At 73.0% G+C, this 56,728-nt stretch carries 52 protein-coding genes and 1 other RNA gene (1 of these 53 cut by a window edge); 25 read left to right on the top strand and 28 right to left on the bottom strand.

Annotation, left to right across the window (positions count from 1 at the left end; translation table 11 throughout):
• Window positions 1–620: ABC transporter ATP-binding protein (locus IEZ03_RS02410; RefSeq protein ID WP_229807945.1), on the bottom strand; the 620-nt coding region annotated here is incomplete at its 3' end.
• A gap of 201 nt (window positions 621–821) precedes the next feature.
• On the opposite strand from IEZ03_RS02410, the gene IEZ03_RS02415 reads away from it, so the two are divergent.
• Window positions 822–1,523, top strand: coding sequence for a PIG-L deacetylase family protein (locus tag IEZ03_RS02415; protein ID WP_184882536.1), 702 nt, complete (start codon window positions 822–824; stop codon window positions 1,521–1,523).
• Here IEZ03_RS02415 and IEZ03_RS39005 read toward each other — a convergent pair.
• The 3 genes from IEZ03_RS39005 to dut form a co-directional block, all read right to left on the bottom strand.
• Window positions 1,520–1,600 carry a 50S ribosomal protein bL37 gene (locus IEZ03_RS39005; RefSeq protein ID WP_465251098.1) on the bottom strand — a complete coding sequence of 27 codons (81 nt, stop codon included), beginning with the start codon at window positions 1,598–1,600 and terminating at the stop codon, window positions 1,520–1,522. The two genes, IEZ03_RS02415 and IEZ03_RS39005, sit on opposite strands and share 4 nt — an antisense overlap.
• 131 nt (window positions 1,601–1,731) lie before the next feature.
• Window positions 1,732–2,550: a DUF3710 domain-containing protein gene (locus tag IEZ03_RS02420; protein WP_184882534.1), complete on the bottom strand. Its 819-nt coding sequence runs from the start codon at window positions 2,548–2,550 to the stop codon at window positions 1,732–1,734.
• Between the two features lie 3 nt (window positions 2,551–2,553).
• The gene (dut, locus tag IEZ03_RS02425) at window positions 2,554–3,045 is read right to left on the bottom strand and encodes a dUTP diphosphatase (RefSeq protein WP_184882532.1); all 492 of its coding nucleotides are present in this window, start codon (window positions 3,043–3,045) and stop codon (window positions 2,554–2,556) included.
• A gap of 229 nt (window positions 3,046–3,274) precedes the next feature.
• On the opposite strand from dut, the gene IEZ03_RS02430 reads away from it, so the two are divergent.
• From IEZ03_RS02430 to IEZ03_RS02460, 7 genes are all read left to right on the top strand, one after another.
• A complete protein-coding gene (locus IEZ03_RS02430; RefSeq protein ID WP_184882530.1) occupies window positions 3,275–3,973 on the top strand; it encodes a hypothetical protein in 699 nt (232 codons plus the stop codon).
• Window positions 3,970–4,500 (top strand): MauE/DoxX family redox-associated membrane protein, encoded by a 531-nt coding sequence (locus tag IEZ03_RS02435; protein ID WP_184882528.1) that lies wholly within the window; start codon window positions 3,970–3,972, stop codon window positions 4,498–4,500. The genes IEZ03_RS02430 and IEZ03_RS02435 overlap by 4 nt, the downstream gene beginning before the upstream one ends.
• Window positions 4,497–4,979, top strand: a complete 483-nt coding sequence (locus IEZ03_RS02440) for a hypothetical protein (RefSeq protein ID WP_184882526.1) — start codon at window positions 4,497–4,499, stop codon at window positions 4,977–4,979. The genes IEZ03_RS02435 and IEZ03_RS02440 overlap by 4 nt, the downstream gene beginning before the upstream one ends.
• Window positions 4,976–5,590 carry a hypothetical protein gene (locus tag IEZ03_RS02445; RefSeq protein ID WP_184882524.1) on the top strand — a complete coding sequence of 205 codons (615 nt, stop codon included), beginning with the start codon at window positions 4,976–4,978 and terminating at the stop codon, window positions 5,588–5,590. The genes IEZ03_RS02440 and IEZ03_RS02445 overlap by 4 nt, the downstream gene beginning before the upstream one ends.
• On the top strand, window positions 5,578–5,745 hold the full coding sequence (locus IEZ03_RS02450; protein WP_165965912.1) for a hypothetical protein: 168 nt from the start codon (window positions 5,578–5,580) through the stop codon (window positions 5,743–5,745). The genes IEZ03_RS02445 and IEZ03_RS02450 overlap by 13 nt, the downstream gene beginning before the upstream one ends.
• A gap of 18 nt (window positions 5,746–5,763) precedes the next feature.
• Window positions 5,764–6,318: a hypothetical protein gene (locus IEZ03_RS02455; protein ID WP_184882522.1), complete on the top strand. Its 555-nt coding sequence runs from the start codon at window positions 5,764–5,766 to the stop codon at window positions 6,316–6,318.
• Window positions 6,319–6,432: 114 nt separating this feature from the next.
• On the top strand, window positions 6,433–7,719 hold the full coding sequence (locus IEZ03_RS02460; protein WP_184882520.1) for a cytochrome P450: 1,287 nt from the start codon (window positions 6,433–6,435) through the stop codon (window positions 7,717–7,719).
• 45 nt (window positions 7,720–7,764) lie between these two features.
• On the opposite strand, the gene valS is transcribed toward IEZ03_RS02460, so the two are convergent.
• Window positions 7,765–10,284 (bottom strand): valine--tRNA ligase, encoded by a 2,520-nt coding sequence (gene valS, locus IEZ03_RS02465; RefSeq protein ID WP_184882518.1) that lies wholly within the window; start codon window positions 10,282–10,284, stop codon window positions 7,765–7,767.
• A gap of 127 nt (window positions 10,285–10,411) precedes the next feature.
• Between valS and IEZ03_RS02470 the strand changes: the two genes are divergently transcribed.
• On the top strand, window positions 10,412–10,699 hold the full coding sequence (locus tag IEZ03_RS02470) for a DUF4235 domain-containing protein (protein WP_184882516.1): 288 nt from the start codon (window positions 10,412–10,414) through the stop codon (window positions 10,697–10,699).
• A gap of 98 nt (window positions 10,700–10,797) precedes the next feature.
• Here the strand turns inward: IEZ03_RS02470 and IEZ03_RS02475 are convergent, their stop codons facing one another.
• Both IEZ03_RS02475 and IEZ03_RS02480 read right to left on the bottom strand, forming a co-directional pair.
• Window positions 10,798–11,613: a hypothetical protein gene (locus tag IEZ03_RS02475; RefSeq protein WP_229807946.1), complete on the bottom strand. Its 816-nt coding sequence runs from the start codon at window positions 11,611–11,613 to the stop codon at window positions 10,798–10,800.
• 16 nt (window positions 11,614–11,629) lie between these two features.
• Window positions 11,630–11,926, bottom strand: a complete 297-nt coding sequence (locus tag IEZ03_RS02480; protein WP_117404125.1) for a DUF4193 domain-containing protein — start codon at window positions 11,924–11,926, stop codon at window positions 11,630–11,632.
• 505 nt (window positions 11,927–12,431) lie between these two features.
• Here IEZ03_RS02480 and IEZ03_RS02485 point away from each other — a divergent pair.
• On the top strand, window positions 12,432–14,147 hold the full coding sequence (locus IEZ03_RS02485) for a serine/threonine-protein kinase (protein ID WP_184882514.1): 1,716 nt from the start codon (window positions 12,432–12,434) through the stop codon (window positions 14,145–14,147).
• Complete coding sequence (locus IEZ03_RS02490; RefSeq protein WP_229807947.1) at window positions 14,144–16,933, top strand: ABC transporter substrate-binding protein; 2,790 nt, start codon at window positions 14,144–14,146, stop codon at window positions 16,931–16,933. The genes IEZ03_RS02485 and IEZ03_RS02490 overlap by 4 nt, the downstream gene beginning before the upstream one ends.
• Before the next feature lie 6 nt (window positions 16,934–16,939).
• Here the strand turns inward: IEZ03_RS02490 and IEZ03_RS02495 are convergent, their stop codons facing one another.
• Window positions 16,940–18,397 carry a sensor histidine kinase gene (locus tag IEZ03_RS02495; RefSeq protein ID WP_229807948.1) on the bottom strand — a complete coding sequence of 486 codons (1,458 nt, stop codon included), beginning with the start codon at window positions 18,395–18,397 and terminating at the stop codon, window positions 16,940–16,942.
• Window positions 18,394–19,047 carry a response regulator transcription factor gene (locus tag IEZ03_RS02500; protein WP_184882510.1) on the bottom strand — a complete coding sequence of 218 codons (654 nt, stop codon included), beginning with the start codon at window positions 19,045–19,047 and terminating at the stop codon, window positions 18,394–18,396. Before IEZ03_RS02500 ends, IEZ03_RS02495 begins: the two co-directional genes overlap by 4 nt.
• A gap of 207 nt (window positions 19,048–19,254) precedes the next feature.
• Here IEZ03_RS02500 and IEZ03_RS02505 point away from each other — a divergent pair, with 207 nt between their 5' ends.
• Window positions 19,255–19,431 carry a hypothetical protein gene (locus IEZ03_RS02505; protein WP_165950362.1) on the top strand — a complete coding sequence of 59 codons (177 nt, stop codon included), beginning with the start codon at window positions 19,255–19,257 and terminating at the stop codon, window positions 19,429–19,431.
• 71 nt (window positions 19,432–19,502) lie between these two features.
• Here IEZ03_RS02505 and IEZ03_RS02510 read toward each other — a convergent pair whose 3' ends face one another.
• The 3 genes from IEZ03_RS02510 to IEZ03_RS02520 form a co-directional block, all read right to left on the bottom strand.
• On the bottom strand, window positions 19,503–20,330 hold the full coding sequence (locus tag IEZ03_RS02510; RefSeq protein WP_184882508.1) for an inositol monophosphatase family protein: 828 nt from the start codon (window positions 20,328–20,330) through the stop codon (window positions 19,503–19,505).
• Window positions 20,327–21,235, bottom strand: coding sequence for a ferrochelatase (locus IEZ03_RS02515; RefSeq protein WP_184882506.1), 909 nt, complete (start codon window positions 21,233–21,235; stop codon window positions 20,327–20,329). Before IEZ03_RS02515 ends, IEZ03_RS02510 begins: the two co-directional genes overlap by 4 nt.
• 91 nt (window positions 21,236–21,326) lie before the next feature.
• Window positions 21,327–22,658, bottom strand: coding sequence for a lytic transglycosylase domain-containing protein (locus IEZ03_RS02520; RefSeq protein WP_229807949.1), 1,332 nt, complete (start codon window positions 22,656–22,658; stop codon window positions 21,327–21,329).
• Between the two features lie 248 nt (window positions 22,659–22,906).
• Here IEZ03_RS02520 and IEZ03_RS02525 point away from each other — a divergent pair, with 248 nt between their 5' ends.
• Window positions 22,907–24,217, top strand: coding sequence for a D-arabinono-1,4-lactone oxidase (locus IEZ03_RS02525; RefSeq protein WP_184882504.1), 1,311 nt, complete (start codon window positions 22,907–22,909; stop codon window positions 24,215–24,217).
• Window positions 24,218–24,289: 72 nt separating this feature from the next.
• Here IEZ03_RS02525 and IEZ03_RS02530 read toward each other — a convergent pair whose 3' ends face one another.
• A complete protein-coding gene (locus IEZ03_RS02530) occupies window positions 24,290–25,282 on the bottom strand; it encodes a hypothetical protein (RefSeq protein WP_184882502.1) in 993 nt (330 codons plus the stop codon).
• A gap of 416 nt (window positions 25,283–25,698) precedes the next feature.
• On the opposite strand from IEZ03_RS02530, the gene sepH reads away from it, so the two are divergent.
• On the top strand, window positions 25,699–27,675 hold the full coding sequence (gene sepH, locus IEZ03_RS02535) for a septation protein SepH (protein ID WP_189241148.1): 1,977 nt from the start codon (window positions 25,699–25,701) through the stop codon (window positions 27,673–27,675).
• Between the two features lie 4 nt (window positions 27,676–27,679).
• Here sepH and IEZ03_RS02540 read toward each other — a convergent pair whose 3' ends face one another.
• Window positions 27,680–29,260 carry a PH domain-containing protein gene (locus tag IEZ03_RS02540; RefSeq protein WP_229807950.1) on the bottom strand — a complete coding sequence of 527 codons (1,581 nt, stop codon included), beginning with the start codon at window positions 29,258–29,260 and terminating at the stop codon, window positions 27,680–27,682.
• Complete coding sequence (locus IEZ03_RS02545) at window positions 29,257–29,817, bottom strand: PH domain-containing protein (RefSeq protein ID WP_132043668.1); 561 nt, start codon at window positions 29,815–29,817, stop codon at window positions 29,257–29,259. The genes IEZ03_RS02540 and IEZ03_RS02545 overlap by 4 nt, the downstream gene beginning before the upstream one ends.
• A 254-nt stretch (window positions 29,818–30,071) precedes the next feature.
• On the opposite strand from IEZ03_RS02545, the gene IEZ03_RS02550 reads away from it, so the two are divergent.
• Together IEZ03_RS02550 and IEZ03_RS02555 are read left to right on the top strand one after the other, a co-directional pair.
• A complete protein-coding gene (locus IEZ03_RS02550) occupies window positions 30,072–31,064 on the top strand; it encodes an ATP-binding cassette domain-containing protein (RefSeq protein WP_184882498.1) in 993 nt (330 codons plus the stop codon).
• A complete protein-coding gene (locus tag IEZ03_RS02555; RefSeq protein ID WP_132043664.1) occupies window positions 31,061–31,870 on the top strand; it encodes an ABC transporter permease in 810 nt (269 codons plus the stop codon). Before IEZ03_RS02550 ends, IEZ03_RS02555 begins: the two co-directional genes overlap by 4 nt.
• 100 nt (window positions 31,871–31,970) lie before the next feature.
• On the opposite strand, the gene IEZ03_RS02560 is transcribed toward IEZ03_RS02555, so the two are convergent.
• A complete protein-coding gene (locus IEZ03_RS02560) occupies window positions 31,971–33,356 on the bottom strand; it encodes an NAD(P)/FAD-dependent oxidoreductase (RefSeq protein WP_184882496.1) in 1,386 nt (461 codons plus the stop codon).
• Window positions 33,357–33,746: 390 nt separating this feature from the next.
• Here IEZ03_RS02560 and IEZ03_RS02565 point away from each other — a divergent pair, with 390 nt between their 5' ends.
• The 3 genes from IEZ03_RS02565 to IEZ03_RS02575 all read left to right on the top strand — a co-directional run bounded on the left by IEZ03_RS02565 (window position 33,747) and on the right by IEZ03_RS02575 (window position 38,813).
• On the top strand, window positions 33,747–34,325 hold the full coding sequence (locus IEZ03_RS02565) for a YbhB/YbcL family Raf kinase inhibitor-like protein (RefSeq protein ID WP_229807951.1): 579 nt from the start codon (window positions 33,747–33,749) through the stop codon (window positions 34,323–34,325).
• Between the two features lie 277 nt (window positions 34,326–34,602).
• A complete protein-coding gene (locus IEZ03_RS02570; RefSeq protein ID WP_184882494.1) occupies window positions 34,603–36,384 on the top strand; it encodes a hypothetical protein in 1,782 nt (593 codons plus the stop codon).
• Window positions 36,385–36,551: 167 nt separating this feature from the next.
• Window positions 36,552–38,813 (top strand): SulP family inorganic anion transporter, encoded by a 2,262-nt coding sequence (locus IEZ03_RS02575; RefSeq protein ID WP_184882492.1) that lies wholly within the window; start codon window positions 36,552–36,554, stop codon window positions 38,811–38,813.
• A 71-nt stretch (window positions 38,814–38,884) separates the two neighbouring features.
• Here IEZ03_RS02575 and IEZ03_RS02580 read toward each other — a convergent pair whose 3' ends face one another.
• The 7 genes from IEZ03_RS02580 to IEZ03_RS02610 all read right to left on the bottom strand — a co-directional run bounded on the left by IEZ03_RS02580 (window position 38,885) and on the right by IEZ03_RS02610 (window position 44,364).
• Window positions 38,885–39,082 (bottom strand): hypothetical protein, encoded by a 198-nt coding sequence (locus tag IEZ03_RS02580; protein WP_132054496.1) that lies wholly within the window; start codon window positions 39,080–39,082, stop codon window positions 38,885–38,887.
• 159 nt (window positions 39,083–39,241) lie between these two features.
• The gene (locus IEZ03_RS02585; protein ID WP_184882490.1) at window positions 39,242–39,649 is read right to left on the bottom strand and encodes a DUF5959 family protein; all 408 of its coding nucleotides are present in this window, start codon (window positions 39,647–39,649) and stop codon (window positions 39,242–39,244) included.
• Window positions 39,650–39,834: 185 nt separating this feature from the next.
• An RNA gene (gene rnpB / locus IEZ03_RS02590) (RNase P RNA component class A) lies at window positions 39,835–40,231 on the bottom strand.
• A 43-nt stretch (window positions 40,232–40,274) separates the two neighbouring features.
• On the bottom strand, window positions 40,275–41,618 hold the full coding sequence (locus IEZ03_RS02595; RefSeq protein WP_229807952.1) for a TrpB-like pyridoxal phosphate-dependent enzyme: 1,344 nt from the start codon (window positions 41,616–41,618) through the stop codon (window positions 40,275–40,277).
• Between the two features lie 75 nt (window positions 41,619–41,693).
• Window positions 41,694–42,806 carry a bifunctional RNase H/acid phosphatase gene (locus IEZ03_RS02600; RefSeq protein WP_184882488.1) on the bottom strand — a complete coding sequence of 371 codons (1,113 nt, stop codon included), beginning with the start codon at window positions 42,804–42,806 and terminating at the stop codon, window positions 41,694–41,696.
• Window positions 42,803–43,546, bottom strand: a complete 744-nt coding sequence (locus IEZ03_RS02605) for a zinc ribbon domain-containing protein (RefSeq protein WP_184882486.1) — start codon at window positions 43,544–43,546, stop codon at window positions 42,803–42,805. Before IEZ03_RS02605 ends, IEZ03_RS02600 begins: the two co-directional genes overlap by 4 nt.
• Window positions 43,543–44,364, bottom strand: coding sequence for a Nif3-like dinuclear metal center hexameric protein (locus tag IEZ03_RS02610; RefSeq protein ID WP_229807953.1), 822 nt, complete (start codon window positions 44,362–44,364; stop codon window positions 43,543–43,545). Before IEZ03_RS02610 ends, IEZ03_RS02605 begins: the two co-directional genes overlap by 4 nt.
• A gap of 127 nt (window positions 44,365–44,491) precedes the next feature.
• On the opposite strand from IEZ03_RS02610, the gene IEZ03_RS02615 reads away from it, so the two are divergent.
• The 3 genes from IEZ03_RS02615 to IEZ03_RS02625 are packed head-to-tail and all read left to right on the top strand — an operon-like array spanning window position 44,492 to window position 45,883.
• Window positions 44,492–45,043: a pyridoxamine 5'-phosphate oxidase family protein gene (locus IEZ03_RS02615; protein WP_132054790.1), complete on the top strand. Its 552-nt coding sequence runs from the start codon at window positions 44,492–44,494 to the stop codon at window positions 45,041–45,043.
• 45 nt (window positions 45,044–45,088) lie between these two features.
• Window positions 45,089–45,433: a DUF6191 domain-containing protein gene (locus tag IEZ03_RS02620; protein ID WP_132054788.1), complete on the top strand. Its 345-nt coding sequence runs from the start codon at window positions 45,089–45,091 to the stop codon at window positions 45,431–45,433.
• Between the two features lie 51 nt (window positions 45,434–45,484).
• Window positions 45,485–45,883 carry a hypothetical protein gene (locus IEZ03_RS02625; protein WP_184882482.1) on the top strand — a complete coding sequence of 133 codons (399 nt, stop codon included), beginning with the start codon at window positions 45,485–45,487 and terminating at the stop codon, window positions 45,881–45,883.
• Window positions 45,884–46,265: 382 nt separating this feature from the next.
• Here the strand turns inward: IEZ03_RS02625 and IEZ03_RS02630 are convergent, their stop codons facing one another.
• The gene (locus tag IEZ03_RS02630) at window positions 46,266–46,553 is read right to left on the bottom strand and encodes a hypothetical protein (RefSeq protein WP_184882480.1); all 288 of its coding nucleotides are present in this window, start codon (window positions 46,551–46,553) and stop codon (window positions 46,266–46,268) included.
• A 656-nt stretch (window positions 46,554–47,209) separates the two neighbouring features.
• Here IEZ03_RS02630 and IEZ03_RS02635 point away from each other — a divergent pair.
• Window positions 47,210–47,860, top strand: a complete 651-nt coding sequence (locus IEZ03_RS02635; RefSeq protein WP_184882478.1) for a M48 family metalloprotease — start codon at window positions 47,210–47,212, stop codon at window positions 47,858–47,860.
• 4 nt (window positions 47,861–47,864) lie between these two features.
• Here the strand turns inward: IEZ03_RS02635 and IEZ03_RS02640 are convergent, their stop codons facing one another.
• Window positions 47,865–50,015: a hypothetical protein gene (locus IEZ03_RS02640; protein ID WP_184882476.1), complete on the bottom strand. Its 2,151-nt coding sequence runs from the start codon at window positions 50,013–50,015 to the stop codon at window positions 47,865–47,867.
• Window positions 50,016–50,242: 227 nt separating this feature from the next.
• On the opposite strand from IEZ03_RS02640, the gene IEZ03_RS02645 reads away from it, so the two are divergent.
• A complete protein-coding gene (locus IEZ03_RS02645; protein WP_184882474.1) occupies window positions 50,243–50,818 on the top strand; it encodes a 3'-5' exonuclease in 576 nt (191 codons plus the stop codon).
• 2 nt (window positions 50,819–50,820) lie between these two features.
• Window positions 50,821–53,571 (top strand): ATP-binding protein, encoded by a 2,751-nt coding sequence (locus IEZ03_RS02650; RefSeq protein WP_184882472.1) that lies wholly within the window; start codon window positions 50,821–50,823, stop codon window positions 53,569–53,571.
• Window positions 53,572–53,638: 67 nt separating this feature from the next.
• On the opposite strand, the gene IEZ03_RS02655 is transcribed toward IEZ03_RS02650, so the two are convergent.
• The 3 genes in view from IEZ03_RS02655 to IEZ03_RS02665 are tightly spaced (at most 53 nt apart) and all read right to left on the bottom strand, a layout consistent with a single transcriptional unit that may run on beyond the window.
• Window positions 53,639–54,817 (bottom strand): glycosyltransferase, encoded by a 1,179-nt coding sequence (locus tag IEZ03_RS02655; protein ID WP_229807954.1) that lies wholly within the window; start codon window positions 54,815–54,817, stop codon window positions 53,639–53,641.
• A gap of 53 nt (window positions 54,818–54,870) precedes the next feature.
• Window positions 54,871–55,140 carry a phosphopantetheine-binding protein gene (locus tag IEZ03_RS02660; protein ID WP_184882470.1) on the bottom strand — a complete coding sequence of 90 codons (270 nt, stop codon included), beginning with the start codon at window positions 55,138–55,140 and terminating at the stop codon, window positions 54,871–54,873.
• Window positions 55,137–56,728, bottom strand: the 3' portion of a protein-coding gene (locus IEZ03_RS02665; protein WP_184882468.1) for a beta-ketoacyl synthase N-terminal-like domain-containing protein. 2,674 nt of this gene lie beyond the right edge of the window; the window shows 1,592 of its 4,266 coding nt (coding positions 2,675–4,266); the start codon falls outside the window, past its right edge; its stop codon occupies window positions 55,137–55,139. Before IEZ03_RS02665 ends, IEZ03_RS02660 begins: the two co-directional genes overlap by 4 nt.

Genomic DNA, 56,728 nt, shown 5'->3' on the forward strand with positions numbered 1-56,728 from the left:
GGGTCATGGGTGACCATCACGACCGTCTGCCCGAACGTCCGCACCGACTCCTGGAGCAGCCCCAGGACGTCGCGGGCGCTGCGGGTGTCGAGCGCCCCGGTCGGCTCGTCGGCGAACACGACCCGCGGTTCGGTGACCAGCGCCCGCGCGATCGCCACGCGCTGCTGCTGCCCGCCCGACAGCTCCGCGGGCAGGTGCCGGAGCCGGTCGCCCAGCCCGACCCGGGCGAGCACCGCGCGCGCCCGCTCCCGGTCCACCTTGCGGCGCGCCAGCTTCAGCGGCAGCACCGTGTTCTCCATGACGTCCAGCGTCGGCAGCAGGTTGAACTGCTGGAAGACGAACCCGATCCGGCGGCGCCGGAACTTCGTCAGCGCCGCCTCGTCGTCCCCGGTCAGCTCGGCTCCGGCCACGAAGACCCGCCCCTCGGTGGGCCGGTCGAGGCCCGCCGCGCACTGCAGCAGCGTGCTCTTGCCCGACCCGGACGGCCCCATCACCGCGGTGAACGAGCCGGCCGGCAGCGACAGCGACACACCGTCCAGCGCGACCACCCGGTTGTCCTCGGCGCCGTACACCCTGCGCACGCCGTCCAGGCGGAGCGCCTCACCCATCGCCTGATCCATGGGGGCCGGCCCCTTGCGTCCGAACATGCTCTTACCTCCCGCCCGGCGCCCGTCCAGGCGCCTACGGAAGAGAAGCTACGGACGGTGACGGCGGCGGAGGATGGGTCCAGCACGCCGATCGGGGTAGGCAAAACCCTACTGTCGCTCCCCGCGGCGGCGATCCACCATGATGTCGGCGGGGATGTCGGCCAGGATGAGGGCATGGAAGCGGTACCGGAGGACTGGGAGCGCGCGCTGGCGATCGTCGCGCACCCCGACGACCTGGAGTACGGGGCCTCGGCGGCCATCGCGCGGTGGACGGGCCAGGGCAAGACGGTGACGGAGGTGCTGGCCACCCGCGGGGAGGCCGGCATCGACTCGATGGACCCCGACGACGCCCGCCGGGTGCGCAGCGCGGAGCAGATCGAGGCGGCCCGCCGGGTCGGCGTCGACAACGTCGAATTCCTCGATCTGGCCGACGGCATGCTGGACTACGGGCTGCCGCTGCGGCGCGCCCTCGCGGGCGCGATCCGGTGGCACCGGCCCGAGGTGGTGCTGTCGATCAACTTCCGGGAGGAGTTCGCCGGCGGCGGCTTCAACATGGCCGACCACCGGGTGCTCGGGCTGGCCGTCGCGGACGCGGTCCGGGACGCCGCCAACCGGTGGGTGTTCCGCGACCTCGACCTCGAACCGTGGCGGGGCGTCCGGTTCGCGCTGTTCGGCGGGTCGCCGCGCGCGACGCACTACGTGGACGTCACCGGCCACCTGCAGGCCGGCATCGACTCACTGCTCGCGCACCGCGTGTACTTCGCCGAACTCGGCGCGGACTTCGACGCGGCGGCCTTCCTCACCGGCATCGCCGAGGAGGGCGGGCGGGCCGCCGGCGTCCGGCACGCGATGACCTTCGAGATGATCGGGTCCTAGCGGCGGGCATTGGGCCGCCTGCCCTTGTTGCTCTTGCTGCGCTTGCGGGCCCGGCGTTTGCGCGTCTTCTTCGACATGTCCCGATTGAGCACCCGGCGGGCGTCCGAGGCAAGGGTCCGGCCGTCCGGCGCACGGCAGGAACCCGCCCGGCCGCACGACCGAAAAGCGTGCGGCCCGGCAGGCGGGTCCGGCGGGCGGGACGGCCCGGTCAGCGGACCTCGGTGATCTCGGGGCCGCGCTCGAAGGGGTTGAAGTTCTCCTCGCCCTCCGCGGCCTCCCCGTCTTCCTGGCCGGCCTCGCTGAACTCCTTCGGGATCTTCAGCTCCAGCAGGTCGCGCGGCGGCATCGGCGCGTCGCCGCGGTGCACGACCACGCCGCGCAGCACGTCCTCCAGGACCTGCCACTGCTCCTCGTCCTCGATCGCGGCGCCCTGCACCACGGCCTGGAGGAACCAGCGGGGACCGTCCACCCCGAGGAAGCGGATGATCTGCGGCGCCCACCCCTGCTCGACGAACTCGGCCGGGATCTGCTCGCGGACCTCCTGCGGCATCTCGGCGAGGACCTCCTCGGTCAGCGCCGCGGGCACCATCGCCAGCAGTTCGGGGCCGAACGGGCCCTCGCCCTCCTGGGTCTGGCCCTTGGCCTCCTCCTCGATGTCCCTGGCGGTCTCCCGGCGCACGTCCTCCCAGATGCCGCTGCGCTTCGGCGCCGCGAACACCTGGAGCTGCATGGCGCTCTCCTCGTACTGCACGAGCACCGCGACGGGCCGCCCGTCGGTGGGGTTGCCCTCCGCGTCCACCTGGGTGGGCTCGATGTTCACCTGGAAACCCAGCCCGGGTGCCACGGGCACCTGCAAGGCTCCGAAATCGAGACGCTGGATCTCGGGGAAGGAGTCCTCGGAGTCCCACGGACCGCCTTCAGGGGACTCCGCCTTGGCGGGAGCCTCCTCAGCGGCCTCCGCCGGCTCCGCTTGCGCCTCGGTCCCCTTCTCGGGCTCCTCGGCCTGCCGGCGACGTCCAAAAGCCACGACTCACGCTCCTTCTCGACTGTGCTCATTGTCCCCGGGACCAGGCGCGGGACCGAATCCGCCCGTGGAACCGAAGCCGTTCGCGCCGCGCGCCGATCCCGGAAGCTCGGCGACCTCGTGGAACACGGCCCGCTCCACCCGCTGCACGACCATCTGCGCGATCCGGTCTCCGCGCCGAAGTCGCACGGTGGCGCGGGGGTCGGTGTTCAGCAGGGTCACCTTGATCTCACCCCGATAGCCGGCGTCGACCGTACCGGGTGCGTTCACTATGGTCACCCCCAACCTAGCGCCCAAACCGGACCGGGGGTGAATGAAAGCGGCGTAGCCGTCCGGCAGCGCGATCGCCACTCCGGTCGGGACCACGGCGCGCTCCCCCGGCGGCAGCTCGACGTCCACGGCGGCGACGAGATCGGCGCCCGCGTCGCCCGCGTGGGCGTACCGGGGCGGCGGCAGACCGGGATCCAGCCGCCGGATCAGCACATCGACCTTGCCCATGGACTCACCTCATACGCGCCTGCCGGAGAACCCCACGACCCTACCCAGGGCGCGGCACCCGGCCGGCGCTGAAACGCCGCGCCGCGCGGGTCCGGCAGTCGACCCTATCCCGCGACGGGCGGTGACCACTTCCGGAAGGTTTGCCGCCAAAGCGAGAGATCACGCGTAGCGTCACGTCTGTTACCCGCGGTACTTCTGTGGGAGGTGCGTCCCACAGAAAGGGGACGGTATGAGCGCACCCGGAAAGAACGTCACCCACCGGTCGCTGGACGGCGTGCGGGTCCGGATCTCCGGTGCCCAGGACCTCCGGCGGCCCTGCACGTCGGTGGCGCGGATCGCCGACGGCGGGCGGCTCCACGAGATCTCCAGCGGCACCCGCGCGGACGCCCTGGCCTGGGCCGAGGACATCGGGCTCGACCGGTTCGAGCAGGAGTTCCGGATGCAGGGCGGGCGGCTCCGGGTGGGCCGGACGGCGGCCCGCGACGCCGAGACGGGGGTCAGCGACCCGGTCCTCGCGGCCGTGTGGGAGGGCCGCGGCCACGCGGTCTTCACGCACCTGTACCACGCGCGGCCCGCGGACGCCGTGGCGTTCTTCGGCACGCTGCGGCTGACCGAGCACCCCGACGGGATCACCGCCGTCCCGCGCGGGCGGGCCCGGCGTCCCGAGCCCGCCGAGATGGTCAAGGAGGTCCCGGGCCTCGGGCTCCTGGAGATCACCGCGCTGAACCAGCAGACGCGCCGGCGGCTCCCCTCGTGGCGCGGCGCGCCGGTCGCGGGCGGGGAGCTGTTCCAGGACGTCGTCGAGGGCCAGGGCCCCTACTTCCTGCTCGCGCTGAGGTCGCTGCTGGTGACCGTCCTGCCCGAGGAGGACCGGGTGCGGGAGGTCCCGCGGCGCCTGGCCGGCCTGTCGGTCCAGGCGATCCGGTGACCGGGGCGCTCGCCGGGATCGCGGCGGTCGCGGTCCCGCTCGTGCTGCTGCTGTCGGCGGCCGGGCAGGCGCGCAGGCCCGCCCGGCTCGCGGCGGCGCTGCGGGCGCACGGCACGCTCCCCCGCGCCGCCACCGGCCCCGCGGCGGCCGCCGTGATCGCCGCGGAGGCCCTCGCCGGGGCGGGCGGCGCGGCGGCGCTGCTGCTCTGGGCGGACGGCCCCATGCGCGCGGCGTCCGCCGCGGCGGCCGTCCTGTTCGGGCTGTACGCGGGCTACGGGACGTACGTGGCACGGACCCGGCGCGGCGTTCCGTGCGGCTGCGCGGGCGGGGACACCCCCATGACCGGCTGGGTCGCGGGACGGGCCGCCGCCCTCGCCGCCCTGGCCCTCGCGGGCGCCCTGCACGGCCTGCCCGCGGGCCCCGCGGCGTTCGAGCTGACCGTCACCGCCACGGCGGGACTGGTGTTCGCGGTGCTGCTGTGGACGCTCCCGCACGCCATGACAGAGGAGAGGAGGCCGGCCGGATGAGCTTCCAGAACAGCGCGCTGCTGCTGTCTTGGGTGGCGATCCTGCTGCTCGCACTGGTGGTCGCCGGGCTGGTCCGGCAGGTGCACGCGCTGAGCCGGGGAGCCCCGGCCGGGCAGCGGACCGGGCTCGGGCCGGCGCCCGGCACGGCCGCGCCCGCGTTCGACCGCCTCGGGCCGGGCCTGGTGCTGTTCCTGGACCGCGACTGCGGCGTCTGCACCGAGGTGCTGGCCGCCGCCGCCGCGCCGGACGGCCCGGTGCCGGACGGCCCGCTGCACGCGGTCTTCGCGGGCCCGCCCGCCGACGGCGTCCCGCCCGGCGCGAGCGTGCTCGAAGAGGAGCAGGACGGCCTGTTCGCCGAGTACGGCGTCCCCGCCACCCCGTTCGCCGTGCTCGTCGGCGACGACGGGCGGGTGCGGGCCGCCGAACCCGTGGGCTCCCCCGAGGCCCTCCGCGAGCTGACCCTGGAGGCGACCCGATGACCGAGCCGAGGACCGACCCGACGACCGAGCCGTCTGCCGAGCCGCTTTCAGGGCCGGTGATCGAGTTGGAGGACGTCCCGCCGCTGCGCGGCCCGCGTCCCGCCGGGGCGCGACGCGCCCGCCGTCGGCCCGTCCCGCCGGACGGGCCGACGCTGCGGCCCGCCCGGCGAAGCATCCTCACCGGGCTGTTCGCCGCCGGCGCCACCGCCGGGCTGAAGGCCCTCGGCGTCTTCCCGCCCGCGCGGGAGGCGGTGGCGTCCGGTTTCCAGCTGGCCGGCTACTACGACATCTATCCGCGGTGCCCGTCGTACGCGGCCGACCACAACTGCTCCCCCGGCTGCGGGCCGAGCTACGCGTGCAGCTGGTGCTGCCGGACGAGCGGCAAGTACAAGGGCTTCCACAAGTCGGGCGTCTCGCATCCGGGCTGGTACAAGCTGCGTCCCAGCCAGTGCTACAGCGGCGGCTACGACGGGTGGCTGTGGGCGTACGCCAAGAGCTGCGGCAAGTGCACGAAGGGCGTCACCTGGCGCTGCCACGACGGCTGGAAGAAGTCCAAGCAGGGCAACTGGTACAAGACCATCTGCCGCAAGGCGGTGACGTGCAAGAACTGACGGCCGGGCGGGTGCGGCGGGGGCTGGCCGACCCGCTGCCGCCCGCCGCGGCCCTGGCGCTGCTGGCGGTCGCGGCGGCCGCGCTGGACGCGTCCGTCCTGTGCTGGTCGTCGATCGGGGCGCTCGCGGGGTTCTCGCTGTCCGGCAGCGTTTGAACGCGCAACAGCGAATCCGTGCTGTTCTCGCCAGGTTGGCGGGCTCCCGTACGGCAGGGCGAGGTCCTGGCCGTCTTCACCCTCGGGCTGCTGGCCGGGGGCACGCTCAGCGCGGCGGTCGTCTGGCTGCTGTCCGGCCTCGCCGCGCCGCTGCCGCCGTCCGGGCGCGCGGCCGCGATCCTGGGCGTGGCCGCCCTCGGCGCGGCCCGCGAACTCGGCGTGCTCCGCGTCCCGCTTCCGCAGAACGCCCGCCAGATCCCGCCCGAGGTCCTGCAGGCCCGGCTGCGCCGCGGCTCGCTGCAGTTCGGCTTCGAACTCGGCACTGGTGTGCGGACCTACGTCTCCGCCAGCAGCCCGTACGTCCTGGCGCTGGCGCTCCTCCTCAGCCACCAGGGCCTGGCCGCCACCCTCGCCACCGGCACCGCCTTCGGCGCGGGACGCGCTCTGAGCGCCGTCCTCACCTATCTGGCCCGGGACGAGCACCGAGGCGCCGCTTTGGCCGTCCGCATGCCGGCCGTCAAGACCACCGCAGCGCTGGCCATCCTGGCCGCCCTCGCCCTCCTGCTGCCGTGACCCCGCTACAGGGAGATCGCCCGGTTCGCCTTGACGTCCTCATTGGACCCCGATTCGATAGAAACCGAACCAGATTCTGAATTTCGGACGCGGCTGCGAAGGTGGGTGCCCGGCATGACGACCACGGCGCGGGACAAGGTCGACGGCAACCTGTCGAACCTGAAGTTCTGGGCGCTGCCCCCCGAACAGCGCATGGCGGCGTTCGCCCGGCTGCGGCAGCTGGACCACCCCGCGTTCTTCCCGGAGCTGAAGCTGCCGTTCGTGAAGACCGGGCCCGGCTTCTACGCGCTGGCCAGGCATGCCGACGTCGTCGAGGCCAGCCGCACCCCCGAGGTCTTCAGCAGCGAGCCCTGCTCCAACAGCATCGCCGACATGCCGGGCTACCTCGCCCGCTACTTCGGCTCGATGATCAACATGGACGACCCCCGGCACGCCAAGATCCGGCGGATCGTGTCGCGGGCGTTCACCCCGCGCATCCTCGAGAAGATGGAGACCGACCTCCAGGCGTCCGCGACCCGGATCGTGGACGACCTCATCGAGAAGGGGTCCGCGGACTTCGTCACCGACGTCGCGGCCCGGCTCCCCCTCCAGGTCATCTGCGACATGATGGGCATCCCCGAGAGCGTCCGCCCGATGGTGTACGACCGGACGAACATCATCCTCGGCCTCGGCGACCCCGAGTACAGCGGCGGCCGGGACTACACCCGCGACGGCATCACGGTCCTCGGCGCCCTGTACGGGCTCCTGAAGGTGATGGTCGCCGGGTACGAGCTGAACCACCTGGCGATGAAGCTGGCCCGCAAGCGGCGCCGGCGGCCCGGCGACGACCTGGTCTCCGCGCTGGTCGCCGCCGAGGTCGACGGCGAGCGGCTGACCGACCAGGAGATCGGCTCGTTCTTCATCCTGCTGGTGGTGGCCGGGAACGAGACGACGCGGAACGCCATGTCGCACGGCCTCAAGCTGCTCACCGACAACCCCGAGCAGCGGGCCCTGCTGCTGGAGGACTTCGACAAGCACATGCCCGGGGCCGTGGAGGAGATCGTCCGGATGTCCACGCCGGTCATCCAGTTCCGCCGGACGGTGACCCGGGAGTACGAGATGAACGGGCACCGGTACAAGACCGGCGACAAGGTCCTGCTCTTCTACAACTCCGCCAACCGGGACGAGACGGTGTTCGACCGGCCCGACGTCTTCGACATCACCCGCTCCCCCAACCCGCACGTCGGGTTCGGTGGCCCCGGCCCGCACTTCTGCATGGGCGCCAACCTGGCCCGCAGGGAGATCACGGTGATGTTCCGGGAGTTGTTCACGCGCGTCCCGGAGATTCGCGCGACCGGGGAGCCCGACCGGCTGTTCTCCAGCTTCATCAACGGGATCAAGCACCTGCCCTGCAAGGTCTGACCCACGGCTCCCGGCCGCCGCGGACACGGCGGCCGGGAGCCGTGCTCAGGGGGCGAGGACGACGTCGACGGTCAGGTCGGCGGGGGCGTCCTCCAGCGTCAGGTCGGCGATCCGGCCGGCCGCGGCCAGATCCGGCCGCGAGATCCGCAGCACCTCGGCGCCGCGGACGACCGCGCGCGAGACGTCGGCGCGCATCGACGCCCGCGCCTCCGACTTGGCCTTGCGGACCTGCCGCAGCGCCTCACCGGTCGCGGCGAGGACGGCCGGGTCGCCGCCGGGCGGCAGCTCGGCCCGCACCGGCCACGGCGCCGTGTGCACCGACCCCCGCCGCCACCACGACCAGACCTCCTCGGTCACGAACGGCAGGATCGGCGCGAACAGCCGCAGCAGGACCGACAGCGCCGTGCGCAGCGCCGCCCGCGCCGACTGCGCCTGCGGCCCGTCCCCGTAGGCGCGGGTCTTGACGAGCTCCAGGTAGTCGTCGCAGAACTCCCAGAAGAACCGCTCCGTGCGTTCCAGGGCCCGCGTGTAGTCGTAGCCCTCGAACGCCTCCGTCGCCTCCCGGACGACGTTGGACAGCGCCGCCAGCATCGCCTTGTCCAGCGGCTCCGTCACCGCCGCCTCCCGCTGGACCTCGCCGAGGCCCAGCACGAACTTCGAGGCGTTGAGGATCTTGATGGCGAGCCGCCGGCCGATCTTGATCTGGCCGGTGTCGAACGCGGTGTCGGTCCCCGGGCGGCCGTTGGCCGCCCAGTAGCGGACGGCGTCGGAGCCGTACTCGCGCAGCAGGTCGATCGGCGTGACGACGTTGCCCTTCGACTTCGACATCTTCTTGCGGTCCGGGTCGAGGATCCACCCCGACAGCGCGGCGGCCTTCCACGGCAGCGTGCCGTGTTCCAGGTGCGCGCGGACGACCGTGGAGAACAGCCACGTCCGGATGATGTCGTGCGCCTGGGGGCGCAGGTCGTAGGGGAACACCCGCCCGAACAGGTCCTCGTCGCGCTCCCAGCCGCCCGCGATCTGCGGGGTCAGCGACGACGTCGCCCACGTGTCCATCACGTCGGGATCGCCGGCGAAGCCGCCCGGCCGGCCCCGCTGGTCCGCGGTGAAGCCCGGCGGGACGTCGGAGGACGGGTCGACGGGCAGCGCGCTCTCCGGCGGCGTGATCGGCTCGTCGTAGCGGGGCTCGCCGGCCTCGTCCAGGGGATACCAGACGGGGATCGGCACGCCGAAGAACCGCTGCCGGGAGATCAGCCAGTCGCCGTTCAGGCCCTCGACCCAGTTCTCGTAGCGGGCCCGCATGTAGCCGGGGTGCCAGTCCAGCTCGCGGCCCCGCGCGAGCAGCTCGGCGCGCAGGCCCGCGTCCCGGCCGCCGTTGCGGATGTACCACTGGCGGGTCGTGACGATCTCCAGGGGCTTGCTGCCCTTCTCGTAGAACTTCACCGGCCGGGTGATCTTGCGGGGCTCGCCGTCCAGGTCGCCGGACTCGCGCAGCAGCTCGGCGACGCGCTCCTTGGCGGAGAACACCGTCTTGCCGGCCAGCTCCGCGTAGGGCCCGGCGGGGACGCCCGGCGGCGGGTCGGCGGCGAGCCGGCCGTCCCAGCCGATGACCGCGCGGGTGGGCAGGTCCAGCTCGCGCCACCAGGTCACGTCCGTGACGTCGCCGAACGTGCAGATCATCGCGATGCCGGAGCCCTTGTCGGGCTCGGCCAGCCGGTGCGCGACGACCGGGACCTCGACGCCGAACAGCGGCGTGCGGACGGTCGTCCCGAACAGCTCCCGGTACCGCTCGTCGTCGGGGTGGGCGACCAGCGCGACGCAGGCGGGCAGCAGCTCCGGGCGGGTCGTCTCGATGTAGACCGGCCGCTCGTCGCCGTGGAACCGGAGCCGGTAGAACGCGCCGGGCTGCTCGCGGTCCTCCAGCTCGGCCTGGGCGACGGCCGTGCGGAACGTGACGTCCCACAGCGTCGGCGCCTCCGAGACGTACGCCTCGCCGCGCGCGAGGTTGCGCAGGAACGCGCGCTGGGACGCCGTCCGGGACACGTCCCCGATCGTCGTGTAGAGCTGCCCCCAGTCGACCGACAGGCCGACGCGGCGCCACAGTTCCTCGAACGCCTTCTCGTCCACCTCGGTGAGCCGCTCGCACAGCTCGATGAAGTTGCGCCGCGACACCGGGAGCTGCCGTTTCGGGTCGGGCTTGGCCGGCGGCTCGAAGTCGGGGTCGTAGGGGAGGGACGGGTCGCACCGGACACCGAAGTGGTTCTGGACGCGGCGCTCGGTCGGCAGGCCGTTATCGTCCCATCCCATGGGGTAGAAGACCGCCCGACCGCGCATGCGGTGGAACCGCGCGACGGCGTCGGTGTGGGTGTAGGAGAAGACGTGGCCGACATGGAGGGAACCGCTCACGGTGGGCGGCGGGGTGTCGATCGAGTAGACCTCACCGCGCGGCCGCGTGCGGTCGAACCGGTAGACGCCGCCGTCGTCCCAGGCGCGTACCCACTTGTCCTCCAGGCCGTCCAGTGAGGGCTTGGATGGGATGTGCGGAGTACGCGGCTGCTCTGTCATGGGGCAATGGTATTGACATCGGCCCCCGCCGCATGCCGATTACCGCCGCCGACGCGGCGATCACCGCGACCGCCTGCGGCGGGCGGTTCCGGTAGCGTCGGAGACACCGACCGAGTGGAGGACGATCATGGCGGACAAAGGCGATATCGGCTGGAAGGTGATGGCCGGTGCCGCGGCCTTCGCCGGCGGCTTCGTCGCGAGGAAGGTCATCACGGCGGCCTGGAAGAAGACCACCGGCAAGGAACCGCCGACGAACCCCGAGTCGCCCGACGTCGACCTGATGGAGGCGCTCGGCTGGGCCGTGGTGATGGGCGTCGGCATGGAGATCTCGCGGGTCCTCGCCACCCGGGCCGTGGCCAGCCAGTGGGTCAAGGGCACCGGCGAGCTCCCGTCCCACCTCAGGCCGAAGAGCTAGGACGCCGAGGGCCCGGTGCCGGCGACGCTGGTCGTCGGCACCGGGCCCTTGTACGCCTGTCTGAAAGCGGTCACCGGGCGGGACGGGCCGGGCGGTGATCAGTGCAGGGGCGGGTGCTCGTGGCCGGGGCGCGGGAGGGGGACGCCCACCGTTTCGCGGAGGTCGTTGCGGACCTTCAGGGCGAGGGCCCTGGTCGCGGACCGGTTGAGGGCGGCGCCCGCGGCGGCGCCGGTGAGGAAGGGGCCCATCGTGCCGAGGCTGCGGCCGAAGGTGCGCAGCATGCGCTTGCGCAGGGCCGCCTTGGACGCCGTCCCCAGGGCACTGGTCAGCGAAGCGGTCTCCAGGGGGTTGATACCGCGCTGCCGTGCCCAGGACGTCACGAACGCCGCCCCGCGGGCGGTGCCGCTGCCCTCGACGCGGACGCCGTAGACCTCGTGCAGCTCGCCGACCATCTTGACCTCGATGGCCGCGAGCACCAGGGTCTCGGCGGCGAGCTGGGCGGGCGCCGTCAGCAGCAGCGGCGGGGCGGTGAACTGGACGGCGGCCAGCGCGCCGCCGGCCGCGCCGACCGCGGTGGTGCCGTTTCCGGCCACCTTGACGAGCTTGTCGGCGAGCTCCTCGCCCAGCAGGCCGGGATGGTGGGCCTGGAGCGTCTCGAGATCGCGGATCGGGATGTGCGGGACGGCCTCGACGAGCAGGTCGCCGAGCAACCGCCCGCGTGCGACACCCGCGGCGCCCACCTTGCGGGCGCTCTGGCCGAGCAGCCTGGCCAGTCGCCCCAGCAGGCGGCCGCGGGTCTCGCGGTCCATGTCCTCGTCGCCGGTGAGCCTTCCGATCAGCTCACCGAGCTCCGTGGAGCCGTCGCCGTGCGCCGGCTCCACGTCGTCCTGACGCCTTTCGATACCGCCCGACACCTGCGGCCGCTCCCGGTCAGGCGGCGCACTCGCGGCAGACCGGCTGGCCGTTCTTCTCGGTGGCCAGCTGGCTGCGGTGGTGCACCAGGAAGCAGCGCGTGCAGGTGAACTCGTCGGCCTGCCGCGGAACCACCCGGAAGGTGAGCTCCTCGTTCGACAGGTCGGCGCCGGGCAGCTCGGCCACCTCGCCGGCGTCCAGGTCCTCATCGATGATGCTGGCCGCCTTGTCGGCGCGCCGGGCCTGGAGCTCCTGGAGGCTGTCCTCACTCAGGTCGTCGTCGGTCTTCCTTGGGCTGTCGTAGTCGGTCGCCATCTTCTATCTCCATCCCCCTCAGTGCTTTATGCGCCCCGTCGCGCGGATCTAACGCTCGAAGGGCCGTTCTTGTGCCCGATCCGGGCGGGAAATTCTGTCACGGTTGGTGAGCTGCGACACACAAGGCGCGACCGTTCCCACGAGTGACCGCTGTCACCCGGATCTCTTCCTCGAAATGTGTCTTCCGTCACATATCCGGCAGCTGTCACGGCGGCGAGCGCCACCGGAACACCCGCCGGAGACTCCCGCGGCGGCGGGGATCATATCGGTCCCGGGGCGCTAATGCGCGCCGACCGGCCCGGCGCGGCGGGACGGCCCGATCCGGCTGCCCGGCCGTCGAACCAGACGCTTCGGTGAAACGTCTGAACTAACGCGATATCGTGCCCGCCTGAGGATGGGGGCGGACCCCCTGCGGGGTCAGCCCGGCCGATGCCGGCGGACGGCCCCCCGGCGGGGTCCGGCGCACACTATCGCGGGACATCACTGCGGGTCACTGGAGGGTCAGATGCCGGATGCCGCTCCGCTGGAGCCGGGCGATCCTAGGGCACTGGGACAGTACGAGGTCGTCGGAAGGCTGGGCGCCGGGGGTCAGGGCGCCGTCTTCCTCGGCAAGGCGCCGGGAGGCGAGTACGTCGCGGTCAAGCTGCTGCACGCGCAGATGGCGAACGACCCGGCGGCGCGCGCCCGCTTCACCCGCGAGGTGAGTGCGGCGCAGAAGGTCGAGCCCTTCTGCACGGCCCGGGTCATCGAGGCCGACGTCCACGGAGACCAGCCGTACGTCGTCAGCGAGTTCATCGACGGGCCGTCGCTGCACGACGTGGTGGCGCACGACGGGCCGCGCAGCCCCGCCGAGCTGGAGCGGCTCGCGATCGGCACGGTGACCGCGCTCGCGGCCATCCACGAGGCCGGGATCGTGCACCGCGACTTCAAGCCCAACAACGTCATGCTGGCCGCGGACGGCCCTCGCGTGGTCGACTTCGGCATCGCGCGGACGGTCAACTCGCAGGAGAGCGCGGTCACCGCCACCGGGATGGTGGTCGGCACACCCGGCTACCTGGCGCCCGAGCAGCTCACCGGGGCGCCGCTCACCCCGGCCGTGGACATCTTCGCCTGGGCGGCGACGATGGTGTTCGCCGCCACCGGGCAGTCGCCCTTCGAGGCGGACACGCTGCCGGTCATCATCAACCGCATCCTCAACGAGGAGCCGGACCTCTCGGCGCTGCCCCCGGGGCCGCTGCGCGACCTGATCGGGCAGTGCCTGTCCAAGGACGCGGGCCTGCGCCCGCCGGCGCCGCAGCTCCTGCTGAACCTCCTGGGGCACGTCGGCGCCGCTCCGGCCGGCCAGGCCGGCGCGGAGGACCTCCTCAACCAGGGCACGCGGATCGCCTCGCAGCTTCCGCCGCCGCCCCCGGTGCCGCCGGCGCCGCAGGCGCGGCCGCAGCAGCAGATCACGCCGCCGCCCATGCCGATGCACCAGGGCCCGCCGCAGGGCCCGCCGCACGGCCCGACGACGCCGCCCCCGCAGCCGATCACTCCGCCGCCCATGCCGATGTACCAGGGCGCGCCCCCCGGGCCGACGACGCCGCCCCCGCCCCCGCAGCAGATGGGGCAGCAGATGGGGATGCCCCACCCGGGGGCGCCGCGGCCGCCGGTCCCGCCCGGGCCGCAGTACGGGGCGCCGAAGCAGTCCAGTTCCGCCGGGCCGATCATCGCCATCGGCTGCGGCGTGCTGGCGCTGATCACGATCATCGCGATCGTGGCGGTGATCGTCATCGCCAGCAACGAGGGCGGATCGGACCCCGATCCCGACCCGTTCCCGCCGCCGAGCACCTACACCCCGCGCGTGCCGACCCCGGGGAGCACCTCCCGGGGCGGGCTCCTCGGCGTGTACGAGGGCGACGCGAGGCAGCCGGACGCCGACGCGGGCCACCAGAACTTCCAGGCCCGGTTCGCGCTGCTCTACACGAGCGGCACCGCCCGGTACACCTACCCGTCGGGCGCGCAGGACAACTGCTACACCAGGCTCACGCTGCTGTCCGGTGACCGCACCAGCGAGAAGGTCGAGTACCAGGAGACCCCGATGGCGGGGATGGACCCGAGCAAATGCGCGGCCGGGTACATCACCTTCACCCAGCAGGGGTCCGAGGAGACCCTGCGGTGGGAGTGGCGGCAGAACCGCTCCGACCCGACGGCCTCCGCCTACGGAACCGTCCGCAAGTGACGGCGGCGGTCACCCCGCTTCGCGCGGGTGATCCGTCCCGTCTCGGCGCCTACCGCCTGACCGGCCTCCTCGGGGAGGGCGGTCAGGGCGCCGTCTTCCTCGCGGAGGACGGGGCCGGCCGCCGGGTCGCCGTGAAGCTGCTGCACGCGCGGTTCAGCGGCGACCCGAAGGCGCGGTCCCGGTTCGCGGCCGAGGTCGCGGTGGCCAAGCGCGTGTCGGCGTTCTGCACGGCCCGCGTCCTGGACTCCGACGTGGAGGGCGACCGGCCCTACATCGTCAGCGAGTACATCGAGGGGCCGTCGCTGTCGGAGGTGCTGGCCGCCGACGGCCCGCGCCGCGGCGCCGACCTGGACCGGCTGGCGATCGGGACGATGACGGCGCTCACCGCCATCCACCAGGCGGGCGTCGTGCACCGCGACTTCAAGCCCGGCAACGTCCTGCTGCCCGCGGACGGCCCGCGGGTGATCGACTTCGGGATCGCGCGGGCGCTGGACGCCACGGGCACGATCTCGAGCACGGCCGTCGGCACCCCCGCCTACATGGCGCCCGAGCAGATCTCCGGCGCGCCGGCCGGCCCGGCCGTCGACGTGTGGGCGTGGGGCGCCACGATGGTCTACGCGGCCGGCGGGCGCACCGCGTTCGGCCAGGACTCCATCCCCGCGGTCATGAACCGCATCCTCAACCTGCCCCCGGACCTCGGGGACCTGGCGGAGCCGCTGCGCGGGATCGTGGCGAACTGCCTCAGCAAGGACCCGGCACTCCGCCCCACGTCCCAGAACGTCCTGGCGCACCTGCTGGAGCTCGCGGGGAGCCTGCCTCGGGCCGGAGCCCCGCAAGACACGGGGGGCGGCGAGGACGCCGCGATCCTCACCCAGGGCGCCGCGACGGCGGCCACCGGCACCACGCAACTGCGCGTCCCGGCGACGCCCGCGCCACCCCAGCCGCAGACACCCCGGCCGCAGACACCCCGGCCGCAGGTCTCGCCCGCGCTGCCGGTGCCGGGACCTCCGCCGCCGGGCGGGCAGGTCCCGGGGGCGCCGTGGGCACCGGCCGCGGGGCACGGCGCGCCGACCTGGCCGTCCGGACCGTCCTTCCCGGACGGGGGCGCCCCGCCCGCCGGTTCCGGCGGAGGGCCGCGCAGGCCCGGCATCGGCGTCCTGGCGAGCGTCGGCGGCGCGGCCCTGGCCGCCATGGTGCTGGTCGGCACCGTGATCCTCGTCCAGTTCCGGGGGGACGGCGGCCCGGACCCGAGGACGACCCCGGCCGGACGGACGGGCGGGACGTTCCGGATGTCCGTCCCGTCGCCCGCCACCCTGGACGAGGAGATCGATCCGGCGCACGTCACCGGCGGTACCGGGCGGTTCCTGGTCGAGCAGCTGTTCACCGGCCTGACCGAGCTCGGCGCGGACGGTGTCGTCCGCAACCGCCTCGCCTCGCGGATCGCGTCCGACCGGAAGTGCGAGCAATGGAAGATCGAGGTCAAGGAGGGCACGAGCTTCACCAACGGCGAGCGCATCGACGCGCGAGCGTTCGCCCGCGGCTGGGCCCGGAGCGCCGCGGCGAAGACCGGCAGCGGCTCCTACCTGATGACCGACATCCAAGGCTTCTCCGACGTCGCGGCCGGCAGGGCCGACGAGCTGTCCGGGGCCCGCGCGCTCTCCCCCGCCTTCCTCGACGTCACACTGACCTCCCCCAACTGCGACTTTCCCGCCCGGCTCTCCGAGCCCGCCTTCATGCCCGTCCCCGAGGAGGCCGGGAAGCCCGACAACCGGACCTACAACACCCGTCCCGTCGGGAACGGCCCGTTCAAGCTGGAGGAGCACCGGCCCGGCACGGGCGCGGCACTCGTGCGCAACGACGGCTGGACGTTCGGCAGCACCAGGTTCGACGGCGTCCAGATCGTCTTCAGCGACGACCCCGCCCGGGGACGCGCGGCCTACTCCGCCGGGGAGGTCGACTGGTCGGCCCTCACGCCGGGCCGGTCTTCCCCGGCGCCCGGAGAAGAACTGGTGACAGGCGCCAGCCCGTCGACGCGGATGCTCGTCCCGCTCACCGCGCGCGGACCGATGAAGTCGAGGGAGGCGAGGCAGGCGGTCTCCTACGCCATCGACCGCGCCAAGCTGAGCCAGATCCTCGGCGGCGTTCCGAAGCCCGCCCACGGCATCGTCCCACCGGCGATCTCCGGCTTCGGGAACCCCGGCCCGTGCCCGTCGTGCGACAAGCCGGACCCGGCGAAGGCCAAGGAACTCGCCGGGCAGGCCGGGCTCGGAGCGGGAAGCGAGGTGAACCTGTACTTCCGGCAGTCGTCGGTGTACCCGGACCTCGCGGAGGTGATCCGCGAGCAGCTGCAGACGACGCTCGGGTGGAAGGTCGCGATGAAGGCGTCCCCGCTGGAGAACTTCGAGGAGTTCCGCGAGACGCTCGTGTCGAAGGACGCGTCCGGCCTGGCCCTCTTCGCCTGGGGCCCCGACTACCCCGGCGCCTACTCGATGCTGTGGCCGCTGCTGGGAGGCGACGTCGTCGCCACCGGCGGCAACTCCCACCTCAACTACTCGGGCTGGAAGAACGCCCGGTTCGACGCCGTGATCTCGGAGGCCCTCGCCGACCAGGACGCCCACGACCGGACCAACCTGTTCAAGGAGGCCGAGAAGACGGCCCTGGACGACATGGCCCTCATCCCCCTCCTCAACGACGGCCACGCGGCCGTCGCGAGGAGCGACCGGTACGTCGGGCTCGGGATGGACTACCACGGCTTCCCGACGGTGACCACGGCCGCGCTCAAGTAGCCGCGCTCAGCCCGGAGGCAGCCGGACGGTGACGATCAGGCCGCCGCCGGGCCGCGGCGCGGCGTAGACGGCGCCGCGGTGCGCCAGCACCACCGACCGGACGATCGACAGGCCGAGGCCGGCGCCCTTCGCCGACTCGACCCGGTCGGCGTTCAGCCGCCGGAACGGCTCGAACAGCCGCTCCACCTCGTAGGCGGGGACGGCCGGGCCGGTGTTCTCGACCTGCACGGTGGCGTAGCCCTCCAGCATGCCGGTGCGGATCCAGAGCTCGCCGCCGTCCTCCTCGTTGTGCTTGATCGCGTTCTCGACGAGGTTGGACACCAGGTGCTCCAGCAGCACCGGGTCGCCGAGCGCCGTCCCGGACGTCAGCTCCGGGTGCACGGACACGTCGTTGTCGTGGTCGCGGCGCGCCGAGTGCTCCAGCACCGTGGCGGCCACCTCGGCGAGGTCGACCGGGGTGCGGGTGGTCAGCTCCCGCTCGCTGCGGGCGAGCAGCAGCAGGCCCTCGATGAGCCGTTCGTGCCGGGCGTTGGTCGCCAGCAGGGTCCGGCCGACGGCGCGCAGGTCGTCCGACGCCTCCGGGTCGCCGAGCGCGACCTCCAGCAGCGTCCGGTTGATCGCGAGGGGCGTGCGCAGCTCGTGCGAGGCGTTGGCGACGAACCGGCGCTGCGAGTCGAACGCCTGCCCGAGCCGCTCCAGCATCGCGTCGAAGGTGTCGGCCAGCTCCTTGATCTCGTCGTCGGGGCCCTCCAGCGCGATCCGCTCGTGCAGGGTGCTCTCCGACAGCCGGCGCGCCGTGGTGGTGACCCGCTGCAGCGGGCTGAGCGCCCGGTCGGCGACGAACCAGCCGAGCACCAGCGTGATGATCCCGACCCCGGCGAGGGCGAGCAGCGACCGGCCGAGCAGCTGCTTCATCGTCTGCTCGACGAACTGGCGCTTCAGCTCGGCGGCCTCGGCGCTGGAGATGCCGAGGCCGATCACCTGGACGTTGCCGAGGATGTTGGCCATCAGCACCGTCATCACGAACAGCAGCAGCGCCCCGGCCATGAAGAACAGCAGCCCGTACAGCAGGGTGAGGCGCAGCCGGACGCTCATGCGGCCGGGCAGCGTCTTCAGGTCGGTGAACGACCCGCCGCCACCGCCGGACCACCCGCCCTGGGCCGCCGGGTACGGCGGGGGCACCCGGTGCGGCACCTGCTGCGGGCCCGGACGCCGCCACCGGCCGCCGCGGCGGCCGCCCGGCACGGCCGTCGGCTGGGTCGCCTGCCCCCCGTCCTCGCGCGGCTTCGCCGGGCCCGTGCTCGACTGGTCCGTGCTCGACTGGCCCGCGTTCGGCTGGCCCGCGTTCGGCCGCGTGTCTTCTTGCGAGCCCGGCCCCTGCCCCTGGTCCGGCCCGGCGGGAGTCGCGCCGGCGCCCGCGGACGGCTCGTCGGGGCCGCCGGGCGATACGGGTCCGGTGTTCACAGCCGGTACCCCACGCCGGGCACGGTCTCGATGACCGGCGGTTCGCCGAGCTTCTTGCGCAGCGTCATCATCGTGACCCGCACGACGTTGGTGAACGGGTCGATGTGCTCGTCCCACGCCTTCTCGAGGAGGTGCTCGGAGCTGACGACGGCGCCGTCCGCGCTGAGCAGCACCTCCAGCACCGCGAACTCCTTGCGGGTCAGCTCGACCGGGCGGCCGTCGCGGGCGACCTCGCGGCGCGCCGGGTCGAGCGTGATCCCGGCGCGCTCCAGCACCGGCGGCAGCGGCGCGGCGGCGCGGCGGCCGAGGGCCCGCACGCGGGCGATCAGCTCGGCGAACGCGAACGGCTTGGCCAGGTAGTCGTCCGCGCCGATGGACAGGCCCTCGACGCGGTCGTCCAGCTCGCCCGCCGCGGTGAGCATGATGATCCGCGCCGGGTAGCGCTGCGCGACGAGCTGCTTGCAGACGTCGTCGCCGTGCACCTTCGGCAGGTCGCGGTCCAGCACGATGACGTCGTAGTCGTTGACGCCGGCGCGCTCCAGCGCACCCGCGCCGTCGTAGGCCACGTCCACGGCCAGCGTCTCCCTGCGCAGGCCGGTGGCGATCGCGTCGGCGAGCACGCGCTCGTCCTCGACGACTAGAACACGCACAGGGTCCCCCTCCTGGTCGGGGCGCGGCGCGCCCCCGCGGTTCCAGATATGACACGGGAGCCGTAAGACCCCCGTAAGCACCTGTTCGCTCGGTGTACGCCGAAGCGGAACATCACGGACGCAACAATCCGCGAAATTTGCATCGACGCACAGGTTTATCTTCAGCCTAGGGCTGGGTAAGCATGGGCAGGATCCGGGAGGAGGCCCATGGGCGAGTTGTCACGCATGATCCAGCAGCGGCTCGATGACGCTTACGCGTCGCTGCGGAGCGCCCACGCAGATGGGGACACCTACCTGGCCGACATCCGCCAGGAGGAGATCAACGATCTGCGCCGGATCGCAGCGAACAACGACATCGGCGTCGAAGCACCCCGCTGCGACTGAGGGACGCACGAGCGTAACGGGAGCCCGGGACACCCCCGTCCAGGGCTCCCTTCTCAATTCCGGCCGCACCGTCAGTCGGTGAGCGGGTCGAGCGGCACCAGGAGCTCGTGCAGCGCCTCGAACGTGCCCGGCCCGGCGGCGATGGTCAGCTCCGGGCTCGCGGGGGCCCCGTGCAGGCCCTCGACGCGTCCGCCCGCCTCCTGGACGATCAGCGCGCCCGCGGCGACGTCCCACGCCTGGACGCCGCGCTCGTAGTACGCGTCGACACGTCCCACGGCGAGCGAGCACAGGTCCACGCAGCAGGAGCCGCCGCGCCGGATGTCGCGCACGCCCGGCAGCACCCCGGTGAGCACCCGCGCCTGCCCGGCCCGCCGCCCGGCGTCGTAGCCGAACCCCGTGGCCACGAGCGCCTCGCCGAGCGGCACCCCGGCGTTCACGCGGAGTTCCCGCGTCCCGGACGCGGTGTGCAGCAGGGCTCCGCCGCCGCGCACGGCCGTGCAGGTCTCGCCGCGGCGCGGCATGTCCACGGCCCCGGCGACGGTCGTGCCGTCCACCTCCGCGGCGATGCTGACCGCCCAGTCGGGCAGGTCGTAGAGGTAGTTCACGGTCCCGTCGATGGGGTCGACCACCCAGCGGACCCCGCTGCCGCCGTCGCGGGCGCCGCCCTCCTCGCCGAGGAACGCGTCGTCGGGGCGCACCGCCCGGATCCGCTCGATGATCAGCTGCTCGGCGGCCCGGTCCATCTGGGTGACGACGTCGGTCGGGGACGACTTGGTCTGCACGACGTCCGGGCCGTCCAGCGGGCGCTTGTCGATCAGCATCCGGCCGGCCTCCCGCGCGGTCGCGGCGGCCAGTTCGAGCAGTTCCGCGGCGAGGTCCGGCGTGCTCGCGGCGCTCATCGGGCGTCCTCCAGGAGCCGGCGGGGCAGCGTGGCGAACCGGGGGTCGGTCCCGGGCGTCCCGGCGCGGGCGAACGCGATCCCGAGCTCCGCGGCGAGGTCGGCGGCCTCGACGTCGAGGTCGTACTTGACCTCCATGTGGTCGGAGACGAACCCGATCGGGACGACCGCGACGGCGCGGACGCCCTTGCCGTGCAGATCGCTCAGGTGATCGGTGATCTGGGGCTCCAGCCAGGGCTGGCTGGGCGGTCCGCTCCTGCTCTGGTAGACGAGGTCCCACGGAGCTCCGGGGGCGGCCTTCTGCGCCACCGCCCGCGCGGCCTCCTCCAGCTCCGCGACGTACTTCTCCTGGTTGGGCTGGGAGAGGGGCACGCTGTGCGCGGTGAAGACCAGGCGGGCGCCTTCTGGGAGGCGGCTCAGCGCGTCCTTCGTCGCGTCCGCGAACGGCTCGATGAACTCGGGCCTGGCGGAGTACACGGGCAACTTGTCGATCTCGGGGGCGTCCTCGACCTCTTCGCGCACGCGCGCGATGTCGTCGACGTACTGGTCGTTGGTGGAGTACCCGCTGTAGGCGGACGTGACGAAGGCCGCCGCGCGCCGGATCCCGTCGGCCTTCATCTGCCGGACGGTGTCGGCGAGGTACGGAGTCCAGTTCCGGTTGCCCCAGTAGACGGGGAGGCCGACGCCGTGGTCGGCGAAGTCGGCCTCGACCTCGGCCTTGAGGTCCCGGCACAGCTGGTTGATCGGGCTGACCCCGCCGAACAGGTAGTAGTGCTCGCCCACCTCTTCCAGGCGTTCGCGCGGGATGTTGCGGCCGCGGGTCACGTTCTCCAGGAACGGGAGCACGTCGTCGGGCCCCTCGGGCCCGCCGAAGGACAGCAGAAGCAACGCGTCGTACGACGTCATGCTCCCCATCCAATCAGCCCTGCGGCGGTGCCCCGTTCCGGGCCGGTGTCGCGGAGAGCCCTTCCCGGGGCCGCCTCAGGAGCGCCGCCGGTCACTCGTAGCGCGCCGCGTACGCCTTGGCCAGGTTGAGGACCTTCTGCACGTACCAGTGGGCGTGGTTGTAGTGCCAGATCGCGTTGTAGAGCTGCTTGCCGCCCTTGCCCGCGCCGTTCGCGCACAGGTAGTTGGCCGCGCCCGGGATGGCGTCGTAGGGGTTCATGATGTCGGCCTTGCCGTCCCTGTCGCCGTCCACCCCGTACGCCTTCCACGTGGCGGGCATGAACTGCATCGGGCCGAGCGCCCCCGCGCTGGACGGGCCGACGTTGCGCCCGTGGCTGCTCTCGACCTGGCCGATCGCGGCGAGGACCGTCCAGGAGAGGCCCGGGCACGTGCCGGCCGCCTGCTTGTACAGGTCCATGTAGCCGGTGGCGCCACCGCCGCCGCCCGCCTGGTTCTGGTACTTGGACTCGTGCAGGTTCACCACGTCCGTGCCCGGGCCGAGGACCTTGGTCACGGCCCTGGCGACCTTGGCCGGGTCCGCGCCGGGGGCGTTGACCAGCACGGCGACGTTGGGGATGAGCCCCATGTCGGTCCCGGACTTCCGGCTGACGAGCATGTCGATCCCGGGCACGCCGAGGGCGCCGGAGCCGCCCATCGTCAGCGAGGGCATCGTGCGCCCCACCACCGGGTACTGGGTGCCCTTCGCGAGCTGGAGCTGCTCGGAGGCCGCCGGGGACACCACGAACTGGTCGCCGGCCAGGGCCTCCCACAGCTCGGTCTTCTTGGCCGTCCCGGGCGGCGTCCAGGCGCGGAAGTCGGACGGGTCCACGGCGAACGCGTTCACCAGGCGGCCCTGGAGCTGGACGGCGCCGCCCGCGACCGCCATCACGTCCTTGACCCGGCTCAGCTTCGCGATCCGCTTGATCTTGGCGGTGGAGATCGAGGCGCCGCCGACCGCCAGCACGTCCGGCGGGACGACGCGCTCCAGCGGCGCGACCTGCCCGCTCTGGGCCACGTTGACGGGGTCGCCCCGCAGGTTGTCGGGCGGCTCGGCCGCCGCCGGGCCCGCCTCGGCGCGCTCCGGCTTCTCCGCGGTCAGCGCCGCGTAGGCGCCGCCGGAGGCGGTCGCGACGGCGAGGAGCGCGATGCCCGCGACGAGCAGCGGCGATCCGCGGCGCCTGGGCGGGCGCGCGTACCCGTTCCGCGGCCGCCGCTCCTTCTTCTCCGGCTTCGGCCTGCGCGGCCGGGAGACGGCCGTGTTCCCGCCGTTCGCGATCACGTCCGCGCCGGGCGGGCGTTCCCCGGGCTCGGAGGGGGTCGACGGCGCCTTCTTGGCGGCCGCGTTCGCGATGGAGCCGGTGCGCCGGGCTGATGGAGGGGCCACAACAATTCCCAACGAGTGTCGCTACGGACGGTTACCCGCTTTTTTCACTTCTTTCCCCCATGTCACGCCAGGATGGGGCCGACCATGGACGAAGCGATGCGTGCCGGACGCCCGCATCGTTCCATGTCCGTAGTTACCGGATCGTAGGCTATCGCCCGTTCCATGACCGCCTCCCAGGCATGATCGGCGGCCCCGCGGGAGGAAAACATGAACTTTCCTCATGAACGTTGGACGAGTAGAGTCGCCGCATGTCCCCCGTGACGAACCAGAAGTGGCAGAACTGGGCGGGAAACCAGCAGGCCACGGCGCGCCGCGTCGCGACCCCGCGCACCGCCGGAGAGGTCGCCGCGCAGATCCGGTCGGCCGCCGACGACGGCCTCACGGTCCGCATGACCGGCACGGGCCACTCCTTCACCGGCGCGGCCGTCGCCGAAGGGGTCCGGCTCCGTCCCACGGCGCTCACCGCGGTCCGCTCGGTCGACACCGCGACCGGGCTGGTCACCGTCGAGGCAGGACTTCCCCTCCACGCGCTCAACCGCATCCTGGACGAGCACGGTCTCGCCCTGGCCAACATGGGCGACATCCAGCAGCAGACCGTCGCCGGCGCCCTCCAGACCGCCACCCACGGCACCGGACGCGACGTCGCCGGGCTCGTCTCCCAGGTCGCCGCCCTGGAGCTCGCGCTCGCCGACGGCACCATCGTCACCTGCTCGCGCGAGGAACGCCCCGACCTGTTCGACGCGGCCCGCGCGGGCCTGGGCGCGCTCGGCATCGTCACCGCCATCACCTGGCGGACCGTCCCGTCGTTCCTCCTGCGGGCACAGGAGGAACCGATGAAGTGGGACGAGGTCCTCTCGCGCGTGGACGAGTTCGAGGCCGCCAACGAGCACTTCGAGTTCTACTGGTTCCCGCACACCGAAGGCTGCCTGACCAAGCGCAACAACCGCGCCGAGGGCCCTGCCGAGCCGCTGTCCAAATTCCGGTACTGGCTGGACGACCGGTTCCTGTCCAACACGGTCTTCGAGGCCATCAACAAGGTCACGCACAGGGCGCCCGCCACGGTGCCGTTCGTGAACGGCATCTCCGCCAAGGCCCTCGGGGCGCGCACCTACAGCGAAACCTCGTACAAGGTCTTCACCAGCCCGCGCACGGTCCGGTTCAAGGAGCAGGAGTACGCGATTCCGCGGGAGCGGCTCGTCCCCGCCCTGCGTGAGCTCCGCGCCCTGTTCACCAAGAAGGGCTGGCGGATCAGCTTCCCCATCGAGGTGCGGCTCCTCCCCCAAGAGGACGCCTGGCTGTCGATGGCGCACGGACGGCACAGCGCCTTCATCGCCGTGCACGTCTACCACCGCGACCCGCACGAGGAGTACTTCCGGGGCGTCGAGGACCTGCTCGCCGGCCTCGAAGGGCGTCCGCACTGGGGCAAGCTGCACACCCGCGACGCCGCGTACCTGGAGACGGTGTACCCGAGGTTCGGCGACTTCGTCGCCCTGCGGGACAAGCTCGACCCGGACCGGCGCTTCGCCAACCCCTACACGAGGCAGGTCTTCGGCGACTGAGCGCGCTCGCCCTGTGTCACCTGCCCCGTGTCACCTGTCCCGTGTCACCTGCGCGGGGTCACCCGCCCGGCGTCACTCGCTCGGGGTGGAGCGGTTCTGGGGGTCATCGGCGCCCGGAGCCTGGCCCCCGTCCTGGCCGCCCCCGGGCGGCCCGGTCGGCGCCGGGGTGTCCGGGTCCGCCGGCACCGAGGTCGTCGGCTGCGGCGTGGGCGCCTGGGTCGGCTGCCCGGACGGCTGGCCGGTCGGCTGGTCGTCCGGCCGCGTGCCCGGCTCCGTGGTCGGCGCCTCGCCCGTCGGGGTCTCGCCCGGAGTGACACCGGGCTCGGTCGGGCCGTCGGTCGGGTTCTGCGACGGGCCGTCCTCCTGCTGCTTCCCGCCGCCACCGCCCAGGACCTCGGTGACGGTCAGCCCGCCGCCGCCGCGCCCGATGGGCTCCCCCGCCGCGGCCTCGTAGATCGTGATCCCGCCCAGGACGATCGCGAACACCGCGGCCGACGTGACCGCCAGCTTCACCCAGTGCGCCTTGGCCCACTCGACCGTGCTCTTCCACGCCGACCGCCGGACGACCTGCCGCACCGCGTCCTCGCCCGCCTCCTCGGCGAGCGAGCCGGCGACCGCCTCCACCGGGTCCACGCGCGTGGCGTTGGGGTCGCCGCCGGCGACCGGATCGAGGCGGGTCGCGTTCGGATCGCCGCCGGCGGGGTCGAACCGGGTGGCGTTCGGATCGCCGGCCGGGTCGAACCGCGTGGCGCTCGGGTCGCCGGGCCACGCCACGGTCCGGGTCGGGTCGGCGCTCCTCGCCTCCTCCGCGGCGTCCTCCGCCGCGCCCCGGCGCCGCGTCGCGGCCTGCATGTGCGTCAGTTCCTTGATCTGGTTGCGGCCCTGGTCAAGGTAGTGCTGCCCGATCGCCGACCCGGCCGTCGAGATCACGCTCATCAGCGCGGCGCCGATGATCGTCCCGTAGACCCCGAGGGTGGAAGCGCCGAAGGCCGCCACGGCCGTCGCGATGGCGCTCGCGACGAGCTGCGTCGTACTGATCTCCGGCTTGCGCGGCATGAACCGCATCACTCCCGTCTAATCGCCATGAACCCCTTGATCACTAACTGATCGGGGCGACCCGGTTGTTCCTGCCCAAGACGTGACGCTCGCAACGTCAAAAAGACGCGGCGCCGCGATCTCCCCCAGGCACGGTGTGGAAAAAGATGCACAAGGATCCGGCAGGGTGGCCCCGGGCGGGTCGCGGCACCGGCAAGCTTGGCCGGGTGCCCTCTTCTACCTCGTGAAGGGGGCTTCGAGAGCGGCGATGTTCGGACATGCCGGGTACGGTGCTGGCAGCAGGTGTGTCCGAAAGAGAGACTCGGGGACCCGGGGGAAAGGGCACGCATGCGCCCTCGGTGGGCATCGGACGGCCGACCGGTGAGACGAATGGTCGCGCGGTCCGGCGTCCTCCGTGCCATCAGGACAGGGCAGGAAGGACACGCATGCAGGAGCTGCGCCTCGTCGCGGTCAGCGAGGACGGTACGTACCTCGTCCTGGCGACCGCGGGCCGGGGCACCCGGTTCACCCTGCCCGTCGACGACCGGCTCCGCGCGGCGGTCCGTGGGCACTTCTCCCGCCTCGGCCAGTTCGAGATCGAAGTGGAGAGTCCCTTGCGCCCCAAGGAGATCCAGGCCCGGATCCGGTCCGGCGAGACCGCCGAAGAGATCGCGGAGTCGGCGGGCATCCCGGTCGAACGCGTCCGCTGGTTCGAGGGCCCGGTCCTGCAGGAACGCGAGTACATGGCCCAGCAGGCGCAGCGCGTCGCGGTCCGCCGGCCCGGCGAGTCCGCCCCCGGCCCGCCCCTCGGGGAGACCGTCGAGGAGCGGCTCGGCCGCGGCGGCGTCGACCTCGACGAGGTCGAGTGGGACTCCTGGAAGTGCGAGGACGGCACCTGGCGCGTCCGCCTGTCCTTCTTCGACGACGGCCGCCCGCACGCCGCCGAGTGGACGTTCGACCCGCGCCGCCGGCACGTCTTCCCGCTGGACGAGATCGCCGCCCGCCTGACCGCCGTGGAGTGGGACGACGACGCGCTCTCCGACACCGTCACGCCGCTCGTCCCCCGCCGTCCCGCCATGAAGGTCGTCTCCAGCGACCGCGACCCGGCCGCCCGGGGCCTGCCCGGCGAGCCCGGCGCCCACGGCCGGCTCCGCCCCGCCGAGCCGCGCGAGTACCCGGCGGAGCCCCCTCGCATGGCGGAGCCCCGCCCCTTCCGCGAGACCTCCCCCGAGGGCGGCGGCATCGGCAGGGCCCCCGCCCAGAGCACCACCGAGCCGGGCCGGTTCCAGGACGCGCCCCGGCGGCGCGGGACCGCACCGATCCGCGAAGCCGGCGAGGCCCGCACCGCGCACATCCGCGAGACGGCGGAGACCGACCGCTTCACCGACAAGACCCAGGCCCCTGAGGACGTCCGCGAGGAGTCCGGCTTCGACACCCTGACCGACGACCGCGAGACCCCCGCGACCGCCGAGGTGCGCACCACCGGCCGCGACGCGTCCGAAGAGCGCGAGGCCGCCATGCAGGCGGAGGCGCCCGAGGCTGAGACCGAGCGCGGAACCACCCAGACCCGGGAGGACGACGAGCCGCGCGACACCGCAGAGGCGGACGTCGTCGAGACGGATCTTGCCGAGGACGAGGCCGAAGAACAGGACACCGCCGACACGCGCGAGACCGGCCGTTCCGAGGACGAGGCCGAGGACGAGGACGACGAGGTCACGCGTCCCGGCGAAGCGAACGAAACGCACGCGCCCGAAACCGACCCGGCCCCGGAGACGACCGACGACCGCGAAACGGCCGACGCCGGCGAGACCGCCGCGGCGGAGCGCCTGGCGGACGCGTCCCCCGACCGGGAGACCGCCGAAGCGCAGACCACGGGCCGCGACACGTCCGAAGAGCGCGCCGGGGAGACCGAGCCGGCCGACACCGCCCGCACCGACGAATCGCCCGCCGCGCCGGACGAGCGCGCGGCGTCCCGGCTCGCCGAGACCCCCGCACGACGGGCCGCCCGGCTCCGGGCCGCCGCCGAGGCGGCGGAGGCAGAGGCCGTGGAGGCAGAGGCCGTGGAGGCAGAGGAGGCCGAGGCGGAGGAGGCTTCGGCCGACGTCGCGGCGCCGGAGCCCGAGGCCGCCGCACCGGCCCGCAAGAGCGGGCCCGGCGGGGAGGAGAAGCCCGCGCGGGAGAGCAAGCCGGCGGCGCAGCGGCCGGGGCAGCGGCAGCCCGCGCGGACGCCCGCGAAGAAGAAGCCGGCCGCCCGTCCCACCATGCCCGCCGCGCAGGACAAGCCGGCGACGCCCGCGCCCGCGGCGGCCGCGAACAGCGAGCCCGCGGCGCAGCGGCCCGCGCGGCGCCGCAAGGCCAAGGGCAAGCGCGCCTCCGTGCCGTCCTGGGACGAGATCATGTTCGGTGCGCGCCGCCCCGAATAGGGCGTCAGTCCTCGGGCGGGGTCTCCAGGAACGGCGTCACCCAGTCGGGCGTGATGCCGGCGGCGAGGGCGACGGCGTCCCCTTCGGCCATGTCGATGGCGGAGTAGCCCCCGTCGCCCGCGCCGACCGCCGCGACGAGGGTGGCGAGGCCGAGCCTGCGCTGGAAGACGGTCCGCCGGATGCGCCAGCCGACGATGGCGGTGTGCTCCACGACGGCCTGGCGGCGGCGCAGGGACCCTGACCGGACGCTGAGCCGGTCCCCGTCGGTGACATGGCCGAGCTGCCGGTACCGGTCCAGCCCGAGCGGTACGGCCAGGACGGCGAGGACGCCGAACACGTAGGCGGCCCACGGCTGCCCGGTCGCGACGGCGAGGACGGCGAAGGCGGCCGGGAGCCCCACCGCGCGGGTGACACGCCGGCTCCGGGCCGCCGGAGGATGCGCGACGAGCGGGCCGGGGACGGCGCCGATCACGCGGGCGGCGAGGGCCTCGGCGACCGGGCGCGGGGCGGCGGGCAGGAGGCGCCCGCGGTGCGCGGCGTCCCCGAGCCCGGTGATCAGCGCACCGAGCCGGGTCACTCCGGCGGCGCGCTCGAAGGGATTGTCGGCGAGCTCGACGCCGCGCAGCCGCCGCAGTTCGAGCGAGACGCTCCGGCGGGTGACCAGGCCGCGCTCGACGGCGAGCGACCCGTCCCGCTGGTGGACGGTGAAGTCCCAGTTGAACAGCATGAAGACGAACACCGACATGACCGGCATGGCGAGCAGGACGAGGATCGCCAGCGCGACGACGAGGGCGGTGGACAGGCCGACCACGTCGTGGCCGACGCTCTCCACCCGCTCCCGCGTGATGAGGCCGAGGTCGTCGCCGAGGTTGTAGATCGTGCCGAGGAGGGAGCCCGCCACCGCGAAGGGCGTGAACAGGTAGGCGCCGCTCAGCGGCGCGTACGCGTACCAGCGCCGCCGCATCCGGGCGAGGACGCGGCGCGGCGGGGCCGGGGCGTCCCGCGAGAGCAGGACGCGGCGCAGCCGTTCGGCCTCCTGGAGGGAGACCGCGTTCAGCGCGCCCTCTCCGCCGTCCGCGCCGGCGTCGATGTGGACGACCGCCAGGCCGAGCAACCGGTGCGGGAGGGACGCGCTGATGTCCACCCCCCGGATCCGGTCGCGCGGGATGCTCTTGACCGACCGCCCGATGAGCGCCCGCCTGAGCTCGATCCGGTCGTCGAACAGCACGTAGGTGAACGTCAGCCAGCCGGCCACGTGGAAGAGCAGGCCGAACGACAGCCCGGCGAGCGCGAAGTAGAACGCCGTGGACAGGCCGCCGACCATGAGGCCCGTCGCACCGGCGGCGACCAGGGCGAGGAGTTCGCGGACGGCCCCGACGACGAACGTCAGCGGATGCAGCCGCTGGCCGCGCGGCCGCTCCTTCCGCGGACGCACCACGTCCGGCTCGGGGTCCGCGCCATCGCGCTCCGCCCCGCCGCACTCGGCACCACCGCGGTCGGCGCCGCCGGCGGGGCGGTCCCCCGCGGCCGAAGGGCCGGCGTACGGGCGGATCGCGCGGCCCCGCTCGCCGCTTCCCGTGGTCACGTCGCGTCGTCGCGCAGGTCGTGGGCGCGGTGCGCGAGGTCCTCGGCGAGGCGGGTCGCCACGCCCACCGGCAGCCCGGAGACCTCGGAGGACCCCGCGTGGGACGCGGTGTTGACCTCGATGGTCGCCAGCCCCAGCATCCGCTCGATCCAGCCCTGCTGGGTGTCGACGGTCTGGATGCGGCCGACGGGGACCAGCAGCCATTCGCGGCTGAACCAGCCCGTGCGCGTGTAGACGACGTCGGCGCTGACCTCCCAGCGGTGGACGCGGTAGCGCCAGACGGGCGCGACCGTCACCATCAGCAGCCCCGCGGCGCCGACGGCGTAGGGCAGCCAGCCGATCCGGCCCGACAGCCACCCGGGCACGCCGTCCCAGCCGGAGTCGCCCACCCAGGCCGCCACACCGAGGGCGAGCCCGAACGCGAGGCCCCACACCAGCAGGTACTCGATCGCCCAGTGCGCGATCGCGCGGGCCGACACCCGGTGTTCGGGCGGCCGCAGCCGCGGCGGGTGCGGCCCCCCGCCGTCCTTGTGGTGACTGCGCCGCACCGACGTCACACCGCGAGTCTAGAACGCCGGAGGCCCCCTCCCGCCGGTTCGCCGCCCGCGAACCGCCGGATGTGGGCACAATCGCGCGGGCATCAGCGTTCTGTCAGAGGGTCATGCGATGTTGGGGGGACGCTCCGGCACCCCCGCAGAGCCCCGCTGGGCGGCGGAAAAACTGGATGCATCCGAGCCGGACACCACATATTTTCGGCAGATCCGTCTCGACCGGGACGGTGACGTCCGGCGACACGATCTCAGGAGATCACATGACGTACGCCATCCAGGCCGACGGCCTGGAGAAGCGGTTCGGTGAGACCCAGGCGCTGGCCGGCGTCTCCCTCACCGCCCCACCGGGAACGGTCCTCGGAGTCCTCGGCCCCAACGGCGCCGGCAAGACCACGATGACCCGGATCCTCGCGACACTGATCGAGCCGACGGGCGGCAACGCCCAGGTGGGCGGCTTCGACGTCGTCAAAGAGGCGCACAAAGTGCGGCAGCTCATCGGCCTCACCGGCCAGTACGCCGGGGTGGACGAGATGCTCACCGGCACCGAGAACCTCGTCCTGATCGGCCGGCTGCTGGGGATGTCCCGGCGGGCGTCCAAGGCGCGGGCCGCCGAGCTGCTCGACAGGTTCCAGCTCTCCGACGCCGCCGAGCGCGCCGCCAAGACCTACTCGGGCGGCATGCGGCGCCGGCTCGACCTCGCGGCGAGCCTCGTCGGGCGGCCGCAGATCCTCTTCCTGGACGAGCCGACCACCGGCCTCGACCCGCGCAGCCGCAACGGCCTGTGGGACATCGTGCGCGGCCTGACCGGCGACGGCGTCACGGTGCTGCTCACCACGCAGTACCTGGAGGAGGCCGACCAGCTCGCCGACGACATCGTGGTCATCGACCGCGGGCAGATCATCGCGCACGGCACGTCCGACGTGCTCAAGTCGCAGGTGGGCGGCCAGGTGCTGGAGGTCCGGCCGGTCGACGCCGCCGACGCGTCCACCGTGGCGAAGATCGTCGGGGAGCTGGCCGACACCGTCCCGGAACTCGCCGACGACCTGGTCAGCGCGCCGATCACCGACCCGGGGCTGATGCCCGCCGTGGTCCGCCGCCTCGACGAGGCCGGCGTCGCCATCGGCGAGATGTCGCTGCGCAAGTCGAGCCTGGACGAGGTGTTCTTCGCCCTCACCGGCCACCACACCGAGGACCTCGACGCCGAGGCCGGCGAGCTCGCCGAGTCGGCCAGCAAGGAAGGGGCGTCCGCGTGAGCACCGCGACGTTCGCACCGCAGGACCTCGCCAAGCGGGTCGCGCCCGGCACCGCCCTGCGCAACACCGCCACGCTGGCCTGGCGCAACCTGGTCCAGATCAAGCACAACCCGATGGAGCTGCTGGACCTGTCCATCCAGCCCATCATGTTCGTGCTGCTGTTCGCGTACGTGTTCGGCCCGGCGATGTCGGGCAGCGTCGACGCCTACCTGCCGGTCGTCATCCCCGGCATCATCGCGCAGAACGCCCTGTTCGCCGGGATGAGCACCGGGTTCGGCCTCAACACCGACATCACCAAGGGCGTCTTCGACCGGTTCCGGAGCCTGCCGATCGCGCGCAGCGCCCCGCTCGCCGGACGGATCATCGCCGACACCGCCAAGCAGGCGTGGTCGATGATGATCCTGCTGGTGGTCGGCTTCATCATCGGCTTCCGCATCGAGACGAACGTCCTCGCCATGTTCGCCGCGTTCGCGCTGCTGCTGGCCTTCGCCGTCCTGTTCTCCTGGACGTCGGTCTACATCGCGATGAAGGTGAACGAGCCGGAGAAGGTGCAGATCTTCGGGTTCGTGGTGATCTTCCCGTTGAGCTTCATGAGCACCGCGTTCATCCCGAACACGGACGGCATCCCCTCCGGGCTCGCGTTCGTCATGGACAACAGCCCGGTGACGCACCTGGTGGAGGCGATGCGCGGCCTCCTGGTCGGCGGCCCCGTCTTCGAGCACGCGGTCACGGCCCTGATCTGGGGGATCGGCTTCTCGCTGATCTTCGCCCCGCTCTCGCTGCGGGCGTTCAAGAAGCGCGCCTGATCCATCGGAGTCCATCGGCTCGGTCCTGCCGCGCAGGATGCCGAATGCCCCGGCGGTCGCGGGCACCGCCGGGGCATTGGTCTCGGTTCGGTCGGACGGGTCAGGCGGCGGGTTCCCTGGCCTGGTCGGCCGCCCGCTCCTTGGGGCGGACGTCGTCGAGGGCGGCGAGCTGGAAGTCGGCGCGCGGCTGCTCGATGGTGGCGAGGGAGACGGTCTCGCGCTTGAGGAACAGGGCGAGTGTCCAGTCCGCCACGACGCGCAGCTTGCGGTTGAAGGTCGGGACCTTCGCGCCGTGGTAGGTGCGGTGCATGAACCAGGCGGGCCAGCCCTTGACCTTGAACCCGTAGGTCTGGGCGACGCCCTTGTGCAGGCCGAGCCCGGCGACCGCGCCGACGTTGCTGTGCACGTAGGGCTTGAGGGTCTTCCCGCGCAGCGAGCGGACGATGTTGTCGCCGAGGAGCTTGGCCTGGCGGACGGCGTGCTGCGCGTTCGGCGGGCAGTACATGCCCTCCTGCGTCAGGTCCGGGATGGCGGCGTTGTCACCGGCGGTGAACGCCCGCACCAGGCCCTCGATGGTCAGGTACTCGGTGCCCTTGACGCGGCCCTTCTCGTCCACGGGCAGGCCGCCCCGCCGGACGACGGGCGCCGCCTTCACGCCCGCGTTCCACACCAGCGTCCCGGCCTGGAAGGAGCTGCCGTCCGACAGCTCGATCCGCCCGTCCACGGCCGACTCCAGCAGCGTGTTCATCTTGACGTCGATACCGCGGCCGCGGAGCTGCTCGGCGGTCCACTTGCCCATGTCGGGGCCGACCTCGGGCAGGATGCGCCCGGCGGCCTCGACGAGGATGAACCGCAGGTCCTGCGGGGTGACCTTGCGCATGTACTTCGTGGCGTCGCGGGTCATGTCCTCGAGTTCGGCGACCGCCTCGACGCCGGCGAACCCGCCGCCGACGAACACGAAGGTGAGGGCCTTGCGGCGCAGCTCGGCGTCGTCGGTGGACTCGGCGATCTCCAGCTGCTCCAGCACGTGGTTGCGCAGGTGGATGGCCTCGCCGACGGTCTTGAGGCTGATTCCGTGCTCGGCGAGCCCGGGGATCGGCAGCAGCCGCGGCACCGCGCCCGCGGCCATCACGAGGTAGTCGTAGGAGATCCGCTCCGGCGGCCCGGCGAGCGGCTGGACGATCGCCCACCCCTCGTCGTGGTTCAGCTCGGTGACCCGGGCCTTGCGCACGGTGCACTTGGGCAGGACGCGGCGGAGCGGGACGACGACGTGCCGCGGGGAGATGTTCCCGGCGGCGGCCTCCGGGAGGAACGGCTGGTACGTCATGTACGAGTTCGGGTCCACGATGGTGACCCTGACCTCGCCCCGCCTGAGCTCGCGTCTGAGCTTCTTCTGCAGGCGCAACGCGGTGTACATGCCCACATAGCCGCCACCCACGATGAGGATGTGGGGAGCGCCAGGGCTCTCCTGGGCGATCCTGGCCATTGCGGCCTCCAATGTCACGGTCGGCTTGTGAAGACATTCACAAGCTAGCCGATGGAACGTGCTTGGCACCAATCAATAACCAGGGAAGAACAGCAGATCTTCCCGTCCTGGCAAAGCAGGACGCCGATACGGCTGTGAAACCCGCCACTCCTTCCCAAAAACTGGCATGGACCGGGGCAGAACACGCATGATCAAGGTCACAGCGCCCCTCCGGCCGGAGGGGCGTCCCGCGGTGGAGGGAAAGGCCCGTTCCAGTCCCGGCGAAGCCCTAGTGTTGGGGCCGAATCGTTGGGGCCTACGAGGAAGGGGCGCCGGCGGGCGGGGCGCATGCGGCCGAGATGACGGCGATCCGGCGGCGCGCCGCGTACGATCTCGCCCGGGAGCGTATCGATGATGAGCAGACACCGGCGTCCGATCACGGCCGCGGCGGGCGCCCTCGCGGTCGCCGCCTCCGTCGGCGGCTGCGGCCTGTTCGGCCAGCCGGAGAACAAGAGCGCCGAACTTTCCGAGTGGTTCACCGTGACCAGCCCGGTGTTCCGCGATGGGCAGGACTTGCCCCCGCGGTACGGCTGCACGACGTACCCTGGCGGGCAGGGAAAGACCCCACCGCTCCGGTGGTCGGGCACGCCGAACGGGACGCGGTCGTACGCGATCGTCGTGGACGACCCGGACGCGTCGGGCGGCGCCCGCGTCCACTGGGTGATCGCGGGCATCGGCGGGACGGTGAACGAACTCGTCGAGGACGCCCGGCTGGACAGGACCGTCGAAGGGTTGACCACAGAAGACAAGGCGGGCTACGCGCCGCCGTGCCCGCCCAAGGGAGAACGGCACCGGTACCGGTTCACGATCTACGCGCTGGACCACCCGGAACCGTTCGCCGACGGCGCCGCACTGAAGGACTCGCTCCCCGCCATCGCCCGGCACACGATCGGACGGGGCAGGATCATCGGGAACTTCGGCGGCAACTAGGCGCGTTGACCGTGGAGCCTGAGGGCCCAGGGTCAGGGCGGACCCCACCGGGGGGCTGAGCCGACAGGGGCGTACCGACGGGCGGGATTGGCCGATCGGGACGTGCCGTGCGAGGGTGAATGTGCGCGATGGGTGTGACAACGGTCATAGCGGTCGGTCAGAATCGGGCTAGACCGAGGCGGCGGCGACCAGAGCAGCACCGGTCGCCTGCGACAATCGGGACGGACTCGCGGTCCGCGCCAGGGACTCTCACCGGGCCAAGGCATTGGGTGGTGGCATGACTTCTTACATCGTGGTCTTCGGCCTCATTGTGGTCGTGGTCCTCGTGGTCGTCCTCGTAGCCCTAGGCCTCCGGGCCAGCAGGGCGGGACGCGACGACGACGACTGGATGGACGACGAGCCGCAGCACCCGCGCGGCCGCCGGGCGGGCCCGCCCCAGGACGACATGGGCGGCCCCGACGACTACGGCTACAACGACGGGTACGACGGCGCCTACGACGGCGGCTACGACCGGCACGGCGCGCCCGAGCCCGCCCATGACCGCCGGGTCGCCGGCGGCCCGCTCGCCGCCCCCACCGCGTCCCCGCCGCCCCCCGCCCCGAGCGGGCAGGCGTCGGACGAGATGGAGGACGACGACTACTGGGCGACGATCACCTTCGACAAGCCCAGGTTCCCGTGGCAGCACGACCACGACGACGAGCGCTCGGACGCCGACTTCGCCGCCGACCCGCTGAACGCGCAGGGGCCCGCGGACCAGCCGCCGCCCGAGCAGCCGGGCCTCACGCAGCCGAGCCTGACCCAGCCCGTCCCGATGGGCGTCGAGACCCCCGGGCTCGCCGGCATGGGCGCGCAGGGCGGCGGGACCGGTCCGCAGCAGATGCCGGCGCCGGGCGGTTTCCAGGGCGGCTCCCCGTTCGCCGGGCACGACCCCGGCTCGACGGCGCTCGACCCCATCCCCGCCGACCTCGCGGGTCCCGGCGGCCCGGGCATGCCCGGCGGGCAGCCGCCGTACGGCGGCCCCGGCGCGCCCGACCAGCAGGTCTACGGCGGCCAGGAGCCCCAGCCCGCGTACGGCGCGGCCGACTACGGGCCCGGCGACCCGTCCTACGGCGGCCAGGACCAGTACGGCCACGGGCAGGACCAGGGGTACTCCGAGCAGCACCAGTACGGCTCTCCCGAGCCGTCCTACGGCGACTACGGCTCCGACCCGCTGGGCGGCCGGCAGGGCGGCTACGACATGCCCGCCGACCCCGGCCCGCGCGGCGGCGACCCCCGCTCGTCCGACCCGCTCGGCCTGCCCCTCGGCGAGCCCGCCGTCCCGGCCGCGCCCCCGGCGCCCCCGGCTCCTGCTCCGGCGCCCAGCGGCTCCGACACCGACGGGCACCGGCTCCCGTCCGTGGACGAGCTGCTCCAGCGCATCCAGTCCGACCGTGCGCGGTCGGCGAACCCGGCTGCCTCGTCCGACACGGGCGGCTCCTACGGCGGCGGCTCCCTGAACGACCCGCTGGGCGACCCGCTCAGCACCGGCTCGTTCGGGACGACCGGCGGTTCCGGAGGCACCGGCAACACCGGGCCGTGGCAGACCGGCGGGCCCTCCGGCGGGCAGGGCGGCGGTTACGACCCGGGGCTCGGCTCCGGCGTGCCGTCCGGTCCCCCGCCCGGCGGGATGGGGGCTCCGTCCGGGTACGGGCAGGGCCAGCAGAGCGACGGCTACCCGACGGCGCCCGCCTACGGCGACTCCCCGCGCTACGACGAGCCGCTCAGCGGCGGCCGCGAGTCCTTCGGCGGGTTCGGGGGCAACGAGGGCGGCTCCGGCGTCTACGGCGACTTCAGCGGCAGCAGCTACAACGGCGGCGCCGACCCGCTCGCCGCGCCGCACGACCCGAACGCCCAGGGCGGCTACCAGGACCCGAACGCCACCCAGGCGTACGGCCCGGGCGGCGGCTACTACGGCGGCTCGCAGCAGCAGGGCGGGTACCCGCAGGGCGGCCAGCCGAACGACAACGCCCCGTACGGCTCCCGCCAGCCGGCCGACGACTGGGAGAACTACCGCCGCTAGGCATCCCGGGCGGCCGCATCCGGCCGCCCGACCGCGAACGAGGGCCGCCGACTCCCGGCGGCCCTCGTTCGCGTCTCCGCCCGCAGAGGCTCCGGCGGGACGGCGCGCACCCGCCATCTCGCGAATGGCCTGGCTGAAGCGGCTCTAATCCTGGTTATATACGGAGAGTGACTTCAAAGCCACTCAACGTGTCCACATTTCGGCGGGACTTCCTCGCGTCGTTCGTCGTGTTCCTCGTCGCGATCCCGCTGTCGCTCGGCATCGCGGTCGCGTCCGGCGCCCCGGTCGCGGCCGGGCTGATCGCCGCCGTCGTCGGCGGTGTCGTCGCGGGCCTGATCGGCGGGTCACCGCTGCAGGTCAGCGGCCCCGCGGCGGGCCTGACCGTGATCGTCGCCGAGCTGGTGCAGACCTACGGCTGGCGCGCCACCTGCACGATCACCCTCCTCGGCGGGCTGCTCCAGGTCGCCCTCGGGGCCGGCAAGGTCGCCCGGACGGCCCTCGCGGTCTCCCCCGCCGTCGTGCACGGGATGCTCGCGGGCGTCGGCGTCGTCCTCGTCCTGGCGCAGGTGCACGTCTTGCTCGGCGGCAGCCCCCAGCAGTCGGCGCTCGCCAACCTGGGCGAGCTGCCGGGCCAGCTGGCGGCCCCGAACACCCACCCGGCCCTCCTCGGCGCACTGACGGTCCTGGTGCTGCTGTTCTGGTCGCGGCTCCCGAGCACCGGCCCGCTGCGGCTGATCCCCGGGCCGCTGCCCGCGATCGCCCTCGCCACCCTGACCGCCTGGTCGCTCGGCTGGGACGTCCGGCGCGTCGAACTGCCCGACTCCCTCTTCGGGGGGTGGGACACCCCCGCCGTGCCGGAGGGCCCGCCCATCGGCATCGTCGGCGCCGTCCTCTCCGTCGCGCTCGTGGCGGCCGTCGAGTCGCTGCTGTGCAGCGTCGCCGTCGACCGGCGGCGCCCCGCCGGGGTGCCGCGCGCCGACCTCGACCGCGACCTGCTCGGGCAGGGCGCGGGTAACGCGGTGTCCGGGTTCCTCGGCGGGCTGCCGATCGCGGGCGTGATCGTCCGCAGCACGGCCAACATCGAGGCGGGTGCCCGCTCCCGCACGTCGGCCGTCCTGCACGGCGTGTGGGTGCTGGTCCTCGCGCTGTCGTGCGGCCCCGCCATCGAGCAGGTGCCGCTGCCCGCGCTCGCGGCGCTGCTGGTCGTGCTGGGCGTCCGGCTCATCGACACCGCCCGCATCCGCGACCTGCGCCACCACCGCGAGGCGCCCGCCTACTTCGCCACCCTCGTCGGCGTCGTCGTCCTCGGGCTCGGTGAGGGCGTCCTGGTGGGCATCGCGGTCATGGGGGTGCTGGCGCTGCGGCGGCTGACCCGGCTGTCGGTCCGCGCCGAGCACCTCGTCCCCGAACCCGATGACGGCCCGGTCCCGATCCGCACCCACGTGGTCGTGGAGGGCACGCTGACCTTCCTCGGCGTCCCCAAGGTGACGCGCCTCCTGCATGAGGTCCCGCCGGGCGCCAGCGTCGATCTCGACCTGAACGTCGACTTCATGGACCACGCCGCGTTCGACGCCATCCACCAGTGGCGGCTCGCGCACGAGCGCCAGGGAGGGAGGGTCGACATCGACGAGGTTCACGAGGCTTGGTATGAAAGAGCCGTGACAGGTGACATGTCCTCGCCGCGTAAATCGCCCCCTTCCGCCCGTTGGTGGGCGCCATGGGCGAATCGTCGACGGCGTTCCGAGGAGGAACTCGACGCCCCCGAGGTGTCCCCCGCCGCCGTGCTGCTGGACGGCGTCCGCGAGTACCACGGCCGGACCGCCCGGCTGGTGCGGCCGATCATGGCCGAGCTGGCGATGGAGCAGAAGCCCCAGCACCTCTTCATCACCTGCGTGGACTCGCGCATCGTGCCCAACATCATCACCGCCAGCGGCCCCGGCGACCTGTTCATCAACCGCAACGTCGGCGCCCTCGTCCCGCGGTACGGCTCCCGCACCCGCGACGACTCCGTCGCGGCCACCGTCGAGTACGCCACCAACGTCCTCGACATCCGGACGATCACCGTCTGCGGCCACTCCAACTGCGGCGCGATGGCCGCGCTCCTCGCCGGCGGCACCGAGGTCGAGCACCTCTCCGGCCTGTCGCGGTGGCTGAAGCACGGCAACCACAGCCTCGCCCGCTTCCTCGCCACCGACCCGTCCGGCGAGGACGCCCCGCCCCTCACCCGGCTCTGCAAGATCAACGTGATGCAGCAGCTCGACAACCTGCTCACCTACCCGTGGCTGCGCAAGCGCGTCGAGTCCGGCGAGATCGAACTGGTGGGCCTCTACCTGGACCTGCAGTCCGCCAACGTCGAGATCCTCGACCGGGCCACGGGCGCCTTCATGCCCGTCCCGGACGACGCCCCGCCGGCCCGGACCGTCACCTGACACGCAAGCGCGGGCCGTCCCCCCGCAAGGACGGCCCGCGCGTCAGTGTGCCTTCAGTCGGCGCCCGCGGGTCAGCGGCTCACGAGGTCGTCGTGGCGCGTGTAGTCCCGCACGTACATTCCCGTCACCCGGCGCGCCCGCCGCGCACGCCGGTCGGACGCGGGCAGGAACAGCGCGTCGTACCGGCTGGCGCGCGAGAAGTCCCACAGATAGACCAGTCCGGCCACTCCCCCCGCCAGGACGAGGGCCACGAACATGATGATGAACATCGAGGCTCCTTTCCACGGGACCCAGCACCTCGGCCCCGCCGCCGTCACCGATCAAGGCGATCAGCTCTCCCCTAGAAGGTAAGCGCCCCGTTTCAACCTCTCTGTGTCGTATGACCCGAACCATGTGAGTTGCACGCCCCTCCCCACGGGATGGCGCGCTCAGCTGCTGAGCTTGGGACTGGCTTCGCGAAACCTCGCCAGTCGATTGAACTGGTCGTCCAGCCAGTACTCGTCTGGGCCGACCTGCACCCGCACGGTTGCCATGGAACCCACTCGGTCCTCGATCGTGACCCAGAGGTAGTCGTACTCGTCGTCCCACTCGATGGTGAGCACAGTCCTGCCCGCGGCCTCCATCCAGCTGCCGGTCTCCTCGCCGTCGAGGGCTTCGAGAACCTCGGCCCATTCTGCGATGTCGTCCGAATGGAGCGAGATCTTCTTGCGTCCCTTAACGAACTCCGTGTCGACGACGATCTCGCCTTCCAGGCTGGCGGGATCCACACTCACCACGACGGTGGGACTCGTGGCCCACGTTGACTGCAAGCTTATGAGATCGATGCGTTCAGGCATCTTGTACCTCTTATATCTGGCGAGTGCGGCCTTAAAGGTTATTGCGCACCATGATGTCCGCAACGGGCACGGCGCGGTGTTCAGCCCGCATTCTTCCCGGTGATCGGCGGCAGGGCTGGACGGTTCCGAACATGTACGGGGCGGGCCACGTACCCGTCTTCGTGCGGCGCCGGGCGGGTGAAGGGCGGACGAGTCGGCCTGTAAGCCGGGTTCTGTGCCCGCCGGCCCTTGCGGGGCGGCGGGTGACGGCCATCCATCTCGGGCCGCCGTTGCCGGCGGCCTCCAGCGGTCTACCCGCAGGCTCGGGCGGGCCGCCCTCGGGCACCTGCGCGGGGCCTCTTGCGGGGCCCCTTCTTGACCTTGCTCCGGGTGGGGTTTACCGAGCCGCCCACGTCACCGTGGGCGCTGGTGAGCTCTTACCTCACCGTTTCACCCTTACCACCGGCGGACCGGTGGCGGTCTGCTTTCTGTGGCACTTTCCCGCGGGTCACCCCGGGTCGGCGTTACCGACCACCCTGCCCTGTGGAGCCCGGACTTTCCTCGACGGGGATCGCTCCCCGACGCGGCCGTCCGGCCGGCTCGTCCGCCGTACATAGACGATAGCGGGTCCGGTGTTGTTCCCGGCTCACGGCAGGGTCGTCAGGGCCTCGTCCAGGCGGGACTGGGGGAGGGTGTGGTCTTCCATCTCGCCGGAGAGGTAGCGGTCGTAGGCGGCCATGTCCAGGTGGCCGTGGCCGCAGAGGGCGGTGAGGATGACCTTGGGTTCGCCCGTCTCGGCGCAGTGGCGGGCCTCCGCGATGGCGGCGGCCAGGGCGTGGGTGGGCTCGGGGGCCGGGACGATGCCCTCCGTGCGGGCGAACAGGATCCCCGCCTCGAAGCATTCGCGCTGGGGCTTGGCCTCGGCCTCGAAGATGTCCAGGTCGTACATGTGGGAGAGCAGCGGGGCCATCCCGTGGTAGCGGAGGCCGCCCGCGTGGATGGGGTCGGGGACGAAGTCGTGCCCCAGCGTGTGCATCTTGAGAAGGGGCGTGAAGCCGGCCGTGTCGCCGAAGTCGTAGGCGTAGCGGCCCCGGGTGAAGGACGGGCACGCATCCGGCTCCACCGCCCGGATCGCCGGGTTCATCCGGCCCTGCAGCTTCTCGCGGAGGAACGGGAAGAACAGGCCCGCGAAGTTGGAGCCGCCGCCGGTGCAGCCGACGATCAGGTCGGGGGTGTCGCCGACGAGCGCGAGCTGTTCGAGGGCCTCCTCGCCGATCACCGTCTGGTGCATCAGGACGTGGTTCAGGACGCTGCCGAGCGCGTACCGGGTGTCGTCCGGGGAGGCCGACTCGACGGCCTCGCTGATGGCGATGCCGAGGGAGCCGGGCGAGGCCGGGTCGTCCGCGAGGATCTTCGCGCCGGACGCGGTCAGCCGGGACGGGCTGGCGTGCACCTGTGCCCCGTACAGCTCCATCATCGAGCGGCGGTACGGCTTCTGGTCGTAGGAGGCCCGGACCATCCAGATCTCGCATTCGAGGGCGAACTGCGCGCATGCGAACGCGAGCGCGCTGCCCCACTGGCCGGCGCCCGTCTCGGTGGTGAGGCGCCTGATGCCCTGGCGCGCGTTGTAGTACGCCTGCGGGACGGCCGTGTTCGGCTTGTGGGAGCCGACCGGGGAGACGCCCTCGTACTTGACGTAGATGCGGGCGGGCGTGCCGAGGGCGTGTTCGAGGCGGTGGGCCCGGATGAGGGGGGTGGGGCGCCAGAGCCGGTAGACGTCGCGGACCTCCTCGGGGATGTCGACGAAGCGCTCGCCCGAGACCTCCTGGGCGATGAGGTCCATCGGGAACAGCGGCGCGAGGTCGTCCGGGCCGACCGGTTCGCGCGTTCCCGGGTGCAGGGGCGGGGGCGGCGGCGCGGGCAGGTCGGGGACGACGTTGTACCAGCGGCTCGGGAGCCTCGACTCGTCCAGCAGGATCTTCGTCGTCACGGTTCCTCCCCAGGTCACGGTGCCCTTCTGTGGAGCGTAGGCGCGCTGGGGGCCGCTACGGAAGGCCGGTTCCGGTCAGGCCGGAAGATGGTGGACGTCGTTGAAGGACCGCAGGGTAGCGGGGCCGTCGGCGTACCAGTCGATGGACGACAGCGCCGCCACGTCCAGGTGCATCCGGTACAGGGACGGCATGGGCGCGCCCAGGGCGTCCTTGACCAGCATCTTGATCGGCGTGACGTGCGAGACCACCAGGACGGTCTGCTCGCGGTGGCGGACCTTCACCTTGTCCAGGGCGGTCCGGACGCGGCGCGAGACCTGCGCGAAGCTCTCGCCCCCGGGCGGCGCGACCTCCGGATCGGCCAGCCATGCCTTGAGCTCGGCCGGCCAGCCCTTGCCGGCCTCGGCGAACGTGAGCCCCTCCCAATCGCCGAAATCGGCCTCGCGGAAACCGTCCTCGACGCGGACGTCGAGCCCGGTGACGGCGGCGACCTCGGCGGCGGTGGCGCGGCAGCGCGCCAGCGGCGAGGTGACGATCGCGTCCAGCCCGCGGTCCTTGAGGGCGAGCGCCGCGGCGCGGGCCTGGGCGAGTCCGTTCGCGGTCAGCGGGACGTCGCTCGTCCCGGCGAAGCGCTTCTCGACCGACAGCGGCGTCTCACCGTGCCGGAGCAGGACCGTGGTCATCGGGGTGGACGACGGCGGCCGCACCGGCGCCGGGGGCGGTTCCGGCTCCCCCGGCGGCTCCTCGACCTTGCGGACCCACTGCTCGCCGCGGGCCGCGGCGTCCATGGCCTCGTTGGCGAGGCGGTCGGCGTGCGCGTTGCGGTTCCGCGGGATCCACGTGTAGGAGACCGACCCCAGATCCTCCGCCAGCTCGCGGGCCCGCAGGGCCAGCGGGACCATGTCCGGGTGCTTGATCTTCCAGCGTCCGGACATCTGCTCCACGACGAGCTTGGAGTCCATCCGGACCTCGACGCGGGCGGCCGCGTCGATCCCGGACGCGGCGGCCAGCCCGGCGATGAGGCCCCGGTACTCCGCCACGTTGTTGGTGGCGTCCCCGATCGCCTCGGCGACCTCGGCCAGGACCTCCCCGGTCAGCGCGTCGCGGACGAGCGCCCCGTACCCGGCCGGGCCGGGGTTGCCGCGCGATCCCCCGTCCGCCTCGACGACCAGCTTCCGGCCCGCGCTCACAGGCCCGACTCTGGCGTCCGGATCAGGATGCGGCGGCACTCCTCGCAGCGGACGACCTCGTCCTCGGCGGCGGCGCGGATGTTGTTCAGGTCCACCGTGTTGAGCGCCAGGTGGCAGCCCTGGCAGGCACCGCGGAAAAGCTTGGCCGCGCCGACGCCGCCGAACTGGCCGCGCAGCTTCTCGTAGAGGGCCAGCAGGTCCTCGGGGATGTCCTTGGCGACCGCGGTGCGCGCGGCGCTGGTCGTCCCGGCCTCGTCGTCGATCTCCCGCCGGGCGGCGTCGCGGCGCTCGACGAGCGCCGCCAGCTCGTCCTGCGCGGCGGCCTGGTCGGCGCGCAGCGCGGACACCTCGCCCTCCGCCTCCTCCGACCGCTCCATGATCTCCAGGACGACCTCCTCCAGGTCGGACTGGCGGCGCTGCAGCGACTCGATCTCCGCCTGGAGGTTGCTGAGGTCCTTGGCCGAGGACACCTGCCCGGAGTCGAGCCGCTTCTGGTCGCGGTCGGCCCGGGCGCGGACCTGCTCGACGTCCTGCTCGGCCTTCTTCTGCTCGCGCTGCAGGTCGCCGGTCTCCGTCTCGGCCGCCACGATCGCGTCGCGCAGTTCGGTCAGGCGTCCCTCCAGCCGCTCGATCTCCGCCAGCTCGGGCAGCGTGCGCCGGCGGTGGGCCAGCCGGTCCAGCGAGGCGTCGAGCTCCTGCAGGTCGAGCAGGCGGAGCTGGGCTTGGGGTGCGGCTTTCAATGTGCTCCTTCGTCGTGGAGGCGCCACGCGTCGGTGACGAGCGTGGACACCCGGGTCTCCAACTTGCCCGCGTCCGGGGAGGCCGCCGCCAGGCGCCGCTCGGCGTCGGCGAGCCAGGGCCACTCGGTCGCCCAGTGCGCGGCGTCCACCAGGGCGGGGCCGCCTTGCTCGGTGAACTCCGAGGCGGGGTGGTGCCGCAGGTCGGCGGTGAGGTAGACGTCGACACCGGCGTCGCGCGCGGTGCCGAGCAGGGAGTCGCCGGCGCCCCCGCACACGGCGACGGTGCGGACGGCGCGGTCAGGGTCGCCCGCGGCCCGCACCCCCCAGGCGGTGGACGGCAGCCCGGCCGCCACCCGCCCGGTGAACTCCCGCAGCGTGACGGGCTCGGCCAGCTCCCCGATCCGGCCGAGGCCGCGGCGGGGATCGTCGTCGGCGGGGACCATCGGGCGCAGCTCGCCGGTGAGGCCGACGGCCCGCGCCAGCGCGTCCGACACGCCGGGCTCGGCCCGGTCCGCGTTGGTGTGCGCGGTGTGCAGCGCCACCCCGTTCCTGATCATCCGGTGGACGAGCCGGCCCTTCGGCGTCGTCGCGGCGACCGAGTGCACCCCGCGCAGCAGCAGCGGATGATGCGTGACCACCAGGTCGGCCCCCCACTCCAGCGCCTCGTCGATCACGGCGGCCACCGGGTCGACCGCGAACAGCACCCGTCCGACCTCCTGGGCGGGGTCGCCGCACACGAGACCGACGGCGTCCCAGGACTCCGCCCACTCGGGCGGATAGAGCTCCTCCAGGGCCGTGATGACATGGGATAGGCGCACGTCCCGCAGGCTACCGCGCCGAGCCGCTCCCAACGAGCCACCGAGCGTCACCACGGAGTCCGGAGGTCTGAAACGATAGGCCGGGGGACAGCCAGACAGTGACAGAACCCAAAGAGGGGAGAACGCCATGTCGGCTTCCGGCGCCGCGGCGGAACCGGAGCCCACCCAGCCCACCGGTCCCTTGGAGCCGACCGCCGAACGGCCGTACATGCCCGGCTACGGCATCGTGGGCCCGGAGGAGGGCAGCGGCCTGCTGCCGTGGTCCTGGGCCGTGGAGCAGTTGCGGGAGGCCCGCAACTTCTGGCTCTGCACGGTGCGGCCGGACGGACGGCCGCACGCCATGCCGGTGTGGGGCGCCTGGTCCGGTGAGGCACTGCTTTTCAGCAGCAGCGTCCCGTCCCGCAAGATGGTGAACCTGCGGGCGAACCCGCGGGTCGTGGTCACCACCGAAGAGGCCGAGAACCCCGTGGTCATCGAGGGGATCGCCGAGGTGCTGACCGAGCAAAAGGACCTCCAACGGTTCATCGACCTCGTCAATTCCAAGTACGCGACCAGATATCGTGTGGACTTCCTGGACCCCGAGGTCAACGCGACCGTCGCGGTACGGCCCCAGCAGGCCTTCGGGCTCCGCCAGGGAGACTTCACCGGTTCTCCCACCCGGTGGTCCTTCACGACCTGAGCGGTCGCCGGGATCAATCTGGCCACCCATCGCGTTGGAGAGTGTGTGAAGTCACCCTTTCGCCGCCGCAAGCGCGTCAAGGGCCGCGCCATGGGCAACCGCCCGGAGCCGGCCGAGCAGGAGATCGTCGAATGGCCCCGCGAGGGGACGGGCAAGTCCTCGCTGATGGGCGCCATCCGCGGTGACGGTGAGACCGGCGCCGGGTTCGGCGGCGGCATGTTCGAGGACTTGGCGTCCGCGTTCGAGGGGTCGAAGAAGGTCAAGCTCGAGGAGCAGGAGCGGCAGAAGGTCCTGCGCCAGGACGACCACGAGCAGACCGGCTCCGGCAGCACGCGCGACGACCTGGACTCGGGCAGGATCCGCATCCGCCGGACCCCGCCGCCGGAATAACGTGTCCGATTTGTATCGAACATAAGTTCGAAGTCGGGTTATCCTGACCTCGTGAGCACCTACGTCCCGCCCGGCTGGCCCGCGCAGGTGCACCCACCGGGCACCGAGCGCTTCGAGGACACCGCCCTGGCCTGGCTGCTCGAACTCGTCCCGCCCGAGTACCGGCGCTACGGCGTGCTGCGCCGCTACCCCATCGCCCTCGCCCGGATGGCCCGCCACCACGCCGCCGCGTCCGTGGAGGCGGCCCGCGAGGGCTTCCGCACCGCCCGCGTCGACCTCGGGGACGTCGTCCCGCCGCACGGCGTCGAGTCGGTCCTGGAGACCTACCGCCGCGAGGGCGCCCGCCTGGTCGCCCTCCTGCAGGCGATCGAACTCGTCGAGACGGCCCTGCGCGGCCTCGCCGAGCCAGACGATCCCCGACATCGCCGACCTTTCACCCCGAAGCTGTGACCCTCCCGTTGACGCTGCGTCGTGGCGTGCGCAAACCTTTGAACCGATCCTGACGGGAGGGTTCCGGTGAGCACACCACCTGGGTGGTACCCAGATCCAGAGTGGATGGGCCGCGAACGCTACTGGAACGGCCAAACCTGGACCGACCAGTCCCGCCCCTACGCCACCCGCTCCCGCCGCCGCCCCACCCCACCCCCGGAAACCCCCCAAGCACCCCCACCCGCCCCCACACCGCCGCCAACGCCACAGACGCCACCCCCAGCAGAGCCCCCGACGCCCCGGGCCGCTCCACGACCCTCAGCACCGCCCCCACCACCATGGGGCGCTCCACGACCCTCCCCAGAGGCAACGCCGCCACCGCGCAAGACCGCGCCGCCACCGGTCAGAGCAGCGACACCACCGCTGCCCACCACGCCACCTCCGGCAGGCCCACCACCATCGGGGATTCCACAGCCCTCACCAGAGGCAGCCCCGCCCTCCCAGAGCACCACCGACCCGCCATCAGCGGCAGCGATACCGCCAGCACCGCAAACCGCACCAAGGCCGTCACCACAAGCGACGCCCTCCCCGCGCGACACCACACCACCAACGGAAGCAGCGCCACTAGCGCCGCCCACCACGCCGCCTCCAGCAGGGCCACCCACACCATGGGGTGCACCGCGGTCCTCACCAGAGGCACCACCGCCCTCGCGCGGCACAACCGACCCGCCACCGGCGGCGGCGATGGCGTCATTGCCGCAAGCCGCGCCGCAGCCGTCACCACAGGTGCCGCCGCCACCTCGCGACGCCGCGCGCCCGGCGGGAGCAGGGATGCCGGCGCCGACCATCGGGCCACCTTCAGCGGGGTTTCCACCGCCTTTGGGGGTTCCGCGGACCTCGTCGGAGGCAGCGCCGTCGGCGGGAGGGGTGTCGCCGCCTCGTGACGCGCCGCCGTTGGTAGGTGGGGTGCCGCCTGCGGCCGAGGCTTCGCCGCCGTCCGGTGCGGCAGCCTCGGCAGGGGCGGCGACGTCGTCGGGCGCTTCGCCCTCGGGTGTTGTGCCGTCCCTGGTGGGGGCGTCGGAGGTTGGGGGTGTGGTGTCTTCGGCTGGGGACGGCGCCTTGGCGGTGCCGGAGGGGCGGGCTCTCGTCGGGCAGCCGCCTGGGGAGGGGCGGTTTCTTCCGCCTGGGCGGGTGGAGGGTTCTGGGCGGGCGGGGGCTTCGGTCGGAGTGGTCGTTGCCGCTGAGGCCGTGGTGGTGGCGGCGGTCGCGTTTGGGGTGCATGTCATCTGGCCCTTGTGGGGGGCCGGTGTGGTGGTCGCGGTTTGGGCGGTCATGTTGGTGGCGCCGGTGGCCGCTTCGCGGGCCTACGGGTATCGCGAGCCGGTGGACGCTGAGCGGGTGCGGTTGGAGCAGGCGTGGCGGAACGTCCAGCGGCAGGCGGGGGCCGGGGCGTATCGGCTGGTCGTCGTCGAGTCTGAGGAGCTGAACGCGTGCATGCCGTTCGGCCGGACGGTGGCGGTCACGTCCCATTCGGCGCGTTCGCTGGAGCCCGGCCGGCTTGAGGCCGTGCTGGCCCATGAGCTGGGGCACGTGGCGGGGTGGCGGACGGTGCCCGCGTTCGTCCATGCGCAGGTCACGTTGCCGAGCCGGGCGGGGCTGTGGGCGCTGCGGGGGGTGTGGGCTCCGATCGCGCCCATGTGGAAGCGGGCCGTCGCGTGGCACCGGCCGATCGGGTTCCTGGCGGTGTTCCTTCTGGGCGTGGTCGCGACGGTTGCCACGGCGCTGCTGGTCCTGCCCGCGGGGGTTGCGTTCGTCGCGGCGTGGGTCGCGCGGCTGCCGCGTGGGCGGGCGGAGGCGCGGGCGGACGCGGCGGCGGTGCGGTTCGGCTTCGGGGCCGATCTCGTGGCGGCCGTGGAGCATCGCATCGAGAACGCCCCGCACGGGTTGCCGATGCCTCTCGTCCGGCGGGCCCAGGGGTTGCGGCGGCGGCTCGGCTGAGCGGTCAGCCCTTGCCGAAGAGCGGCGGGGGCCCCTGGCGGGGGTCGTCCGGTGACCGCGGGCCCGACTGCTGGCCGGGTGGCGGGCCCGGGTCGGACGCCAGGGGGGCACGCGGTGGGGGCGCTCCCTGCCGGGTGGCCCACTGCGGGGCGGGATGCGTGCCCCACTGCGGCTGGACGGGCGGAGCCAGAGCGGGGTCGGGGACTGGAACGGCCGCGGGCGGTGGGGGCGGGTCTGGGAGGGGGCCGGTGGTCACGCGGTCCAGGGTGATGATGGCCGGGTCGCATTCGACCGGCGTGATGGTGCGGCCACCGCCGGGGGCGGACAGGACCAGCAGCAGCGCGTGGTCCGGGAGGTGCTGGAGGGTGACGGGTTCGACGGCGTACTCGTACACGCGCTGGGTGGTGTCGGCGTCGCTCCAGTTGGTGCCCTCGGCGAAGGCGTAGGCGGCCGACCAGTTCCGGGACGTCGACGTGGCGGTCCCCCGGGTGTCGCTGGTGCTGCTGCCGCCGCCCCGGTTGCTGCCGCGCTGGGAGGACGTCGAGCGGTCGGGGAACAGCCCGAACATCTCGCCGCCCGAGTAGCTGACGCCGGACGAGCGGCTCGTCCCCCAGTTGCGGGACGTGCCCGTCGTGTGGCTGGTGCTGTAGGTGTCGGAGTCGCCCTCGCCCCGCGTGTCGGTGGACGTGTGCGACTCGTTCCCGCCGACGTTCTTCGTGATCTGCGACAGGACGAAGCGGTGGTCGCGCCCGATGAAGTCGGCGGCCTTCGCGGCGTCCTCGTGGTTGCCGAGCCGCATGAACGCGACCGCGCCGCCGCCGATCATCTCCGCGGACGTGTCCCGCAGCCGCCGGAACAGCAGGGTCAGCGGGACGCCGCGCCGCTCGCACGCGTCCGACAGCCGTTCCAGGTGGCGGCGGGCCAGTTCGTCGGCGCCGGCGATGACCAGCGCGGGCGTGGAGTCCTGGGACGCGGTGATGCGGTGCGTGACCCACTGGACGACCAGGTCGGTGAGCAGTTCGGAGCGGACGTTGCGGGCCCGGCTGTCGAGCGCGATGCACGTCAGGTAGCCGACACCCTCCTTCGAGGGCTCGGTGCCGAGGTTCTCCAGCGGGTGCACGTAGGACTCGATCCGCGACAGGTTGGCGTGGGCCTGGCGGCGGTACTCCACGGTGAAGAGGTTGCCGGTGATGTGCCGCCGCTCCTCGCGGGTCAGCAGGTCGCCGTCGTCGGGTTCGCCCATGAGGGCGCGGAGGGCCGCGGCGATCCGGCCTAAGGTGACGTTGTCGCCGAGGGCCCCGCACACCTTGGTGAGGATGCGGTCGTCCATGCTGCGGTCAGCGCGTGCGGCGTCCGGTGTACCGCCGTGTATGGATTCGACGACCGCGTCCACGAGGTCCTGCGGGGGCATGTCCGCCAGGAGCGTGGACGATGCCTGGCGGCTGGGCAGCAGTTGCGCGTCCACCCCCATCCAGGCCGCCTGGGCCAGCTCGACCAGTTCGCGGCTGACGAACTCCCTGGACAGGTCGAGCACCAGCAGCGGCTGGACCGCGAGTGTGGACGTCCCGTACGTGGTCAGCAGCGCCTCCCACGCCCACAGGTTCCCGCCGAACACGTCCAGGCGACGTCCAGGTCGTGGGGCGGCCCCCCACTCGGGCAGGGAATCGAGCCGCGCACGCTCTGCGGTGTCGTGGGCGTGCTTGCGCGCCTGCCATTGCCGCGCCTGGTCCTGGTAGCCGTTCGTGATCTGCTGCCGGGCCAGCTCGTACGCCTGGCGGGCGGCGTTCCGCTGCCGGACGGCCCACCAGGTCAGCGCCGTGCCCGGCGCAGCCACGATGGCCCCGAGCAGGAGCGACCCGACCGGGACGGCCGCGCCGGAGCCGGGCGCGGTGCAGGCGGCGAACAGCAGGAGGAGGGAGCCGATGCCCGCGCTCACCGGGAAGGTCCGGCTGAGGCGGCGCTGGGCGGCCTGCTCGGTCTCGCGGACGCGGCGCGCCAGGTAGTCCGGCAGCGCCTGCTGCCGCGGCGGAGGCTCCGGGAACGGCCGCAGGAACCACCAGCGGTCCCGGAAGACCCAGCCGAGGCGGGGGTCGGGGCTGAAGAGCCGCTCGCGGCGCGACAGCAGTCCTGCAGGATCGACCGGTCGGCCCATCACGACCTGACCCCCCGTTCTCCTCGGGTGCCGATTCGATCGTCACGCCCTGCGGGGTATGCGCGGCGATGCCCAAACAACCCAAGCAGATTGACACGGAACTTGTCAGGCCATCGGCCCCGAAACGGCCTTCCCAATGGCGGGCTTGCTCAATAGCCTGACTGCCCATGGCGGACGGCGGGGGACGGGGCGCGGGCCGCGTTCGCGCCCGTCCTGGAAAGGCGTGTGTGATGGCGCGGGTCGAGCTGTACGTCTCGGTCGACGTCGAGGCGGACGGGCCGATCCCCGGGCCGTACTCGATGCTCAGTTTCGGCATGGCCGTATGCGGGACGTTCGACGGGGCGGAATTCACCGGGCACGACCCGTCCGAGCGGACCTTCTACGCGGAGCTGAAGCCGATCAGCGACGGCTTCGACCCGCGGGCCCTGGACGTCAGCGGGCTGGACCGCGAGCGGCTCGCCCGGGAGGGCCGCGATCCGGCGGAGGCGATGCGGGACGCGTCGGCGTGGGTCAAGTCGGTCGCGGGCCGCGCGCTGCCGGTGCTGGTGGCGTATCCCCTGGCCTACGACTGGATGTGGCTGTACTGGTACTGGATGCGGTTCACGTCGCACTCCCCTTTCGGCCATTCACGGCATCTGGACATCAAGAGCCTCTACGCGGCCAAGGCGGGCGCGATGGTGGCGCAGTCGACGAAGCGCCAGATGCCGGCGGCGCTGCTGGCCGCGCGCCCGCACACGCACAACGCCCTGGACGACGCCCTTGAGCAGGCGGAACTGTTCCAGAACCTGTTCCGCTGGGACGGCTGACCATGTGGGACGTGGTGCGCGGCATGCCGGTCTGCCGCCTGCTGGAGGTTCCGCGGCGGGACGCGGCGGACGGGCGGGACGAGTGGCGCGACCAGCGGCTGGCCGCGCTCGTGTCGGCGTACCACGCGGGCGGGGAGCCGGTGCTGGTCGGCTGGCGGCGCACGCTGGCGTCCGGTCCCACGGAGGTGTTCGTCGGCGGGGACGGGCTGCTCGCCGACCGCGCCGGGAGCGCCGCCACGCTCAGCCTCCCGGCGGGCGGCCGCGGCGTCCTGCTCCCGGAGGGCATCGCCGAGGACTCGATGGCGCACTGGGTCGGCATCGGCGCCGTCGCCGACGGGCTGCTGGTGGACGACCTCCCCGGCGACGGCCCACGGGACGATCCCGCGCGGCCGTCCCTGGAGGACGGCCTGCTGTCGGTGTGGATGCAGCCGTTCGCCTGGCTGCTGGTCGCCGAGCCGATGACGGCCCCGGAGACCGAGCGGCTGGCGGACCGGCTGGCCGACCGGCAGCGGCACGCCCAGTCGATGGCGGAGATGTCGCCCGAGTACTCGGTCACCGCCGTCCGGATGGAGCGCCGCCACCGCGAGGTGCGCCAGGCGGCCACCTCCGGCCTGTGGCGGGTCCATCTGCTGGCCGGGGCGGCGACGCCGCGGGCCGCGGCGCGGGTCGCCGCGCTGGTGTGCGCGTCGGCCGACCTGAGCCGGCTGCCGTACGCGCTCGTCCCCGGCGCGGCGGGCCCGTTCGAGGCGAGCACGCAGCTGGTGGCGGCGCTGGCGCGGCCGCCGGTCCGGGAGGTCGCCGGGGTGCGGTTCGCGATGCGGCCCGAGTTCGACGTGACGCCGGAGTTCGACGCCGCGTCCGGGCCGGCGGGCGCGAGCGTCCCGCTGGGGCGCGTCCTGGACCGCAACCGCCGCGAGGTCGGGCCGCTGTCGCTGCCGCTGTCCAGCCTGAACCGGCACACGTTCGTGTGCGGCGCGACCGGCTCCGGGAAGTCGCAGACCGTCCGGTCGCTGCTCACCGCCGCCGCGCACGCCGGGCTGCCGTGGCTGGTGGTCGAGCCGGCCAAGGCGGAGTACCGGCTGATGGCGGCGCGGCTGCCGGACGCGGAGGTCGTCGCGATCCGGCCCGGCGACGCGGACGCGATCGCCGCCGGCATCAACCCCCTCGAACCGGCGACGGGCCCCGACGGGCGGCCGTTCCCGCTGCAGACCCACGCCGACCTCGTCCGCGCGCTGTTCCTCGCCGCCTTCGACGCCGACGAGCCGTTCCCGCAGGTGCTCGCCGCGGCGCTGACCCGCTGCTACGAGCGGCTCGGCTGGGATCTGGCGCTCGGGGAGCCCGCCATCCCTGGGACGTCCCCCCGCTACCCGACCCTCGCCGACCTGCAGGCCACCGCCGAGCAGGTCGTGACCGACATCGGCTACGGCCAGGAGATCACCGACAACGTGCGCGGGTTCATCCGCGTCCGGCTGTCCAGCCTCCGGCTCGGCACGACCGGGCGGTTCTTCGAGGGCGGCCACCCCATCGACTTCGACGCGCTGCTCGCCCGCAACGTCGTCCTGGAGATCGAGGACGTCGGGGACGACCGCGACAAGGCGTTCCTGATGGGCACCGTGCTGGTGCGGCTGGTGGAGCACCTGCGGATGCGGCAGCGCCAGGGCGCCCCGGCGGGGCTGCGGCACCTGAGCGTGTTCGAGGAGGCGCACCGGCTGCTGCGGCGGAGCGAGGAGGCGGGCCCCGCGTCGCACGCCGTGGAGACGTTCGCGAGCCTCCTGGCGGAGATCCGCGCGTACGGGGAGGGGCTGGTGGTGGCGGAGCAGATCCCGTCGAAGCTGGTCCCGGACGTCATCAAGAACACCGCCGTCAAGATCGTCCACCGGCTGCCGGCGAAGGACGACCGGGACGCGGTCGGCGCCACGATGAACATCACCGACGACCAGTCGCAGTTCCTGGTCACGCTCACGCCCGGCGAGGGCGCCGTGTTCACCGACGGCATGGACTTCCCGCACCTGGTCCGCATGCCGGACGCCTCGCACCTGGAGAAGGCGGCGCCGGTCGCGTCGGCCCGCGTCCTGGTGAGCCCGCGGAGCGGCACGTGCGGGGCGGACTGCCGCGACTCCCCCTGCACGCTCCGGGACATGCGCACCGCCCAGCGCGCCCTTGAGGCCCGTCCGGAACTCGTGCTCTGGGCGGAGCTGGCCGCCGCCGCCCATCTGACCGGCTGGGGCACGCCGACCCTGTCCCCGTCCGTGCTCGACGGGCTGCCCGCGCGGCTTCGCGACTGCACCGTCTCCCACGCCGTCGACGCCGCCGTGGCCGCGCGCAGCGCCCGAAGCGACCTGGCCGGACATCTCGTGGACGCTCTGCACGGGCACCCTTGCGGGGCCGAGGAGAACGAGTTCTTCGCCACGCCTTACCGCTGGTGCCTCGTCCTAGAAGAACTTCAGGAAGCGCATAAGGTGAACGCCGACGCGGGCAGGCATCCCCGGAGCGAAGAATGGGCCGCGTTCCATGGCCGCGTCATTCCCGGCGACACCCTCGCCGACCAGCTCGGTCACATGACCGCGTGGTGGACTCGGGACCAGCGCGACCTGGAAGCCCGCAACACCGCCCTCTGGGGCTCCACTTCGGCGATCGAAACCGCTGTGGGCGCTCTACGCGGCGATTCCGATTGGCAGGACCGGCTCCGGGAGGCGACGACCCGCCTCCGGGTTCCCGCGGGACTCCTGGACTCCTACGTCGTCGACGGCTAGGGCTGCTGGGCCTGCCCGTACGGGTACCCCGGCGACTGCCCGGGAAGCCCCGCGCCTCGCGGGCTGGTCAGGCCAGCTTCTCGAGGCGGTCGGCGGCTTCGGCGACGCCTCCGGCGGAGGCGATCGAGGTGCGGACGCGTTCGGCGGCCGCGCGGTAGGGGTCCTCCTTCAGGACGGCGGTGAGGGCCGTGCGGAGCTCGTCGGCGCGGGCGCGGGCATGGCGGACGCGGACGCCCGCCCCCGCGGACTCGACCTGCCCGGCGATCACCGGCTGGTCGTCCCGGACCGGCGCCACCACCAGCGGAAGGCCCTGGGCGAGCGACGCGCAGACGGTGTCGTGGGCGCCGTCGCAGACGACGGCGGAGACCCGCTCCAGCAGCTTGTGGCGCGGGACCTGCTCCCGGACGAGGACGTTCGGCGGCGGATCGGGCAGCGCGCCCGGATCCGTCTCGAAGACCGCCTGGACGTCCACGCCGCGGACGGCCTCCGCCGCGACCCGGAAGAAGCGGTCGCGCACCGGGCCGTCCGGCGCGCCGAGGGTGACGAGGACGGCGGGCCGGCCGTCCAGGTCGTCCCACGGGAAGGCGCGCGGCGCGGGACGTTCGGGCGCCGGGCCGACGAAGGCGAAGTGGCCGGGGAAGAACGAGGTGTCGCCGATCAGCCCCGCCGCGGTGAACACCAGCACGAGGTGGTCGGAGAAGCGCAGGTCGAGCAGGTCCTCGATGCCGTGGTCGAGCTGGAAGTCGGCGATCAGCTCCCGGATCCACTCCTCGGCCCGCGGGAAGGCGGCGAGCGGCCGGGTGAACTCGGCGGACGTCGCGGCGGAGGTCGCCCATGGGAGCTCGCGGCGGCGCGCGGCGACGGGCGCGGCGAGGGCGAGCTGGTCGGCGATGACGGCGTCCGGCCGGAATCGGTCGATCGCCTTCTCGACGCCCGGCAGCATCGCGTGGCCGAGCGGGACGAGGAGGTCCTCCCAGAGGAAGCGGAGGGCGGCGAGCCCGCGCAGGTCCAGCCAGTCGCCGTGGAGCCCGTGCAGGCGCCGCTCGAAGTCCTCCTCGACGGCGCTGTAGAGCCGGGAGCCCGGGCGGATCCGGGGTTCGAGGGAAGCCCGGTGCCCGGTCCACGCGACCTTGTGGCCGCGCCGGACGAGCTCGGCCGCGACGGCGTTATTGGCGGTGACACTGCCGGCAGTGCCGTCGCCCAGCGGCGGGACCGCGAACAGGAAACGGCGTTCGGGGGTTCTCACCCGGCGGATCCCGGGGTCTTCGAGCAGGGACGGAACCCTCACACGGCGGGCGTTCACCGGGCGGCTCCCGCGAGGTGGTCCGCGACGTCCCCGACGGTCAGGCCGAGGAGCTCGTCGAGGTCCAGGCCCGCGACGAAGGCGGGGAGGTCGGCTCGGTCGCCGTAGCGGGCGCGGAGCCTTGCGGCGAAGGCGGCGAACTCTATGCTCTCCAGAGCGAGGGCTCCGGTGAACGTGGTCTCCGGCCCGATCTCCACGTCGGGGAGGAAGTCCTCCCCTAGGACGTCGGTCAGTATCCGGACGACCTCTGCCAGGTCGTCATTCATGCTCGGGCCTCCTCCATGCCGGTTCCGCCGGACTCCGCCGTCCAAGCCACGACGTGTCCTTCGACTTCGCGCGTCTGCACCGCCATGACCGTGTCGCCGGTGGCGACGAGGAGCCGTTCGGTATCGGTGAAGGTCACGGCCACCTCCGGACGGTCTGCATCGGTGTTCATCGCTTGCAGTGCTGCTTGCTTCGCTGCGCGTATACGTGCGTCCTTTTCTCCTCGGGCGGGGTCGTCTTGGACCAGACCGATGCCTGCTGGTTCGGTGCCGGGCCGCACCAGGGCCACGCCCAAGTCGGCGTCTGTTGCGATGGAGATGGTGAGGGGCTCGTCGAACGGTCCCGTGACCCGTGGCCCGTCATGGATTGTGAGTTCCGCGGGGAACAGGGGGCCGTGGCCGTTGCGCCATAGGTGGGCCCGGATGGCGTCCTTGGCCGCGATCCTTCCGAGCAGCCATGGGCCTTGCTCGAACGGCGGGAGGGCCTCGTACTCGGCGCGCTCGCTGGAGCAGAGGTACTGGCGCATGAGGAGATCGCGGGACACGGTCCCTTCCCAGCGTTTGCGGGCCAGGCACCAGCCGCCCGGCTGCGCTTCCCCCGTCCCGGACACCTCGGGGGTGAACTTCATCCGCCAGAGGGCTTCGTCGGTGTAGAAGCGGTGGGTCGTCCACCCGTCGACGCGTCCCCATACCGTTCCGTCCGCACGGACCATCTCTGCTGCGCAACGCATCGTGGTGTCGGTCAGGGACTGGTTCCAGACGGTCGTTTCCAGACGTTCCCCTTCGGGTGGCAAGGGCCCGTACAGGGAGACCCGTTCGATCCCGACCGGGAAGACGGTTTGGTTGGTGTCGCCGTACACCTGGATCCAGTGGCAGCAGAGCTGGCCGACGTTGTCCAAGAGCGCGCCTGGCGCGGGGAGCGGCGCAAGGACGGCGCGTACACCGTCCTCTGCGAGGGCCGTGATCTCGGTGATTCCGCGGAAGAGCGGGCCTTGGAACATCCAGCGTTCCTCGTACAGCCGTTCCGCGGTGACTATGGGCGGGCCTTCGATGCTCAGCGGCGTGCCGTCCTGTAGGGGTGACGGCGGGTAATGGTCGGCGAGCAGGACCGTCCCGTCCACGTAACCGTCGATGACGACCTTCACCTTGCCCGGCCTGGCGGCGCCGTCGACAACGCGGGCGTTGATGTCGGCGGTGGTGGGCGGGGCGGCCACGACCCAGCGGACGGCGCGGACGTCCTCGAACCCCACGACGACCGAGCCGGGCAGCAGGCTCCGCGCCGCGCCCGCCATGACCTCCAGCAGCGTCGCCAGCGGAACGATCGGGAACCTGTCCGACATGTCGGGCCAGTCAGGCGCCTGCGGGACCACGCAGTGGTCCCGCAGGTACGGCATGGTCGTAAGCGCGAAAATACGGGACGCAGCGGACTCCCCCGCCACCGGCGCCGGGTCACGGGACGGCGCGGACGCCGCCCCGCCGCCGAACGCCTCCACGACGGCCTTCGCCCCCGTCGCCGCGTCGTTCAGCAGCGCCTCCAGCTCGGCCATGACGGGGTCGTCGGCCGGGAGCGGCGGAACTGCGGAGGTGAGCC

This window comes from Actinomadura livida, from assembly GCF_014648675.1.
GTDB lineage: Bacteria > Actinomycetota > Actinomycetes > Streptosporangiales > Streptosporangiaceae > Spirillospora > Spirillospora livida.

Coding starts and splice junctions, on each gene's coding strand:
- IEZ03_RS02415 (WP_184882536.1), top strand. CDS start 822: ATGGAAGCGGTACCGGAGGACTGGGAGCGCGCGCTGGCGATCGTCGCG.
- IEZ03_RS39005 (WP_465251098.1), bottom strand. CDS start 1,600: ATGTCGAAGAAGACGCGCAAACGCCGGGCCCGCAAGCGCAGCAAGAGC.
- dut (WP_184882532.1), bottom strand. CDS start 3,045: ATGGGCAAGGTCGATGTGCTGATCCGGCGGCTGGATCCCGGTCTGCCG.
- IEZ03_RS02430 (WP_184882530.1), top strand. CDS start 3,275: ATGAGCGCACCCGGAAAGAACGTCACCCACCGGTCGCTGGACGGCGTG.
- IEZ03_RS02440 (WP_184882526.1), top strand. CDS start 4,497: ATGAGCTTCCAGAACAGCGCGCTGCTGCTGTCTTGGGTGGCGATCCTG.
- IEZ03_RS02445 (WP_184882524.1), top strand. CDS start 4,976: ATGACCGAGCCGAGGACCGACCCGACGACCGAGCCGTCTGCCGAGCCG.
- IEZ03_RS02460 (WP_184882520.1), top strand. CDS start 6,433: ATGACGACCACGGCGCGGGACAAGGTCGACGGCAACCTGTCGAACCTG.
- valS (WP_184882518.1), bottom strand. CDS start 10,284: ATGACAGAGCAGCCGCGTACTCCGCACATCCCATCCAAGCCCTCACTG.
- IEZ03_RS02470 (WP_184882516.1), top strand. CDS start 10,412: ATGGCGGACAAAGGCGATATCGGCTGGAAGGTGATGGCCGGTGCCGCG.
- IEZ03_RS02480 (WP_117404125.1), bottom strand. CDS start 11,926: ATGGCGACCGACTACGACAGCCCAAGGAAGACCGACGACGACCTGAGT.
- IEZ03_RS02485 (WP_184882514.1), top strand. CDS start 12,432: ATGCCGGATGCCGCTCCGCTGGAGCCGGGCGATCCTAGGGCACTGGGA.
- IEZ03_RS02505 (WP_165950362.1), top strand. CDS start 19,255: ATGGGCGAGTTGTCACGCATGATCCAGCAGCGGCTCGATGACGCTTAC.
- IEZ03_RS02510 (WP_184882508.1), bottom strand. CDS start 20,330: ATGAGCGCCGCGAGCACGCCGGACCTCGCCGCGGAACTGCTCGAACTG.
- IEZ03_RS02515 (WP_184882506.1), bottom strand. CDS start 21,235: ATGACGTCGTACGACGCGTTGCTTCTGCTGTCCTTCGGCGGGCCCGAG.
- IEZ03_RS02525 (WP_184882504.1), top strand. CDS start 22,907: ATGTCCCCCGTGACGAACCAGAAGTGGCAGAACTGGGCGGGAAACCAG.
- IEZ03_RS02530 (WP_184882502.1), bottom strand. CDS start 25,282: ATGCGGTTCATGCCGCGCAAGCCGGAGATCAGTACGACGCAGCTCGTC.
- sepH (WP_189241148.1), top strand. CDS start 25,699: ATGCAGGAGCTGCGCCTCGTCGCGGTCAGCGAGGACGGTACGTACCTC.
- IEZ03_RS02550 (WP_184882498.1), top strand. CDS start 30,072: ATGACGTACGCCATCCAGGCCGACGGCCTGGAGAAGCGGTTCGGTGAG.
- IEZ03_RS02560 (WP_184882496.1), bottom strand. CDS start 33,356: ATGGCCAGGATCGCCCAGGAGAGCCCTGGCGCTCCCCACATCCTCATC.
- IEZ03_RS02565 (WP_229807951.1), top strand. CDS start 33,747: ATGATGAGCAGACACCGGCGTCCGATCACGGCCGCGGCGGGCGCCCTC.
- IEZ03_RS02570 (WP_184882494.1), top strand. CDS start 34,603: ATGACTTCTTACATCGTGGTCTTCGGCCTCATTGTGGTCGTGGTCCTC.
- IEZ03_RS02580 (WP_132054496.1), bottom strand. CDS start 39,082: ATGTTCATCATCATGTTCGTGGCCCTCGTCCTGGCGGGGGGAGTGGCC.
- IEZ03_RS02585 (WP_184882490.1), bottom strand. CDS start 39,649: ATGCCTGAACGCATCGATCTCATAAGCTTGCAGTCAACGTGGGCCACG.
- IEZ03_RS02615 (WP_132054790.1), top strand. CDS start 44,492: ATGTCGGCTTCCGGCGCCGCGGCGGAACCGGAGCCCACCCAGCCCACC.
- IEZ03_RS02645 (WP_184882474.1), top strand. CDS start 50,243: ATGGCGCGGGTCGAGCTGTACGTCTCGGTCGACGTCGAGGCGGACGGG.
- IEZ03_RS02650 (WP_184882472.1), top strand. CDS start 50,821: ATGTGGGACGTGGTGCGCGGCATGCCGGTCTGCCGCCTGCTGGAGGTT.
- IEZ03_RS02660 (WP_184882470.1), bottom strand. CDS start 55,140: ATGAATGACGACCTGGCAGAGGTCGTCCGGATACTGACCGACGTCCTA.